Below are 57671 nucleotides of genomic sequence, written 5' to 3'. Positions count from 1 at the left end.
TCCTTCTTGTTGACGGCCATTCCATGGCGTTCCGCGCCTTCTATGCCCTGCGGGCAGAGAATTTCCTCACCGATCGCGGGCAGTACACCAATGCGGTTTACGGTTTCCTCTCCACCCTTCTCAAAATCATTGGTGATTACCACCCCGATTACATCGCCGTGGCCTTTGACCTGCCGGGAGGAACATTCCGCACCCGCGTCTATCCGGACTATAAGGGAGGCCGGGCCCCCACACCGGTAGAATTCGCCGGGCAAATCGATGTTATTAAAAACGTCCTTGATGTCTGCGGCATTACCTGGCTTACCTATGAGGACTACGAAGCCGACGATATTATCGCCACTCTCTCGCGTCGCGCGGTAGAAGAGGGAGCGGATGTCTATATCGCCTCCGGTGACAAAGACTCTTACCAGCTCGTTGACGAGCACACCACCGTGCTCTATCCCATGCCGCGTTCGGCCATGCAGGCTCTAGACCCGGCCGGCATCGAAAAGAAAACCGGGGTGCGCCCCGAACGCTATGCTGACCTGGCTGCACTCGTGGGAGAGGGCGCCGATAATATTCCCGGAGTCCCCGGGGTCGGCCCGAAAACCGCGGCGAAATGGCTGGCCACCTACGGTGACCTCGATACCATTCTCAGCCGTGCGGATGATATCGGCGGAAAAGTTGGTACCTCTTTGCGCGAGCACCTGGATCAGGTTCGCCAGAATCGCTCCCTCAATACCCTCGTGCGTGACCTTCCTATCGGAGAGAACCTTGAGGAATTCCGCCCGCGCGGAGTGGAACGAGAAGCGTTACACGAGCTTTTTGACACTCTTGATTTTGACACTCTACGCGGGCGCGTCCTGGCAGAATTACCGGCACGTGACGGAACCACCGAAACCGATGCGAGCGCCGGTTTTAGCCTCGCCGGCCTGGAGATCACCACGTCCGGGGTACGCGAATGGCTCGCCCGGCACTCCGATGCGCCGGTGTACGGGCTTGAACTGGCGGGCCCGGCTAGTCCGGGTGCGGGGAGCGTGGAGGCACTGGCGATTGGAACGGCAACGGCCGCACTCCTGCTCGATACTCACACTATGAACGACGACGATACCGCCCAGGTGCGTGCCTGGCTGGAATCTGATGCCCCGAAAGTGGTGCACGGCGCCAAAGAAGCCTGGCATCGGGTGCGGGGGCAGGGCGTCGAATTGCGCGGCGTCGTACGTGATACCGTGCTGTGCGCCTATCTTCTCTATCCCGATCAGCGCAGTTATGACCTTGGCGATCTTGCTCTGCGGCACCTCGGCGTTGATTTGGGGGACGGGGGAGTGCTGCCCGGGCTGGACGGACAGGCCGATCCTTTGGCCGAGCGCGCCGCACTCCTCGGCCCGCTCTCCGATAAGTTGCTCGGGGAATTGAACGCGCGCGGCGAGGATGGTGCCCTGCTCGACCTGGAAATGGACGTGGCTCGTACGCTCGCGCAGATGGAGGACACCGGCATTGCCGTGGATTCTCCTTACCTCGAAAAACTGCGAAAAGATTTCGATGGGCGCGTGGAAGCCGCGGCCCGGCTCGCTTATGATGCCATCGGCCACGAAGTCAATCTTTCCAGCCCTAAGCAATTACAGGGGGTGCTTTTCGAGGAACTCGGCTTGCCTACGACCCGGAAAACCAAATCTGGGTACACCACGAATGCGGAAGCGCTGGCCGATCTTGCGGTGCGCATCGCCCCCCGCGAGGATGATAAAGCCGTGGCCGGAACGCAATTCCTCGGGGCGCTCCTCGAGCACCGCGATGCCATTAAATTGCGGCAATCCGTTGAGGGCTTGCAGCGTAATACCCGGGCGGACGGAAAAATCCACACTACCTACCAGCAGGCGGTAGCTGCCACCGGGCGGCTTTCCTCTACCGACCCGAATCTTCAAAATATTCACGCGCGCACGGCCGAAGGTCTCCAGATCCGCTCTGCTTTTATTCCTTCCGAGGGCTACGCGGCGCTGATGACCGCGGATTACTCGCAGATCGAAATGCGGATCATGGCCTCGCTTTCCGGCGATGAAGCGCTGATCACCGCCTTCAACGAGGGCGAAGACCTGCATTCCTCGGTAGCATCCCTCGTCTTCGGGATCCCCGAAAGCGAAGTAAGTAGCGAACAACGTTCCCGTATTAAAGCGATGAGTTACGGGCTGGCCTACGGGCTCTCTGCTTACGGGCTTTCCCGTCAGCTCCATATTTCAGCCCATGATGCTCAAGAACTCATGGACGCCTACTTCGCGCGCTTTGGGAACGTACGCGATTACCTCGATTCCCTCGTGGCGAAAGCCCGCCAAGATGGATACACCCAAACGCTGCTGGGGCGGCGGCGCTATCTTCCCGAGCTACGCTCCACGAACAGGCAGCTGCGCGAGGCCTCCGAACGCATGGCTCTCAATGCTCCCATCCAGGGCAGCGCGGCGGATATCATCAAGATCGCGATGGTGGCCGTGGTGGAAGCGCTGCGCGAGGCGGGGTTGCGCAGCCGAGTCCTCCTCCAAGTCCACGACGAACTTGTGCTGGAAGTGGCGCCCGGTGAGCACGAAGCAGCGGAGGAAATCGTGCGCCGAAAAATGGCCGGGGCAGCACAGCTGCGGGTGCCTCTGTCGGTGGGGGTGGGGTACGGTCCAAATTGGCGCGAGGCCGCGCACTAGACGCGCATTAAATGCGCACCTAGCCGTGCACTAGATCGGGGCGCTCACACTCGGTAGCTTCAGGACCCGGATGCCTTGCATGAGCTAGGCTTTTCCGCGTAGTATGGAGAACTGGTGTGAGCACCCGCCACACTGGCCGATATCCATCGGTCCCAAGCAAATATTCACAATAGTGTCCGGAAGTTATCAGTTAATGACTAATACCACCCCCGAGTCTTCGACTCTCCCCGAGATTGCCGTCAACGATATCGGCTCCGAGGAAGAACTTATTGCCGCCGTCGATAAGACGATCAAGTACTTTAACGATGGTGACCTCGTCGAAGGAACCGTTGTCAAGGTCGACCATGACGAAGTGTTGCTCGACATTGGCTACAAAACCGAGGGTGTTATTCCCTCCAAGGAACTTTCGATCAAGCACGATGTCAACCCTGATGATGTCGTCGAAATTGGCGACCAGGTAGAAGCCCTCGTCCTCCAGAAGGAAGACAAGGAAGGCCGCCTCCTCCTCTCGAAGAAGCGCGCGCAGTACGAACGCGCCTGGGCTGAAATCGAGAAGGTCAAGGAAGCTGATGGCGTCGTTACCGGCACTGTCATTGAAGTCGTCAAGGGCGGTCTGATTGTTGATATCGGACTGCGCGGCTTCCTTCCTGCTTCGCTCGTTGAAATGCGCCGCGTGCGCGATCTGCAGCCCTACATCGGCCGCGAGCTTGAGGCGAAGATCATCGAACTCGATAAGAACCGCAATAACGTGGTTCTTTCCCGCCGCGCGTGGCTGGAAGCATCCCAGTCCCAGGCTCGTGGCGAATTCCTGCACCAGCTCCAGAAGGGCCAGGTGCGCGAAGGCTTCGTGTCCTCCATTGTCAACTTCGGTGCCTTTGTGGACCTCGGCGGTGTGGACGGCCTCGTCCACGTTTCCGAACTTTCCTGGAAGCACATCGACCACCCGTCCGAGGTTGTCGAAGTCGGCCAGCCCGTCACCGTGGAAGTTCTCGATGTTGATATGGACCGCGAGCGTGTTTCGCTCTCCCTCAAGGCCACCCAGGAAGATCCCTGGCAGTCCTTCGCTCGCACCCACGCGATCGGCCAGATCGTTCCGGGTCGCGTGACCAAGCTCGTTCCCTTCGGCGCTTTCGTGCGCGTGGAGGACGGCATCGAAGGCCTCGTCCACATCTCCGAACTGGCTTCGCGCCACATCGACACCCCGGAAGAGGTTGTCAAGGTGGGCGACGACGTCTTCGTCAAGGTCATCGATATCGATCTGGATCGCCGTCGTATTTCGCTTTCCCTCAAGCAGGCCAACGAAGGCGTGGATCCGAACTCCCAGGACTTCGATCCTTCGCTCTACGGCATGGCCGCTGATTACGACGAAAACGGCAATTACAAGTACCCCGAAGGCTTCGATCCCGAATCGAACGAATGGCTCGAAGGTTACGAAGCGCAGCGCGAGGCGTGGGAGAACGAATACGCCCAGGCCCAGGCTCGTTGGGAAGCGCACAAGGCCCAGGTTGCTGCCGCGCTTGAAGCCGATGCTGCTGCCGGTGCCCAGGCTGCTGCCGCCGCTGAACCGGCCGCGGATATCCCGGCCAGCTACAGCTCCACTTCCGAACCGAGCGGCTCGCTCGACTCGGATGCGGATGAAGCTCTCGCGGCCCTGCGCGAGAAGCTGACCAACAACTAAGGCATACGCTACCGCTGGTAGCACCTATTAACGCCGCCGGCGTGCCTCTTCGGGGGAGCGCCGGCGGCGTTTTCTTTCCGCGGGACGCATTGTTAAGCTGGGATGGTGAAAGAATTAAGAGTTGGCGGAGCCAGCGCACAGCAGCTACGCACCTTCTCCTATCCCAGCGGGCGTGCCCTGCGGGTGGCCGTCTCCGGTGGAATCGGCGCCGGCAAATCCACGGTTACTCGCGTGCTGCGTGAGCGCGGCGCGCTTATTGCCGACGCGGACGCACTTGCTCGGGAGGTCACAGCCCCGGCTAGTCCAGTCCTCGCGCAACTCGCCACCGCTTTCGGTTCGGGTATTTTAAACGACGACGGCGCTCTCAACCGCGCCGCCCTCGCCGCGCATATCTTCTCCAACCCGGCGGCCCGCCACCGGCTCGAAGTCCTCACCCATCCGGCTATTATCGCGCGGGCTCGGGAGATCCTCGCTAGCGCACACCCGGACCAGCTGGCCGTCTACGATGTACCCCTCCTGGTAGAAACTCGCGGTGATCGCGAGGTCGATTGCGTGATAATCGTCTCCGCACCGGAAGAAAAGCGCCTGGAGCACCTGCGGGGCCGGGGAATGAGCGAAGCGGATGCACGGGCCAGGATGCGCACCCAGGCTGATGATGAGGCCCGCAGGGCCCTCGCTCATATCTGGATTCATAATGCAGGAACACGTGAGGAGCTGGAAAAGCTCGTTGCCGAGTGCTCGGATCGCTGGCTGGTGGCGCCGCAGGCGCCGGCGTCGTCGTAGAAAACTCAAGGTAAAAGCAAGTAAAAACGTGACCCGTTCCGTGTTTACTCTCAGCGTAAGAGGGAGTACCATTTACAAATAGTGAAATGACCGTTTCGCTATATGGTACGTCTCGTCGCCACGAAGCAACGATGCGCGGCGATGGGGCCTAAAAATTGAGAGGTTAAAAAGCTATGCCAATTGTTTGGCTGCTCGTGGGCATTGCGTTGATGCTGGTGCTCAACATCGTTTTCAAGGTGAATTCGATGCTTGCACTCTTGCTCGCCGCCGTTGTGGTGGCACTGTGCAATGGCATGGGCCCGATGGAAACCCTCAAGACCGTCACCACCGGTTTTGGTTCTACGCTGGGTTCGCTCGCCATTATCGTTGTTTTCGGTGCAGTTATCGGCCGCCTCATGGTGGACTCCGGTGCGTCTCACGTGCTGGCATCGGGGCTCATCCGCCGGTTCGGACTGCGCTTCGTGCGTATCGCGGTCATCATTATCGGTCTTATTTTCGGCCTGGCGATGTTCTACGAAGTCGCCTTCTTGATGATCGCTCCGCTCGTTATTTCCATTGCTCAAGAAGCGAAGGTTCCGTGGCTGCGCCTGGCTATTCCCGCCGTATGTGCCACCACGGTTGCTCACTCCATCTTCCCGCCGCAGCCCGGCCCGGTGGCGCTCATTGACCAGTATCACGCGGACGCCGGCATGGTTTACCTCCTCGGTATTCCCATGGCGATCCTCTGGGTGATCGTGGGTGGCGTGCTACTTCCCAAGGTGCTCGGTAACCTCGAACGCCCGGTGCCGAAGTTCATGTCCGGCGATGCGGATGATAAGGAAGCCGCGGTCAATCCGCCGTCCTTCTTCGTTTCCCTCATCGTGCCGCTCAGCCCGGCCATCATCATGATCTCCGTGACCATCGCCAATATTTGGGTGGATAAAGAATCCACGCTGGGCCAGTGGCTCAACTTCTTTGGTTCCTCCCCGGTTGCCATGTCCGTGGCGCTGGTGCTCGCCATGTTGCTCTTCGGTATTCAGCGCGGGCACAAGGGCGAATGGGTTATGGACAAGTTCAATAAGGCCGTGTCGATTATCGCCGGCGTTGTCATGATTATCGGTGCCGGTGGCGCCTTCAAGCAGGTTGTTATTGACTCCGGCATTGGCGATTACATCGGTGGCTTCATGAGCGCGGGCGCGGTATCGCCGTACATCATGGCCTGGTTCATTACGGTTCTTATCCGTCTGGCCACCGGCCAGGGCGTGGTGTCCGCCATGACCGCCGCGTCCATTATCGGTGCGGCTGTTATCGACCCGGCCACCGGCGTCATGCAGGCGGGCGTGGATCCCACGCTGCTCGTGCTCGCCACCGCCGCGGGCTCCAACTTCATGACCCACATTAATGACGCCTCCTTCTGGCTCTTCAAGGAATACTTCGATCTGTCCATCAAGGACACTCTGAAGACGTGGGGCGGCCTGCTCGCCTCCGGTTCGCTGGTTTCGCTGGCGTACGTAATGTGCCTCTCGCCGTTCTTCGGCTAGAGCATGAGTAGGCGGGTGCGGGCGGCCGGTATGGTCGCCCGCATCGCACACATAAAGAAAATCAAGGAGTACACATGACGCAGAGCATTCCCTTTGCCGAGCAAGCTATCGCCGGCGTCAGCCTCGTCACCCGTGGGGACCTGAGCGCGCTGGAGATTAACACCGATACCGTATCCGGTATCGTTTTCCCCTACGGCGCCCACGTTGCTTCCTGGAAACCGGCTGGCTTCGAGGACGTCCTCTACATGAGCGAGCTATCCGGCCTCACGCAGGGCACTCCTATCCGGGGCGGTATCCCGGTGGTAGCCCCGTGGTTCGGGCCTTCGGATAACGGCCTGCACGGCTGGGCTCGTGTCCAGGACTGGACCCTCGAATCCGTGAGCGGCGATGCCACCGCGGTGGAGGCGAACTTCACCCTCGCGGGCAGTGCCCTGGGCGGTGAGCTAGGTGATTCTCTCCAGCTCAGCTACACCGTGCACCTGGGCAGCGATTTTTGGGTGCGGCTGAACGCCACCAATACCGGCACCGAAACGATCACCCCGGAGCTGGCCCTCCACGCCTACTGGGCGGTGGATGCGCAGGCCCTTCGTATTGAAGGCATCGAGGAAGGCGGTATTGATCGCCTTGCCGATAACGCGCAGCTCCCGGCCGGCCCCTTTGAGGAACTCGCAGGCCAGACCGTTGATCGTTTCTACCCCTTCGCGGGCGATATCGTGCTCGTGGACGCGGGCGGACACCGCAAGATCACCCTGCGCTCGGAAGAATCCGATAAATCGGTGGTGTGGAACCCGGGTACAAAGGGCTCGGCCGCGAATGCGGATATGCCCGATGATGCCTGGAAGCATTTTGTGTGCGTGGAAGCAACTCGAGTGCGCGAAGGCGCCCCGCAGCTTGCCCCGGGGGAGAGCGCCACGCTCACCCTGCACGCCACCGTGGAGCACCTCGGCTAGTTTGTAGCTCAACGCCGGTTCTCGCCACGCTCAATACGTGGGATAACGACGGCGCCCAGCGGCCGGACAGCAACTCGACCATAACCTCGGGTACCTGTCCGGCCGCTGGCGTATTTCGTACCGCGAGCCGGGCGAGGCTAGTAAGCTCGCCACTATGGCTCTTGATTCTGAGATTGTGCGCAGCGATAAGCCTTTCGAGGTTATTTCCGAGTACCGCCCTTCGGGAGATCAGCCCGCCGCGATTACCGAACTCACTCGCCGTATTAACGACGGTGAAAAAGACGTGGTGCTGCTGGGAGCCACCGGCACCGGAAAATCGGCCACCACCGCCTGGCTCATTGAACAGGTACAGCGCCCCACGCTTATTATGGAGCCGAATAAAACCCTGGCCGCGCAAATGGCAGCGGAATTCCGTGAGCTTATGCCGAATAACGCGGTGGAATACTTCGTCTCCTATTACGATTACTACCAGCCGGAAGCCTACGTTCCTCAAACCGATACCTTTATCGAAAAAGATTCCTCCATTAACGATGAGGTAGAGCGCCTGCGCCACTCGGCCACCAATTCGCTCCTCACCCGGCGGGATACCGTGGTAGTGGCCTCCGTGTCCTGCATTTACGGCCTGGGTACCCCGCAGGAATATGTTGATCGTATGGTGCAACTCCACGTGGGTCAGCACCTGGATCGCGACGAGCTGCTGCGCACCTTCGTCTCCATGCAATACACCCGCAACGATATTGCCTTTACGCGCGGCACTTTCCGGGTGCGGGGCGATACCGTGGAAATCATCCCGGTGTATGAAGAATTGGCTATCCGCATTGAATTCTTCGGTGATGAGATTGACGGGATCTCGCTGCTCCACCCGCTCACCGGGAATGTTATTCAACGCACCGATACCGCGCATGTGTTCCCGGCCTCCCATTACGTGGCCGGGCCCGAGCGGATGGAACGCGCTATCCGTTCCATTGAGGAAGAACTAGCCGAACGCCTCGAATATCTGCGTGCGCATAACAAGCTCCTTGAGGCGCAGCGCCTGGAAATGCGCACCAGTTATGACATTGAGATGATGCGCAATATTGGAACAACCTCCGGTATTGAGAACTATTCGCGGCATATTGACGGGCGCGGGCCGGGTACCGCCCCCAATACGCTCCTCGATTACTTCCCCGATGATTTCCTCCTTATCCTTGATGAATCCCACGTGACGGTGCCCCAAATTGGGGCCATGTACGAGGGAGATATGTCACGTAAACGCACCCTCGTGGAGTACGGCTTCCGGCTGCCTTCCGCCATGGATAACCGCCCTCTCAAATGGGAGGAATTCCTTGATCGCATCGGCCAGACCGTGTACCTATCCGCGACACCTGGCAAATATGAACTTGAGCAAGCGGACGGCGTCGTCGAACAAATTATTCGACCCACCGGTTTGGTGGATCCGCTTATTAAAGTCAAGCCCACCGAAGGTCAAATCGATGACCTCCTCGAGGAAGTGCGGGTGCGGGCCGAACGTGATGAGCGAGTGCTCGTCACTACTCTCACGAAGAAAATGGCTGAAGATCTTACCGCGTACCTGGCGGATCGCGGGGTGCGGGTGGAGTATCTGCATTCGGATGTGGATACCCTGCGCCGCGTGGAGCTGCTGCGGGAATTGCGCCTCGGCAAATTCGATGTGCTCGTGGGTATTAACCTGCTGCGTGAGGGACTGGATCTTCCCGAAGTTTCCCTCGTGGCCATCCTCGATGCTGATAAGCAGGGCTTTTTGCGTTCCACCACCTCACTTATCCAGACCATCGGGCGCGCGGCCCGTAACGTCTCCGGGGAAGTGCATATGTACGGAGATAGCATTACCCCCAATATGCAGCAGGCTATTGATGAAACGAATCGACGCCGGGAGAAGCAGCTTGCCTACAACCGCGAGCACGGGATCGATCCGCAACCGCTGCGCAAACGGATTGCGGACGTGACCGATATGCTCGCCCGGGAAGATGTGGATACCGAGCAACTGCTCGCCGGCGGGTATCGCCAAGAGCCCGCGCATGCCCAGGCGCGGGCCTCGGAAGCGGAAATTGCCCGCGCGCAGGGCGGGAAAGAGCTGCGTGAGCTCATCACCGAGCTCACCGCGCAGATGCACGCGGCCGCCGAACAGCTCCAATTTGAGCTCGCGGCGCGTTACCGCGATGAAATCAAAGACCTAAAAAGCGAGTTGTGGCATTCCCAGCAGGCGCAAAAGTAAAATGCCCGCGCGGGAAACGCGCCTGAGCCCCCGCGCTAGCACCCGCAGGCGCCTCCGCTCGGCACGCGAGCCGCGCATGAAATGCGGCTCGGCGGTGCTTTCCATCGTGTAAAGTGTGCACTCGTGGAGGGGAGTATTCCCGTCAACCACCGATTCGTCAACACGAGACCCACCCGGGTCGTCCGGATCGGAGACCTGCCGCAGCTAGGCGCGCGGCGGGTGGGAAGAGACCTCCGGTCATTCCATCCGGAGGGTATTGCATGCTTTCATATGCCACGGGTTTGCTCCCGCTTACGAGCACACCCGAGCAGATGTCGGTCCATATGGCCGAGTGGATTCTGCTATTCGTCGTTGTTATCGGTATTTTTGCCTTTGATCTGCTATCCCACGTGCGTAAACCGCATGAACCCAGCATGAAAGAATCGGCAGGTTTCCTGCTCTTCTACATTTTCCTGGCCGTTTGCCTGGGCGGATACCTGTGGTGGCGCCACGGGGATACCTTCGGATTGCAATTCTTCAGCGTCTGGGGCGTGGAGTATTCGCTCTCCGTCGATAATATCTTCGTCTTCATCATTATTATGGGTTCCTTCGCGGTGCCCCGTGCCCTCCAGCAGAAAGTGCTGTTCTGGGGCATTGTTATCGCGCTGTGCCTGCGTTTCCTCTTTATTCTGCTGGGTAAAGTCATTGTGGAATCCCTGGCCTGGTCTTTCTTCCTCTTCGGTGCATTCCTGCTGTGGACCGCGTTCTCCCAGGTCAAAGAAGGTCTCTCGAATAGCGAGCCGACGGGCGAGGAAGCCGATAATTTCTTCGTGCGCCTGGCGCGCCGTACCCTCCCGGTGGCCGAGGATTACCACGGCGATCACTACATCGTGAAGCGCGAGGGCAAACACTATATCACCCCGCTGCTGCTATGCATTATTGCCATCGGCGGGATTGATCTTATGTTCGCCCTGGATTCCATCCCGGCTTCCTTCGGTTTCACTACCGAGCCCTTCATTATTTTCGCGGCTAATGCCTTCGCCCTCATGGGCTTGCGGCAGATGTTCTTCCTGGTGGATGGGCTGCTGGAGCGCCTCGTGTACCTGCACTTCGGTCTGGCAGCTATCCTCGCCTTCATCGGTTTCAAACTCATTTTCGAGGCTCTGCACCATTACGATATCGCCGCAGGCTTCTTCGAGTTCACGCCGCTGAGCTCACTGCTTGTTATCGTTGTCATTATCGTGGTGACGGTGGTGGCGTCCCTGCTCCGCTCGCGGTCCCTTGCGCGTAAAGAGAAGAACGATGACGACGGCGCAACTGGCAACAGCGCCCGCTAAGCACAACGCGCTAATCTGCGAGGCGCCGCGCCAGGCGGCGCGCCAGAATCGCGCACACAAAAATTTGTAACTGGTGGAAAATAACCACCGGGACGGACAACGGGGCAACCGTGGCCGGGGAAAACAGTGCCTTGGCCATCGGGAGCCCCGTTGCCAATGATTTCTTCGAACCGCACATGAGCACCACGATGCGGTCTTCCAGACTCATCCGCGCCAAGCCTCCTAGCCACCAGGTCACGCATAGCATTGCTGCCAGTAGCACACAGCACAGGGCAAGGAGGCCGAGGATCGTCCAGAGCGTGACCCCGACCCAGGCGCCTTCCGCGGTGGCATTGAGCACGGAGGAGAGCACGATGAGGATAATGGAGGTGTTATCCACGGTACGCACCAGGCGCGGGTGAGCGCGGAACCACGTGCCGACCCAGGGCTGGAGGCACTGCCCAATAATAAAGGGGAGGAGCAGCTTGAGGAGGACCGAATTAATGGATCCGGCCGAAGCGCCCTCCACGTGCAGGAAAAGTAGGACGAGCAGCGGGGTGAGGAAAATTCCCGCGATATTGGAGACCGTAGCGGAGGTGACGGCAGCGGCAACATTTCCGCGGGCGATGGAGACCATCGTCACCGAGGACTGGATAGTGGAGGGGAGCAGTGCCAGGTAGAGGAACCCGAGGGCAAAAGCTGGCCCTAAGATCGGCGCAACCAGGTGGCCCAGGGCGAAACCGAGCAGCGGAAAAATCAGGTAGGTGCACAGGAACACCAGGCCCTGCAGTTTAATATTGCGCAGCCCGGCCAGTACATCCCGGGTGCGCAGCCGCATCCCGTAGACCAGGAATACGCAGGCAACCGCGAGGTCCGAGACGGTTCCCAGATGCGCCCGCAGGGCACTGGGTGCCGGGATCAGCAGCCCGGCGATCATCGCCAGGATAATTCCGGCTACCAGGGGATCGGGCCGGTAGCGGAGGAGACGGCCGCCCCGGTGGATTCCCTTATGCTCTCGGTCATTCCCGCGATTGTGTGCTCGGTTAGTTGCCATGGGAACCAGCCTAGCGTGAACATTGCACCATCCGGTTATCGAACCTGTGTTCAACCGTGTAAGCTTGGCCGGGTGAGTGATGTTATCCATGTTCAGGGCGCACGGGAAAATAACCTCCGTAATATCACGGTGGATATTCCCCGCGATCAACTCGTTGTGTTTACCGGGCTCTCGGGCTCGGGTAAATCCTCCCTGGCTTTTGACACCATTTTTGCCGAGGGGCAACGCCGCTACGTGGAGTCGTTGAGCTCCTATGCCCGTATGTTCCTCGGTCAGATGGATAAACCGGATGTGGATCTTATTGAGGGGCTTTCCCCGGCGGTCTCCATCGATCAGAAATCCACCAACCGTAATCCGCGCTCCACGGTGGGCACGGTCACGGAAGTTTATGATTATCTACGTTTGCTCTACGCGCGCGCCGGGGTGCAGTACTGCCCGGAATGCGGGGCGAAAATCACCGCTCAAAGCGCCCAGCAAATCGTGGATACGCTCCTCACCTACCCGGAAGGCACCCGTTTCCAGATTCTCGCCCCGGTCGTGCGTGACCGCAAGGGCGAATACGCTGATGTTTTCACCGATCTCGCCCAGGCCGGCTACACCCGCGCTCGGGTGGATAGTGAAGATATCCGCTTGGATAACCCGCCCAGCCTCGATAAGAAGCTGCGCCACAATATCGACGTCGTCGTTGATCGCCTCGTGGTGCGCGAAGGTATCAGCAGCCGTCTTACCGATTCGGTGGAGCAGGCGCTCGGGCTTTCTTCCGGGCTCATGGTGGTGGAATTCGTGGACGCGGCGGCAGGTGACGAACGCACGCGGCGTTTTTCCGAACATCGCTCCTGTCCGAATGGGCACGCCCTCGCCCTGGAAGAAATCGAACCGCGCACCTTTTCTTTTAACGCTCCCTACGGGGCCTGCCCGGCTTGCGACGGGCTGGGATCCACCCTCGAAGTGGATCCGGATCTCGTGGTGCCGCATCCGGAAAAAACCCTGCGCGAAGGCGCGATTGCTCCGTGGACCGGCCACCAGGATTTCTTCACTCGCCAGATGGAAGCCCTGGGGGAAGAACTCGGTTTCGATGTGGATACTCCCTGGCAGGATCTGCCCAAGAAGGCGCGCAAGGCCCTGCTGGAAGGGAATAATTACAAGGTCACCGTCAAGTACCGTAACCGCTGGGGGCGGGAAAAAACCTATGCCACCGGATTCGAGGGAGTCCTCGGCTACGTGAAACGTAAGCACGGGGAAACTGAATCCAGCTGGTCGAAGGAACGCTACGAAGGCTATATGCGGGAGATTGCCTGCTCGGCCTGCCACGGCGCGCGCCTCAAGCCGGATGTGCTGGCCGTACGCATCGGAAACCTCAATATTTTCGAGCTGTGTTCCCTGGCCATCGATGATGCCAAAGCTTTTCTTGACTCGGTGGAACTCGATGCCCGCCAGGCCCAGATCGCCGCGCAGGTATTGCGTGAAATCCAGGCGCGGATGGGTTTCCTCGTGGATGTGGGGCTGTCGTATCTCACCCTCGCGCGCGGGGCTTCCACGCTTTCGGGTGGCGAAGCCCAGCGGATTCGCCTGGCCACCCAGATTGGTTCCGGGCTCGTGGGTGTGCTCTATGTTCTAGACGAGCCCTCCATCGGCCTGCACCAGCGCGATAATGAAAAACTCATCGGCACTCTTGTCAAACTCCGCGATCTGGGGAATACCCTTATCGTCGTCGAACACGATGAAGAAACAATCCGCACCGCCGATTACGTTATCGATATCGGCCCGGGTGCCGGAGAATTTGGTGGGCACGTTGTCTACGCCGGGGATGTTGCGGGTCTCAGCGCTTGCGAAGAGTCCGTGACCGGTGCTTACCTTTCCGGAAAACGCAGTATTACGACGCCGCAGCAGCGCCGCCCCGTTGATCCGGAGCGGAACATCACGGTGCGGGGCGCACGGGAAAATAACCTTAAAAACGTGGAGGTGTCCTTCCCTCTTTCCACCTTTATCGCGGTGACCGGGGTTTCCGGTTCCGGGAAATCTACCCTCGTCAATCAGATTCTGTACCGCTCCTTGGCCAATCAGCTTAACGGTGCCCATACCGTGCCCGGGCGGCACCGCGACGTCACCGGGGCCGCGGACCTGGATAAGGTTGTGCACGTGGATCAGTCGCCGATTGGGCGCACCCCGCGCTCGAATCCGGCCACCTACACCGGGGTCTGGGATAAAGTGCGCCAGCTCTTCGCCCAAACCCAGGAGGCGAAGGTGCGCGGTTACGGGCCGGGCCGCTTCTCCTTTAACGTTAAAGGCGGGCGCTGCGAAGCTTGCAAGGGCGATGGCACCGTGAAAATTGAGATGAACTTCCTTCCCGACGTGTATGTTCCCTGCGAGGTCTGCCACGGTACCCGGTACAACCGGGAAACCCTGGAAGTGAAGTACCGCGGGAAGAATGTTTCCGAAGTTCTTAATATGACCATTCACGAAGCTGCGGAATTCTTTGATCCCATCACGAATATCACCCGCTATCTCACCACGTTGGAACGGGTGGGTCTCGGCTACGTACGTTTGGGGCAATCGGCTACCACGCTCTCCGGCGGGGAAGCGCAGCGCGTGAAACTCGCTTCGGAACTGCACCGGCGCTCCAGCGGCCGCACGGTTTATATCCTGGATGAGCCCACCACGGGCCTGCATTTTGAGGATATTCGCAAGCTTCTGCTGGTACTGCAATCTCTCGTGGATAAAGGCAATACCGTTATTGTTATCGAACACAATCTCGATGTCATTAAATGTGCGGATTGGGTTATTGACATGGGGCCGGAAGGAGGCGCCGGCGGGGGCACCGTCGTCGCCACCGGAACTCCGGAACAGATCGCCGCGGTGCAAGAATCCTATACCGGGCAGTTCCTCCGTCCGCTCCTGGAGGAGAAGGGGAGGTGACGAGCCGTGGCTGATCCACGCAGCTATCGCCCGGCGCCGTCGTCTATCCCTACGGACCCGGGTGTCTACCGCTTTGTGGACGAGGAAGGGCGCATCCTTTACGTCGGGAAAGCGAAGAATCTGCGCAACCGACTCCAGAACTATTTTCAGCCGCCCGAACGCCTCATCCCGCGTATCCGCACCATGGTGCATACCGCTACCAATGTGGTGTGGGTGGTGGTGGGGAGCGAAATTGAGGCCCTCACCCTGGAATATTCCTGGATTAAGGAATTTGAACCGCCCTTCAATGTTATGTTTCGGGACAATAAGTCCTACCCTTACCTGGCGGTATCGCTGGGGGAGGAGTTTCCGCGGGCCTATATCACCCGGGAAAAACACCGCAAAGGCACCGTGTACTTCGGGCCGTATACGAAGGTGTGGGCGATCCGAAAAGTGCTCGATGCTCTGCTGCCCGTTTTTACCATGCGTTCGTGTTCCGATGCGGAATTCCGGCGGGGGCAGCGCACCGGCAAACCGTGTTTCAATACCCATATTGGGCTGTGTAACGGTGCCTGTGCCGGGCTGGTGAGTGCCGCGGAGAATCGCGCCGTCGCCGAAGAATTCGTAAAATTCATGGAATCAGATGGCAGTGATTTTATTCGTGCCCGCACCGCGGACATGAAAAAAGCGGCAGCGGTCGAAGATTTTGAACGTGCCGCGAAACTACGCGATGAAATCACGGCGATGACCACCGCCACCGAGCGTAATGTTGTGGTGTTCGATTCGAATCTTAACGCCGATATTATCGGCTTGGAATCCGATGAAATTGATGCCTCGGTCCAGATTTTTTATGTGCGGGGCGGAAGAATCCGCGGGCAGCGCGGCTGGGTAACGGAAACAGAAGGCACCGAACCAGCCGATATTATCAACGCCCTACTCCTCCATATTTACGGAAATCCCGAATACGACGCTTACCGTGGAGTCGGTACCCAGGGGGATCGCACCGTGCGCGCCGGAACCTCCGTGGATGATCGTGACCACGTGCCACCCGGGGCCATCCCGGGGGAGATCTGGGTACCGGTTTTCCCTTCGGATCGCGCGGGGCTGGAGCGCTGGCTTGCCGAACGCCGCGGCGGTCCGGTCCACCTCAAGCGCCCCCAGCGCGGGCCGAAAGCCCAGCTGGCCGATACCGTACACGCGAATGCGAAACAGGCTTTTGACCGCAATAAGCTGGCGCGCGCCGCCGATATTACGGTGCGTTCCCAAGCCCTGGAAGAGCTGCGCATCGGGTTGGATTTAGACCGCGCTCCGCTGCGCATCGAAGGCTACGATATTTCCCATACCCAGGGCCACCAGCAGGTCGGATCGATGGTGGTATTCGAGGACGGCCTCAAGAAAACCTCCGATTACCGGCATTTCATCGTGCGCGGGCCGGAGGGGCAGGGTGCTCGGGATGATACCGCCGCGATGGATGAAGTGTTGCGCCGGAGGCTGCGCCGTTTGAACGACGCCGCAGCGCACGCCGCCGATGCCGGGGGAGTGGAAGATGAGGGCGCCGCGCATACCGCCACCGCTGCCCCGCGCCGTTTTGCCTACCGCCCCGACCTCCTCGTAGTGGACGGCGGGCTGCCCCAGGTCAACGCCGCCCAGCGGGTGGTCGATGAGCTGGGTGCCGATGTGCGGGTGGTGGGCCTGGCAAAACGTCTGGAAGAAGTGTGGATCCCAGGCGAGGAATTCCCGGTTATCTTCCCGCGCACCTCACCGGCGTTGCGCCTCCTCCAGCAGCTCCGCGATGAATCGCATCGCTTCGCCATTACTTTCCACCGCAAGAAACGGGGTCAGGCGATGACTCGCTCCGCACTTGATGCCATTCCGGGGCTGGGGCCGGCTAAGCAAAAGAAACTACTGAGTGCTCTCGGCTCGGTTAAACGGATCCGGGAGGCTAGCCTCGATGAACTCACGGAAGTTCCGGGCATTGGCCCGGTGCTCGCCGCGGCGATTAAAAAAGCGCTGGGGGAGGAGTAGCTCGCGGGTCTTTGTGGCATGATGGAGATATGAGTGACACCCGCGACATTAACGATACGTCCCGTATCCCCGCCGTTGTTCCGGCAGCCGATTGTACAGCTGAGCTGGCACCGGCCGACGTTCCGGAAATCATTATTGTCACGGGAATGTCCGGGGCGGGCAGATCCCGCGCGGCTGCCACCCTGGAAGATCTGGGTTGGTACGTGGTGGATAATCTCCCGCCGCGCATGCTCAGCGCCTTGGCGGGGCTGCTCTCCGGTAATGGAAAAGTGACCCGCATGGCCGCGGTGGTGGACGTGCGCTCCCGGGAATTCTTCGCTGAGCTCCTGGAAGTTCTTGCGGATCTCACCGCGAGCGGTATTAACTATCGCATTATTTTCCTCGATGCCGATGATGCTTCCCTGGTGCGTCGCTATGAAAGCGTGCGCCGGCCCCACCCGCTCCAGGGCCACGGTCGGCTTTTCGACGGCATCACCGCGGAACGCAAACTCCTGGCGGATCTGCGCAATCGTGCTGATTCCGTTATCGATACTTCGCGGCTGTCCGTTCACGATCTTTCCCGTAAAATTCGTCACCTCGTGGGGGAAACTTCGGGAACAGAAGCGACCCGGGTGACGGTCATGTCCTTCGGTTTCAAATACGGACTGCCCCTGGATGCCGATAATGTGGCCGATGTGCGCTTCCTGCCCAATCCCTACTGGATTACCGAGCTGCGCCATCTGAGCGGCCACGATGAGCCCGTGGCCCATTTCGTACTGGAGCAGGAGGGTGCCGAGGCTTTCGTGCGGGAGTACTCTCACCTCATCCACACCATCCTGGCCGGCTACGCCCGCGAACTCAAACCTTTCACCACGATCGCGATTGGCTGCACCGGCGGAAAACACCGGTCGGTCGCTATCGCGGAAGCGGTATCCGAAGCGCTACGCGCCGCCGGGCACTCGGTACGCACAATTCACCGTGATTTGGGGCGTGAATAATGGGCGGGCGCGGTAGTCGCGGCCCGCGAGTCGTCGCCCTCGGGGGCGGCCACGGCCTCTACGCTTCGCTTTCGGCCTTGCGGCTCATCACCCAAAATATCACCGCCGTGGTTACTGTTGCGGACGACGGCGGTTCCTCGGGGCGCTTGCGTAATGAATTCAACGTGATTCCACCCGGAGATTTGCGCATGGCCCTTTCCGCGCTGTGTGACGACGGCGAATGGGGCCAGACCTGGCGCGACGTTCTTCAATACCGTTTCTCTTCCGAAGGTCCCCTCAACGGGCACGCCATGGGTAATCTCCTCATTGTTTCCATGTGGGAGCAATTGGGAAGCACAGTTTCCGGTCTTGACTGGGTGGGGCAGCTGCTGCGCATTGACGGCCGCGTGCTGCCCATGTCTCCTATTCCCCTGGAGATTGAGGCACGGGTCATTGACGAAGAAGAGGGCCCCCAGCTCTACCGCGGGCAGGTGGCGGTGGCAACGGCCCGCGGAAAAGTGGAACACGTCAGCCTTATTCCAGAGAATCCTCCCGCACAACCCGAAGCGGTTGCCGCTATTGACGAGGCCGATTGGATCGTTTTTGGACCGGGATCCTGGTACACCTCTGTTATTCCCCACCTCATGGTTCCGGATTTACACGCGGCCCTCGTGCGTTCCCCGGCCCGCCGGGTTCTTGCCCTCAATCTTCGTAATGAGCGTGAAACATGGGGGATGAGCGCCGCGGACCATATTCGTTCTTTCGCTCGCCATGCCCCGGATCTGCGTATTGACGTGGTGGTGGCCGATCCGCGCAGCGTGGATGATATCGGTGAAGTCGCAGCGGAAGCCGAAGGCATCGGGGCCACGCTCATGCTGCGACAGGTTAGAATGGGCGATAATCGCGCACGTCACGATGCGCTACGTTTGGCCGCTGCCTATCGGGATGCCTTCGAAGGCGTCATAGGAGATTCCTAAACCGGGAATTCCCGCGCACGGAAGAATCCACAACCGGGATATTCCCTGCTGAGTAGCGGTCCCACCATAGAAGGAAGGGGAGTCGTGTCCGCGTTAACCCGTACGGTGAAAGATGAACTAGCCACCGTTACGCCGGCTTCGCTTTCCGCCGCACTGGCTGAACTCACCGCGATGTTCCGGTACGGCGGGGGATTGGCCGTGCGTTCGCGTACCCTGGAACTGGTGGCCGAGGTGGGCCACCGGCCGAGCGCGCAACGCCTGTGGGAGTTGGTACGCCAGCTTTTCTCCGTGGAGCCGGAACTTCTTTCGGTTTCCTCGCAGATGCGCCAGGGGCAACGTTTCCTTGTGCGCTCTTCGGAGAATACCGAACGCATTGCGGTGAAACTCGGTCTCCTGGATGCGCACGGGCGGCCGGTACGGGGGCTACCTCCCGCGGTGGTCGGTGGCTCAAAAGCCGATGCGGGCGCGGCCTGGCGCGGAGCTTTCCTCGCGCGCGGCACCCTCATGGAACCCGGGCGCAATGCTTCCCTTGAGATTATTTGCCCGCGCTTGGAGGCTGCCTATGCCCTGGGAGGGCTGGCCCGACGCCTCGATATTCCCTACCGGGTGCGCGAATCACGCGGGGCCCACCGTATCGACATCCGCGGGGGAGAAGCTATCTCCGATATGCTCACCCGGATGGGTGCCAATGATGCTGTGCTGCGCTGGGAAGAGCTACGCGTGGAACGGGAAGTACACGGCACGGTTAACCGGCTTGCTAATTTCGACGACGCAAATATGCGCCGCAGTGCCGATGCCGCTGTCATCGCGGTGATCCGGGTCAAGCGCGCTTTTGAAATTCTCGGCACGGATGTACCGGAGAATTTGCGGGCGGCCGGTGAGGCCCGCATCGCTCACCCGGAAGATTCCCTCAACTTGCTCGGGGAGCAGCTCACGCCGCGCGCCACCAAGGATGCAGTGGCCGGGCGGCTGCGTCGCTTGAATTCTATGGCGGATAAGCGGGCCAAGGAACTGGGCATTCCTGACACTATGGCCGCGGTGCGGGCGGCGGGGCACGGGGCAATGTCCTAACGCGCGGTAGCGCGTTCGCCGTCGTCGAAAAAAATAACAATCAAAAATGGGACTAAGGGCGTGTTATGCCGCTGTCGAGTTTCGCTCTGTGCCAAAGTTCGCAAGCTCCTTCCCACTGGCATTAGCCCCAGCCGAACGTGACCGGTAGAATAGTCAGTGGTTCCGAGAGAAGTTCTCGGACGGACTTCTCAAAGACAAGAAGTCGAGTTGGAAACGCGCTAGCTGGCGCGTGAGGAGGATAAAGAGTGACTGTACGCGTTGCTATTAACGGCTTCGGCCGTATTGGTCGTGCCGCTGTCCGCGCAGCCCTCGCCGAGGGTGCGGATTTCGAGATCGTCGCGGTCAATGACCTGACCGATATCAAGACTCTCGCCCACCTGCTGAAGTATGACACCGCCGGCGGCCGCCTCCCCGTGGAGATTGAAGCAACCGAAGATGGATTCGTGCTCGACGGCAAGAAGATCAAGGTTCTTGCTGAAAAGGATCCGGCCAACCTCCCGTGGAAGGAACTCGAGGTTGACATCGTTCTCGAGTGCACCGGCCGCTTCCGCACCGGTGAAGCTTGCCAGGCTCATATCGAAGCCGGCGCCAAGAAGGTTCTTATTTCCGCCCCGGCGAAGGGCGAAGATGCCACCTTCGTTATCGGCGTGAACTCCGATCAGTACGATCCGGCCAAGCACAATATTATTTCCAACGCTTCCTGCACCACGAACTGCCTCGCCCCGGTGGCGAAGGTCCTCGTGGACAAGTTCGGTGTCAAGAAGGGTCTGATGACCACGATCCACGCTTACACCGCGGATCAGAACCTGCAGGACGGCCCGCACAAGGATCTGCGTCGCGCCCGCGCGGCCGCGCAGAACATGGTCCCCACCACCACCGGTGCGGCCAAGGCCGTTGCCCTGGTTCTTCCCGAACTCAAGGGCAAGCTTGATGGTTACGCCGTGCGCGTCCCCACCATCACCGGCTCCCTGACGGATCTCACCTTCGAAGCTGAGAAGTCCGATGTCACCGTGGAAGAAATCAACGCCGCGATGAAGGAAGCCTCGGAAGGCGCTCTCAAGGGCACCCTCGCTTACACCGAGGATCCCATCGTCTCCTCGGACATCATCGGTGATCATCACCAGTCCATCTTCGATGCCGGCCTCACCAAGGTGATGGACGGCCAGGTCAAGATCGGCGCTTGGTATGACAACGAATACGGCTACGCTGCTTCCCTCGTGAAGCTTGCCAACCTCGTTGCGAGCAAGCTCTAAAGATCAAGCGATGAGCTGATGTGAAGCCCGTGCGTGCGCTAGCGCGCACGGGCTTCCCTACGCGAAAGGAAAAATATGAGGACTATTGAATCGCTCGGTGACCTCACCGGCAAGAAGGTTTTTGTTCGTTCCGATTTCAACGTTCCGCTGGACGGGGATCGCATTACCGATGACGGCCGTATCCGCGCCGCGCTGCCCACCATCAAGCGGCTTCTCGACGCCAAGGCGAAGGTTATCGTTTCCGCGCATCTGGGCCGCCCGAAGGGTGAGCCGAAGCCGGAATTCTCCCTGGCTCCGGTAGCCAAGCGCCTCGGCGAACTTCTCGGCCGTGAGGTTCCCCTCGCGGAAGATACCGTGGGTCCGGATGCCAAGGCCAAGATTGACGCGCTGAATGACGGCGACATCGTGCTGCTTCAGAACGTGCGCTATGACAAGCGCGAAGACTCCAAGGTCGATGCTGACCGCGAAGCTCTCGCGAAGGAATACGCCGCGCTGGCAGATGTCTTCGTTTCCGATGGTTTCGGTGTTGTCCACCGCAAGCAGGCCTCGGTTTACGATATTGCGAAGCTGCTGCCTTCGGCTGCCGGTGAACTCGTTGCCAAGGAAATTAATTCGCTGTCCAAGGCCACCGCGAATCCGGAACGTCCCTACACCGTGGTGCTCGGTGGCTCCAAGGTTTCCGATAAGATCGGCGTGATTGAGAACCTCCTGGATAAGGCTGATGTTCTCCTCATCGGTGGCGGTATGGCCTTCACCTTCCTGCGCGCAAAGGGCTATGAGATCGGCTCCTCGCTGTGCGAAGATGACCAGATCGACAAGGCTCGCGAATACCTCGAAACCGCGTCCAATAAGGGTGTGGAGCTGCTCCTGCCGGTCGACGTTGTCGTCGCCGATAAGTTTGATAAGGACGCGGAATCCGAAATTGTTTCCGCTTCTGATATGCCCGCCAACGGCATGGGCCTGGACATCGGGCCGGAAACCGTATCCGAATACGCTGAGAAGATCGCCTCTTCGAAGACTATCGTCTGGAACGGCCCCATGGGCGTCTTCGAGTTCCCGGCCTTCGCTGAGGGCACGAAGGGCGTAGCCCAGGCCATGCAGGATGCTGAAGGCTTCACCATCGTTGGTGGCGGTGACTCCGCGGCTGCCGTGCGCATCCTCGGTTTCGACGAAGAGAAGTTCAACCATATTTCCACCGGCGGTGGCGCTTCCCTCGAATTCCTCGAGGGTAAGACCCTGCCCGGTATCGCTGTTCTGGAGGATTAATGGCACGCACCCCCCTGATGGCGGGTAACTGGAAGATGAATATGGATCATCTCGAGGCTACCCACCTTGTGCAAAAAGTCGCGTGGACCCTGGATGATGCAGGTTTCACCTACGGTGATGTAGATGTGGCGGTTTTCGCCCCCTACACCGATCTGCGGTCCATCCAGACCCTGTGCGAATCAGATGAGCTGCACATCGCCTACGGTGCCCAGGACGTCTCCGTGCATGACGAAGGCGCCTACACCGGTGAAATCTCCACCTCGATGCTCTCCAAGCTCGGGTGCAGCTACGTCATCGTGGGTCATTCGGAGCGGCGCGCTTACCACGGCGAAAGCAATGAACTCATCGGCAAGAAGGCACACAAGGTTCTTAGCGCCGGCATGACGCCTATCGTCTGCTGCGGTGAAGAACTCGAGGTGCGTAAGGAAGGCCGGCATGTCGAGTACGTCGTTTCCCAGATCGACGAACTCTTCGCCGATTTCCAGGCTGCCGATGTAGCCAAGCTTGTTATCGCCTACGAACCCATCTGGGCTATTGGCACCGGCGAAGTGGCCACCCCGGAAGACGCCCAGGAAGTCTGCGGCGCGATCCGGGCTCGCATCGAGGAAAACTTCGGTGCGGAAGCGGCTGCTGCGGTTCGCATCCAGTACGGCGGATCGGTCAAGGCTGCTAACGTCCAGGAGATCATGGCCCAGCCTGATGTTGACGGTGCCCTTGTGGGCGGCGCCAGTCTCAAGGCGGAGGAATTCGCGAAGATCGTGATGTTCCGCGGCTAAGAACGATAACGGTTAAGGGCGATCACCCAAGGACTATCGCCCTGGCCCTCGCGTGCGGGGTGGGATTCTTCCCACCCCGCACGTTTTATTTCCCGCAGGCCGGCATCAGCAGGTACACTAACCAAGGACTCTATTACTCTCCGGGTGCACGAAGCATTCGAAAGGACTGGAAATGAAAGCTTTGCTCATTACCTGCGAAGTGCTTATGCTCATCACCAGCATCTTCCTCACGCTTTCCATCTTGCTGCATAAAGGCAAGGGTGGCGGAATTTCCGATATGTTCGGTGGTGGTATTTCCACGTCTATGCGTTCTTCCGGGGTAGCCGAACGCAACCTCAACCGCATCACCGTGGTGCTGGCCCTCATCTGGGGAATTTCTATTATCCTCATCGGCCTCATCGTCAAGGTGGGCGTCTAGAACTAGATAGTCAAGAAGCGGCGGGGCCGGTACGTGCGTATGCACGTACCGGCCCCGTTTCGCATGCCCTCTTCTAGACGCTACATCCGGGCTTTCTAGACGTCCACATCCGCGGGAGAATAATCCAGTAGGGGGAGTCCCCTGGTTAAAACATCACCGTAGGCGGTATCGGGATTGAGATCGCGCAGATCCTCAATGAGCATCGCTTCCAGGCTGCGCACCGGCAAAGCAACCTCCTGGGGAGCTCGACCCGGGCGGAGCATGATGCCGTGGTCATTGCCCGGGGTGCGATGCAGGCTGAGAGCTGCGCCGTCGTCCAAGAATAGTTCCACGCCGGTAATCGGAGCGCCCTCCTGCGGCTCTATCTCCACCGGAACGTCTAGGCGCAGGCGCAGCCACGCGGCGAGTAAGAAAAGCGAGGAGCGGTGCGGGCGCCCCCACACCTTCGCGCCGGTAACGATTCGGCTCGGGAATTCGTCCACCATGGAGGCGATGTAATTGCGCCACAGGGTAGTGCCGGCCCAGCCCAGATCAGTATCCCCGGGAACATAATTAGCGGAAAGGTGCTGAAGGGCCAGGGCTGGGTGATCTGCGGTGCGGGTGGTAGTAATACGGCGCTGCGCGATGCGCCCCGCCGCGGTAGCCGCGGGGTTTTCCGGCATATTTTGAATCCACCACGTCACCACCGGGGTATCGGGGAGCAGCAGTGGAGTGACCAAGGTATCCACGTTCTCCGCGGCGCCCCCGTGCGCGCGCAAAATAACGATCTCGGAAGCGCCGGCTTCCGATCCGGTACGGATTTCCGCATCGAGACGCGCGGTTTCGCCAGCCACCGGCAGCACCGCGATAATCCGGGAAGGGTGCGCGCGGGACGCTCCAGCTGCGGCCTCAAGCGCATCACGCACCCCACCCTCGGTATGCGCCACGATAATGAGCGTGAGGACCCTCCCGAGGGCTCCTACCCCAGAAGTTCCGCGCAATTGATCAAGCTGCTGGCCCACCTGGGCAGACGTGGTATCGGCAATATGGTTAATCATGAAGTTTCCTCGGATCTTTGTCAGGCACGGAACAGGTGCGGCTAGGGGCGGCGCCAGGCATGGCCGTGGGCGGCAAGCATGGCATCGGCACCGGCCGGGCCCCAGGACCCAGGCGCGTACGTTTCCAGGGACTCCGGGTGGGCAGCCCAATAGTTTTCCACCTGGTCGATAATCCGCCAGGACTCTTCAACTTCCCGGGTTTGCGGGAAGAGCGGCGGATCTCCCAAAAGCACGTCAAGAATGAGACGTTCATAAGCTTCCGGGGTGTACTCGGTAAAAGCGTGACCGTAGGCGAAGTCCATAGTGACGTCACGCAGCCGCATTTCCGAGCCGGGCACCTTGGAACCAAATTTAAAGGTGATGCCTTCATTGGGTTGCACCCGGATAACCAGGGTGTTTTGCCCTAGCCCGGCCACATCTGGGAAGGGGAGGAAAGGCGGATTACGGAACACCACCGCAATTTCTGACACGCGCCGCCCGAGTCGCTTACCGGTTCTCAGGTAGAAAGGCACTCCCGACCAGCGCCGCGTCTCAATTCCCAGGGCAATTGCCCCGTAAGTATCGGTCACGGAGTCGGCCGGGATACCGTTCTCTTCCCGGTAACCGCGCACCCACTGGCCGCCCTGCCATCCGTTCGAATACTGTGCCCGCACCGAAGCTTCGGCCGGGCTCCCGAACAGATGGGTAGCCTCGAGGACTTTCTCCTTTTCCGCGCGCAGGGCATCGGCGTGGAACGAGGTCGGCTCCTCCATCGCGGTGAGGGCCAGCAGCTGGAGCAGGTGGTTTTGAATCACGTCGCGAGTGGCTCCGATACCGTCGTAATATCCGGCGCGCGAGCCAATCCCAATATCCTCCGCCATGGTGATTTGCACGTGGTCCACGTGGGAAGAATTCCACAGCGGCTCATACAGTTCGTTGGCGAAACGCAGCGCGAGGATATTCTGCACGGTCTCTTTACCGAGATAGTGGTCAATGCGGAAAACCGAATCGTGGGGGAATACCCCGCTGACCGAAGCATTGAGTTCGCGCGCGGAGGCCATATCGTGCCCGAACGGTTTTTCGATAACCACGCGGCGCCAGCTGCCCGGCGCCCCGCGATTGAGTCCCGCGGTAGCGAGGCCCTGGGTCACCACCGGGAAAAGGCTAGGCGGAATGGAAAGATAAAAAGCAAAATTACCGCCGGTACCGCGGGTGGCATCTACATCCGCCATGGTCGCCCCGAGAGCGCGATAGAGCTCCGGGTCGTTGTACTGGCCTTCGACCATCCGCAACCCGTCAAGAATCTGGGCCAGAGTGGTGGAGACAACCGGGGTTTGGGCGCCTTGACGGATGGCCGCTTCGACGCTGCGGGCCGCGTCTACGGGACGGCGCGCCACTCCGATGATGGAGAACGACGGCGGCAGCAGCCCCCGATTCGCGAGGTCGTAGAGGGCGGGAAGAATTTTGCGGTTCGCCAGGTCACCGGTGATGCCAAAAAGAACGATGCCGCAGGGGCCGGCCACGCGCTGGAGGCGGCGGTCGGTGACGGCACGGAGCGGATTACCTGAAGTAGGAGCAACCATAAAATTCCTGTCGTGAAAAAGAGGGCGAGAATATGCGCCTGTCTTATGGTAGACGCTTGAGCCGTCGAGCGTAACGAAAGTCCGCTGTGGGGCAATAAGGTCGCGCGGCCGGGACATCCGACCGCGCGACCGTCACTGATATGCGCCCGCGAAAAGACGCTACTGCCAGCGGGCGAGGCGCCTGCGTTTTAGGCGCGCGCCGCTTCGATGGATTCGAGGGCGGCGGAGACCACATGCTCGGCGGTCATCCCATATTCCTTCATGAGTGCACCACCGGGCCCGGACTCCCCGTAGGTATTGATACCCACGCTGCGCCCGGCATCCCCGACGTAGCCGGCCCAGCCGAAGGTGGCACCGGCTTCCACCGAGACTCGTGCCTTGACGTTGGGGAGGATGACCGCATCACGGTAGGCCTGGTCCTGAGCTTCGAACCACTCCAGGCAGGGCAGCGAAATAACGCGTGCACCCACTCCCTGCTCCGCGAGGCTCTGCTGGGCGGCCACTGCCAGCTGCACTTCGGAACCGGTGGCCAGCAGCTGCACGTCAACGGTCCCGGTGGGGGAGTCTGCCAGCACGTAGCCGCCCTTGAGGACGCCTTCGGTGGAGGTCCCTTCCAGAACCGGCACGCCCTGCCGGGTAAGGATGAGGCCGGTAGGCCCGCCGTCGACCTTCTCCAATGCCCCGCGCCACGCGGCCGCGGTTTCGTTCGCATCAGCCGGCCGCACAATATTGAGGCGCGGGATGGCGCGGTAGGCCCACAGGTGTTCAATGGGCTGGTGGGTGGGGCCGTCCTCGCCCACGCCCACCGAATCATGCGTCCATACAAAAATCGAGGGGATATTCATAATGGCCGCGAGGCGGGCCGCACCGCGCATGTAATCGGAGAACACAAAGAAGGTGCCGCCGTAGGCACGGGTAAGCCCATCAAGGGTAATTCCGTTAATGATCGCGCCCATGGCGAATTCCCGGATACCGAAGTGGAGGGTGCGTCCGTAAATATCACCGGAGAACATCGTCGAAGAGCGATGCGCGGGCAGGAAGGACGGTTCCCCCTTCATCGTGGTGTTATTCGACCCCGCCAGATCGGCCGAACCGCCCCACAATTCGGGCAGCACCGGAGCGAGGGCATTGAGCACCACGCCGGAGGCCGCGCGGGTGGCGATACCCTTGGGATCCGGCTCCCAGCTCGGCAGCTTCTTTTCCCAACCCTCGGGGAATTTCTTTGCGCGGATGCGATCGTACAGCGCGGCCTCTTCCGGATGGGAAGCACGCCACGCTTCGAAACGCGCATCCCAATCCTTACGGGCCGCGGCCGCCCGCGCCGCCGCATTCTTGCGGGTATGGGCGAGCACGTCGTCTTCCAGCGGGAAGTCAATATCCGGATCGAAGCCCAGGATTTCCTTGGTGGCGCGAATTTCCTCCACTCCCAGGGCAGAACCGTGCGAGGCACCGGTATTCTGCTTGGTGGGCGCCGGCCAGGCAATAATGGTGGAGAGCTTAATAATGGAGGGCTTATCGGTCACCTGCTGAGCAGCCAGAATCGCATCGTAGAGCGCCTGGACATCCTCCTGGTAGGAACCATCCTCCTTAATCCAATTCACGTGCTGGGTGTGCCATCCGTAGGCTTCGTAGCGGGCCAGCACATCTTCACTGAAAGCAATGGAGGTATTGTCTTCAATGGAAATGCGGTTGTCATCGTAAATGAGAATAAGATTTCCGAGCTCCTGGGTGCCGGCCAGCGAGCAGGCTTCACTGGTCACGCCTTCCTGGAGGCAGCCATCACCGGCGATAACGTACACAAAATGGTCGAATACTGACTCACCGAGCGGGGTATCCCGGTCAAAAAGCCCGTGGGCGCGCCGAGAGGCCATCGCGAATCCCACCGCGGAGGCCAGGCCCTGCCCCAGCGGCCCGGTGGTCATCTCCACACCGTTGGTATAGCCGTATTCGGGATGGCCGGGAGTCTTGGAGTGGAGGGTACGCAGCGCCTTAATATCATCGAGTTCGAGGCCGTAGCCGGCTAGCAAAAGCTGATTGTATTGGGTAAGGGAGGAATGCCCGGCCGAGAGAATGAAACGGTCACGGCCCACCCACGCAGAATCCGCCGGATCGTGGTTCATGACCCGCTGGTAGAGCAAATACGCCGCCGGAGCCAGGGACATGGCCGTTCCGGGATGCCCATTCCCGGTTTTTTGCACCGCATCCGCGGCTAGCAGCCGGGTCGTGTCCACGGCGCGCTGATCGAGCTGCGACCATTCGAGCTTCGCCATTGAATTCTCCTAACGTAAGGTTGTGGTTACATGAGATGTGCCACGCACTAGTCTACTGGTCGAGCGGGCTTCGCGCGCCCGAAGCGCATCTGCGTTCGCGCCGGGCGCGAGCGTGAGCGTGCACCCGCGAAGGAGAAGAGATGGCTGAGCCCGGTACCCCGCAGTTGCAACGCGCGGTCGCGCAGTTCCTCGCCCATATCAGCGTCGAACGTGCATTATCGCGCAATACCGTAGCGGCGTACCGGCGGGATTTGCGTAAATATCTTGCGCATCTAGAGGCCCGCGGGGTCACCAGCCCGGGTGACGTACGTGACGAGGACGTCGCTTCGTTTTCGGAAACGCTACGCGGCATGGCCCCGGCTTCTATTGCGCGGGCCGTGACCGCGGTGCGGGCTTTTCATACTTTTTTGTACGACGACGGCGCCACCGCGGCCAATCCCGCCACCCGGGTACGTCCCCCGAAACTTCCCGCGCGCCTGCCCGAAGCTCTCACTATCGCCGAAGTAACCGCCATGATTGAGGCGGCCGGCGCCATCCCGCCGCCCCTGGGCCTGCGTGACCGGGCCCTCCTGGAAGTCCTTTATGGAACCGGCGCACGCATTTCCGAAGCCCTCGGGCTTACGGCAGATGATATTGATACGGATACCTCCACCGTGCGGCTCTTCGGTAAGGGCCGTAAGGAACGGGTGGTGCCGCTGGGGAGCTACGCCCTGGAGGCGCTGGATGCCTACACCACCCGGGCCCGCCCGGAGCTCGCCGCGCGCGGGGAGGGTGTGGCCAAGCTCTTCCTCAATACCCGCGGGCGGGCTCTCTCACGCCAAAGTGCCTGGCTCATTATTCGCCAGGCGGCCGAACGGGCAGGTATTACCGCGCATGTCTCTCCGCATTCGCTGCGGCATTCTTTTGCCACCCACCTTCTCCAGGGCGGTGCGGATGTGCGGGTGGTGCAGGAATTACTCGGACATTCCTCGGTGACCACCACCCAGATTTATACCCAGGTTTCCCGCGATGTCCTCAAGGAGGTGTATGCCACCTCGCACCCGCGGGCGCTGCGCAGTGAGTAGAAAGGCGAGAAGGCGCGGCGTCGTCGTTCTACGCTCAGCGCCAGAAATGGCACCGCAAGTCCTCCGAGTTTAGGTACCCTAGAGATGTGACCGAACAGAACGCGCTTTTTGAAACTGAGAACGTGGATTTCCCCGAACCGGAGCCCTTGCAGGAACACGGCCCGGCGCGCATTATTGCGATGTCCAACCAAAAGGGTGGGGTGGGTAAAACAACGACGTCGATTAACCTCGCCGCCGCGCTGGCCGGATACGGCCGGCGTGTTCTCATTGTGGATTTCGATCCGCAGGGCGCTGCCTCGGCCGGTCTGGGTATTAATGCTCGCGCGCTGGATCGTACTATTTATAACGAACTTATTGCCGCGAAACCGGATGTGCGGGGGATCATTCAGCATTCGAAAGTCGAGGGTCTGGATGTAGTTCCGGCTAATATTGACCTCTCCGCTGCCGAAATTGTGCTTATTAACGAAGTGGCGCGCGAGCAGGCTCTCAGCCGGGTGCTGCGCCCGGTTCTCGATGACTATGACGTCATTATTATTGACTGCCAGCCTTCCTTGGGTCTCCTCACTGTTAATGCGCTCACCGCCGCGCACGGCGTTATTATCCCGCTGGAGGCAGAATATTTTGCTATGCGCGGGGTAGCACTGCTGACCGAACAGATTGGCCGGGTTCAGGATCGCCTTAATCCGCGGCTCACCATTGACGGGGTGCTTCTCACCATGGTGGATATGCGTACCCTTCATTCGCGTGATGTGATGCGTTCGGTGCACGAAGGATTCGGAGATAAGGTCTACCACACGTATATTTCCCGCACCGTGAAATTCCCCGATGCCTCGGTGGCCGGGGAACCCATCACCCAGTACGCACCTTCGCACCCGGGTGCGGTAGCCTATCGGAAGTTGGCGCGCGAAGTGATTGCCCGCGGCCAAAGTGCCTAAACAGGAGTGGGCGTGACCACTCTCTTTGACGTCTCCTCCGATTTCGACGTTGACCTCGACGTATATTCGGGGCCGTTTTCGGTGCTTCTTAGCATGATTTCCAAGAAAAACTTGGATATTACCGAGGTCGCTCTGGCGGAAGTGACGGATGAGTTCATCGCCTGGATTCGGTCCCGGCCGGAGGTCGATCTGTCCACCACCTCAGAGTTTTTGGTGGTGGCCGCCACCCTCCTCGATATGAAACTAGCGCGCTTGCTGCCGCGCCACGAAAGCGAAGAAGAAGATTGGGAGCTCCTAGAACAGCGCGATCTCCTCTTCGCCAAACTGCTCCAATACCGGGCTTTTAAAGAGGTGGCTCGCGATTTCGGGGCGCGCCTGGCGGAAACCGGGCGGCGGGTGGGCCGCGATGTTCCCCTCGAGGAGATGTACGCGAAGGCGCTACCGGAAGTTCGCCTTCCGCTCGGGGTGATGGATCTGGCACTCCTGGCGGCCCGTGCTTTTACCCGCGATACTTCAGAACCGGTGGTCCAGCTGCAACATTTGCACTCTCCGGTTGTTCCGGTCGCTAGCCAGGTGGCCTATCTGGAAGAACGTTTCCGGGCGGGGGATTCCTTTACCTTCGCGCAGCTCTGCGCCGATGCCCCCTCGGTGCAGATGGTGGTGGCCCGGTTCTTGGCGGTCTTGGAATTGCTGCGCCGAGGCGCGATTGCCGCCGAGCAAGATGAACCCCTGGGTGCGCTGGTGCTGCGCCCCACCCCGGACGATGATCGCGGCGCGGCGGGGGCGGGCGACATCGCCGCCGAATACGGCGAAGTGGAGCCGCGCGCGTGATAAACCCAAGCCGCGCGGTGCCTGCTGGAAGCGCGCCACTGCGCCGCGCAGCGACTAGACTGGGCCTATAGGCTCGCATTGCCGGCGCGCCGCGCCGAATCCGGAGGAATAAAGGAGAATCTGTGGCCGATCTTTGCCCCGCCACCGCACTCGAGGCGGTGCTTTTCGTGGCGGCCACCCCGGTTCCCCTAGCCACCCTTGCCGAAGCGGTGGGTCTGAGCGAAGCGGAGACCCGCACCGAGCTAGAAAATCTCGCGCGGGAATATCGCAACGGGCGCCCGCGCGGATTCGAGCTGCGCGAGGCCGGGGGAGGGTGGCGTTTCTACACCAATCCGCTGGTATCGGACGTTGTTCTCGCCCACGTCACCCGCGGGCAATCGGGTAAACTATCCACGCCGGCTCTGGAAACGCTGGCGGTGATCGCCTACCGGCAGCCTGTTACCCGTGCGCAGATAGCGGCGATTCGCGGTGTGAACGTTGATGGAGTTGTGCGGACGCTCGCAACCCGCGGCCTCATTGCCGAAGCGGGCACTACGCCGTCCACCGGTGCGGTCCTGTATGCGACCACCCCGTATTTCCTCGAAGCCATGGGCATGAACTCCCTGGATGACCTGCCGCCCCTGGCGCCCTACCTGCCCGAAGCAACCGACCTTGAAGATGTGGAAAGAGAAATAAGATGAGAGAACGCTTGCAAAAGATCCTGGCCCACGCGGGGGTGGGCTCCCGGCGCGCCTGCGAAGCGCTCATTGCTGAGGGGCGGGTGGCTGTCAACGGCGCCGTCGTTACCGAAATGGGAACACGCGCGGATGCCGAGCGTGACACCATCCACGTGGATGGCATGCCCATTGCGGTGAAACCCGATTTGTTGACCGTCGCGCTTTATAAGCCGCCGGGGGTTGTATCCACCATGGATGATGATATGGGCCGCCCGAGCCTCGCTCAGTACGTGGAGAAATACGAGCAACGGCTCTACCACGTTGGGCGCCTAGACGAAGATACCGAGGGTCTGATTCTGCTCTCGAACGACGGCGAGCTCACCCACCGGCTCACCCACCCCTCCTATGAGGTTCCGAAAACCTACGTGGCGCGGGTGGAAGGCCAGGTGACGCGGGGCCTCGCGCGGGTGCTGGAAAAGGGCATCACCCTGGAGGACGGCCCCATCCGGGTGGATAAATTCGTACTGCGGGAATCGCAGCCGCGCAATTCCATCGTCGAACTCACCTTACATTCGGGTCGCAATCGGATTGTGCGCCGCATCATGGACGAAGTGGGGCACCCGGTTATGGAACTGGTGCGCACCCGTTTCGCCACTATTGACGCCGGGAGGCTGCGACCCGGGAAAAGCCGGGTTATTGCGGGAAGTGAGCTCTCGGCCCTCATGCATTCGGTAGGGATGTGATGCACGCCGGTCCGGTCCTTATTATCGGTTCGGGGTTGCTGGGCGCTTCCCTCGGGCTGCGGCTGCGGCTGCGCGATATCCCGGTGTACCTGGAGGATGCTTCCCCGCTCGCGGCGGCCCTTGCCCGTGATCTGGGTGCGGGGGAGGAACCGCCCGAAGATGCCTGGGAGCCGAGCCTCGTGGTGGTTGCGGTTCCCCCGGATGTCACGGCGCAGGTTGTGAGCGCGGCCCTGGATCGCTTCCCGGCGGCGCTCGTTACCGATGTTGCTTCCGTCAAGGCCGCGGTGGAAGATCGTCTCGCGGCGCATCCCCAGCGAGCCCGCTACGTGGGCTGCCATCCCATGGCCGGCCGGGAACGTTCCGGGGCGATCGCCGCGGACGCCGATCTTTTTGAGGGCCGCCCGTGGGTAATATGCCCGCGCCCGGAAACCCGCGAGGAAGATATTGCGCGCTTGCGCACCCTGGCTTTAGATTGCGGGGCCATGCCGATTCTGGTGGAGGCAAGCGCGCACGACCGCGCCGTCGCCCTTGTCAGTCACGTTCCGCAACTGGTGTCCTCCCTGCTGGCGGGTACGTTAAACGACGCCGCGGCTACCGAGCTGAGCCTCGCAGGCCAAGGCTTACGCGATATGACTCGGCTGGCCCATTCGGATCCGCAATTATGGACGGCGATTATCGCCTGTAATTGCGCGGCGGTAGCTCCGGTGCTCCGCGATATTGCCGAGCGCACCGCGCATTTGGCAACCGCGCTCGAAGAAGCCGCGGGGGCGGCGCAGGCTCCCGGGCTGGCCCGGGCAGTTGCCGCGGTGGTGGCTGCAGGTGGGTGTGGGGTCGCGCGTATTCCCGGCAAACACGGGGGAGCTCCCCAGCGCTATACCGAAGTAACCGTCCTGGTTCCGGACCGCCCGGGTGAATTGGGCCGACTCTTCACCGAGGTAGGTGAGATCGGGGTCAATATTGAAGATTTTTCGCTCGAACATTCCGTGGCCCAAAAAGTAGGGCGGGCGCGGCTATCCGTAGCGCCGGCCGCCGCCAGGGATCTCACCGCGGCGCTCGCCGCGCGCCGGTGGCAGGCTTTTATTGAAGGAGGAGAGCATGAGTGAGATGAGCACGGCAGGCGCCCCGCGCCCCGAAACCGCGGGCTATCCCATCGCTATTGACGGGCCCTCCGGCTCGGGTAAATCGACCGTTTCCCGCCAGGTCGCCCGGGAGCTAGGACTGTGCTATCTCGATACCGGGGCAATGTACCGGGCAGCCGCGTGGGCCGCGCAGCGCGCCGGAGTCGAACTCACCAACCAGCCTGCCGTGACAGCCGTGGTGCGGGCAATGAAACTCGAGATGCCGCTCGATCCTGATAACCAGGTGATGATCTGCGAAGGGGAAGATATCACCTCCGCTATCCGCGCTCCGGAGCTGTCCCGGGTGGTTTCTCAGGTAGCCGTGAACCTGGATGTACGCGCCGAGCTCATTGCCCGGCAGCGGGCCATTATTGCGGCCCACCCGCGCATTGTGGTGGAGGGGCGCGATATCACTAGCGTCGTCGCCCCGGATGCTCCCACAAAAATTCTTCTCACCGCATCGGAAGCAACCCGTTTGGCACGGCGAGCCCGCGAGGTGCGCGGAAGCGCGGCGCCCGATGCCCTGGCCGCGACCCGCGCGGAAGTGAGCGAACGGGATGCACAGGACTCGACGGTCGCCTCTTTCCTGGAAGATCGCGATGGAGTCGTTACAATTGATTCTTCTCAGATGAGTATTGCGGACGTGGTGGCCGCGGTGCGGGCGCTGGCACAAGGCTCTCGAAAGGAACAGGAATGACTGAGGAATACCGCGATATGAGCGCGGAGGGGACCACCCCGGACGACGCCGAACGCGTACTCCGGGCCGGTCTGGATGCCTACGATCTGGACGAGGCCGATCTGGCGCTCCTGGCCGGTGCAGAACCCGAGGAACAGGCGGCGAACCGTGCACTACCCGTGGTAGCGGTGATCGGGCGCCCGAATGTGGGGAAGTCCTCCCTGGTGAATCGCATTGTTGGCAAACGAGTGGCCGTGGTGCAGGACGTTCCGGGCGTGACCCGTGACCGGGTCTCTTACGAAGCCGAGTGGGCGGATCGCCGTTTCCTCCTCATGGATACCGGCGGATGGGAACGTGATGTTGCAGGGCTGGATCGCGACGTCGCGCTGCAGGCCGAAATTGCTATTGAACAGGCCGATGCTGTGATCTTCGTCGTGGATGCCACCGTGGGCATGACGGATACCGATGAAGCCCTGGTGCGGGTGTTGCGGCGTTCGCGCAAGCCCGTGATTGTGGCGGCCAATAAGGTAGATTCGCCCCAGCAGGAACCGGATGCTGCTTACCTGTGGTCCTTGGGACTGGGGGAGCCGTATCCCGTTTCCGCGCTGCACGGGCGCGGTTCGGGCGATCTTCTTGACGTGGTTATCGGCGCGCTTCCTGCCGAACGTGAGGTGCCGGCACGTCCCGCGCGCCGTGGCCCGCGCCGGGTCGCGATTGTGGGGCGCCCGAATGTAGGGAAGTCATCCCTGCTCAACCAGTTAGCTGGGGAAACCCGCGCCGTGGTGAGTGATATTGCCGGCACCACTCGCGATCCGGTTGACGAAGTCATTGAGCTGGACGGTACCCCGTGGACTTTTGTGGATACCGCGGGGATTCGCCGGCGGGTCCACCAAACTCGCGGTGCGGATTATTACGCGAATCTGCGCACTCAGCGTGCGCTGGCGGAAGCGGAGCTGGCCCTGGCCCTCATTGATGCTTCCGAGCCGCTCACCGAGCAGGATATTCGCGTGATTCAGCAGGTCATTGATGCGGGGCGTGCCCTGGTGATTGTGTGCAATAAATGGGACGAGGTGGATGAGGAACGCCGCTTCGAACTTGACCGCGAATTCGAGCGGGAGCTGGTGCAGATCCAATGGGCCGCGCGCGTCAATCTCTCGGCGAAAACCGGGTGGCATACCAACCGGCTCTCCAATGCCATGACGACCGCGCTGCGATCCTGGGACCAGCGTATTCCCACCGGCAAACTCAATGCTTTCCTCAGCGAATTGGCGGCCGCGCACCCGCATCCGGTGCGCGGGGGCAAGCAGCCGCGTATCCTGTACGGCACCCAGGCATCCACCCGGCCGCCGCGCTTCGTGCTTTTCGCCACCGGCTTTATCGAGGCCGGTTACCGACGCTTCCTGGAGAACCGCTTGCGGGATACTTTCGGTTTCGAAGGCTCCCCGCTCCAGATTTCGGTTCGGGTGCGCGAACGGCGCAAGAAGTAGCGGGGTGGCACGACGGCGCAGCTGCCAGCGGCGTCGTACTTCCACTATTTGCAGGGGCCGCGGCAGGAAACCTCCCACCGCGGTCCCTCCCCACGGCGCTCCGGCTAGCGCGCAGAGCGCGGTAGCAGCACTTCCGGAACACTCACGCCGGTGGAACCGGCAATAGCGGTGATTTCCTCCGCGATACCGTATGCCACCGCTTCGCGGGTAGCCGCTCCCAGGCGTTCGGCGGGCGCAGTGACGGAGACCGCCACCCGCTCGCCGTTTTTCAGATCGACAGGAACCGCCACGCACGCGATCCCGGCCTCGTTTTCTTCCACTTCCATACCCCAGCCGTAGCGGTGCACGTGCTCAATGCACTCTTCGATGGTGGCGCGGGTGGGCGGATTATCGGTAGGAACACTCAGATACCAGTCGATTTCCGCGCCGGTCACGTTATTCGCGCCCAGGAGAGCACGCCCGAGAGCGGTGGTAACCGCCGGGGCGTTACGCCCGATAAAGGACACCACCCGGATGGGCCGATCCGGCTCTACCTTATCCAGGTAGGTCACCACCTGGCCGGAGAGCTTACCCAGGTGCACGAGCTCGTTATAGCGGTGGCAAATAGCCACTAAAGCCGGGTGGAGTTGGTCAACCACGAATTGGGTGCGGGTGGTGTAGCGAATAATCGGATCTACGCCGTCCCCGAGGAAGTAGTAGCCGTTATCAGGATCCTGATCCACCCAATTCCGGTAGCGCAGCGAGCGCAGGGTATGGTGAACGGTGGCCTTATTTGACTCTACCGCGGCTGCAATATCGGAGAGTGGGGCACCTTCCGGTCCGCGACGTGCTAAAAACTCGACAACGAGCAACGCGCGATCAATGGAGGAGAGCGGAGCGCGCTCCTCAGGGGAAGTACCGGACACCTCAAGCTCCTTTACTCTACGAGGGTGTAACTGCAGGCCGGGAAAATTATACCGCGCGATTTCAATATGTGAAACATCGAAGCGGGTGCGTCAGCCAGTCAGTGTTGAATAAGAAAAGGCCCGGAATCCGAATACTTCACACGTTACGAAGGGGTGCCGTCCGGAGTGGAAATGAGGTACAATCATTTCATACGTACGAACGGGCGTTTCACGTAAAGAAACATACGGGTGCGGGGGTGCCCGGCCGGTTCGTCGTCGTATAAAGGAATACTGGGTGGTGGCATCGGGAGCGGTGTTCACTCACCGGGTGACCTCACGGCAGGAACGCGGCGCATGCTGGTGCTCCTGCGGGGCGGCCGCCGGTGGATCGTACGTGGAGCCGTCCCGATCCAACTATCAAAGGTGATGTATATGAAACTCAATCTCAGCTCGCTCTCCCACGCGAGTGATTACGAAGCAGCCGGTATTCAAGTTCCGGCTTTTGATGTGGCCGCTACGCAGGAACGTGCGCGCACCAACCCGCGCTGGGTGCATATCGGCCCGGGTAATATTTTCCGGATTTTCCTGGCCCGCATCGCGGATGACATGCTGGCGGACGGCAAGTACTGGCCGATTACCGGTGTGGTTCCCATGGATCCCGCTGAAATGGAAAAACAGCTCGAAGCTTTTGATCTGCTGACCCTCGGCGTCATTCTTTCCGGGGACAAGCGCGATACCCGCGTTATCGCGGGTCTGGCCGATGGCCTGGCCACCCGCCGCGATGGCGATTTTGATCGGCTCGTCTCCATTTTCACCAAGCCGGAGATGACCACGGTAACCCTCACCATTACCGAAAAGGGCTATGTTATTCAGGATTCCCAGGGTGAGCTTTCCGAAGCCACCCGCGCGGATATCGCCTCCGATCCGTACGCTAACCATGCGAACACCATGGCGCTGCTGGCCGGGCTCCTCGCACATCGCTACCAGGCGGGCGGCGCACCCATTAACTTCATCTCCGCGGATAACTTCTCCCACAACGGTGATAAGCTGCGCGATTCGGTGCTGCAGATCGCCCGCGGGTGGGTGGAGCGTGGCGCGCTCAGCCAGGACTTCCTGGACTGGGTCAGCGATGACACCAAGGTTGCTTTCCCAATTTCCGTGATCGATAAGATCACCCCGCGCCCCTCCGAAGAAGTTTCGGAATACCTCACCGGTCTCGGCTTCACCGACATGGGTATTGACCACCTCGGGCGCACCCCGATCGCCGGGTTCGTCAATGCCGAACCCACCGAATACCTCATTATCGAAGATAAGTTCGCGGCCGAACGCCCGCCCTTTGAGGACTACGGCGTGTACATCACCGATCGCGAAACCTGCGATAAGTTCGAGCGGATGAAGGTCACCACCTGCCTCAACCCGCTCCACACCGCACTGGCAGTGTCCGGTACGGTCATGCGCTTCCCGACCATCGATTCGGAAATGCGCGATCCCGATTTGGCGAAGATGGTCAATATCCTCGCCTATGATGAAGCGATGCCGGTAGTAACCGATCCGGGAATTATCGATCCGAAGGACTTCGTGCGCGAAGTGCTCGAGGAACGTTTCCCCAATAGCGCGCTGCCGGACAATCCGGCCCGTATCGCCATGGATACCTCGCAGAAGATTCCGATTCGTTTCGGTGTCACGCTGCAGGAATACCAGCGCCGCGGTCTGGATATGGACAAGCTGCGCGTGATCCCGCTCGTTTTCGCGGTGTGGGCACGGTATCTGCTCGGCATCGCGGACGACGGCGAAGAATTCGCGCCGTCATCCGATCCGCTGCTGGAGGAACTCCAGGGGCACCTCAAGGGAATTAAGCTCGGCGATAGCGTTGACGCTCACGCCGTGCTCAAGCCCATTCTGTCCAATGCCAATATCTTCGGCCTCGACCTGTATACCACTCCGCTGGCGGAGAAGGTCGAAGCCCTGTTTACCAAGCTCATTGCCGGTCCCGGCGCTGTGCGTGCCACTATTCACGAGGAGATCAACTAATGAAAATGACATTCCGCTGGTACGGCGAAGGTCACGACCCCATTCCGCTGCAGTACATCAAGCAGATTCCGGGCGTGTCCGGAATTATGGGCACCCTGTCCTACAAGGCGGCCGGGGAGAACTGGGAAAAGGACGAAATTAAGGTTCTTATTGACCAGGTTCACGAAGCCGGGCTCGAATGCGAGATCATCGAATCCGTGAACGTCCACGAGGACATCAAGCTCGGGCTGCCCAGCCGTGACGAATACATCAAGAACTACTGCACCACGCTGGAAAACCTCGCGGAATTCGGCGTCAAGGTAGTTGTGTACAACTTCATGCCGGTCTTTGACTGGCTGCGCACTGAGCTCGCTCACGTGAACGAAGATGGCTCCACCTGCCTGTACTACGATCACTCTGAGATCGACGGTATGACCCCGCAGGATATCGTCAATAAGACAGCCGAAGAATCCGGCGGCCTGACCCTGCCCGGGTGGGAACCCGAACGCCTGGCTAAGCTGGACGAAGTCATGGCACTCTACCAGAACATGACGGTGGAAAAGCTGCGCGAAAACTGGAAGTACTTCCTGGACGGCATCATCCCCACCTGTGAAAAGGTCGGCATCAAGATGGCCTGCCATCCCGACGATCCGGCTTGGGATCTCTTCGGTATTCCGCGCGCTTACAAGAGCCTGGATGACATCAAGGAAATCCTGGCCCTCAATGATTCCCCGATGCACTCTCTGTGCGTGTGCATCGGCTCGCTTGGCTCCAACCCGTCCAATAACGTCGCTGAGATCCTGCGCTACGTGGGCGAGCGCGGCCGTATTGCCGCCTCCCACCTGCGTAACGTCAAGTACCTGGGCGAAAAGACGTTCAAGGAAGCGGCCCACTGGTCCGCGGATGGCGACCTCGATATGCAGGCCGCGGTGGAAGCGATTTACGATACCTGCCCCGATATTTACGTGCGTCCCGATCACGGCCGCATGATTTGGGGCGAAGAAGGCCGCCCCGGTTACCCGCTGTATGACCGGGCACTGGGCACCCAGTACCTCCTCGGGCTGTGGGACGGCATCGACAAGATGAAGAAGGCGGCAAAGTAGTGTCTCAGCAACTTCCAGATGTTCGTCCGTTCCTGGAAACCCACCCCATTGTTCCCGTTGTGGTGATCGACGACGCCGCGCAGGCGCCCGACGCCGCCCGCGCCCTGGTGTCCGGCGGTATCCACTGCGCCGAAGTGACGTTCCGTACCGCTGCCGGTGGGGAAGCCATTAAGGCAATGCGCGATGTTGAGGGAATGACGGTTGGTGCCGGAACGGTGCTTACCCGGGCTCAAGCGGAAACCGCCGCGGACTTGGGCGCGAAGTTCTTCGTATCTCCGGGCTGGAGCGCCGGTGTGGCCGACGTTGCAGCCGAACGCCAGATCCCGTATCTTCCCGGCGTGCAAACCGCCACGGAAATCATGATGGCTCTGGAATACGGTGCCACCGCGGTCAAGTTCTTCCCCGGTGGGGAAGCGGGCGGGCTGCCCATGGTTAAGGCCCTGCGCGGTCCCTTCCCGAATACCTACTTCGTACCCTCGGGCGGCGTGAAGCTCGCGAATATGGCCGAATGGCTCTCCGATCCGGCAATCCTGTCCGTATCGGGTTCGTGGATGATCAAGCGCGATCTCATTTCCTCCGGGAACTTCGCGGAGATCACCCGCCTATCCCAAGAAGCATCCGATCTAGCTAAGGAGATTCGCAAGTGAGCGACGCCCTGACGATTAAATCCGCCGAGGAAACCACCTACGATATTGTCTCCCTGGGTGAAGTGATGCTTCGCCTGGATCCGGGTGCCGGCCGTATCCGCACCACGCGCCAGTTCGCCGCCTCCGAAGGCGGCGGGGAATACAACGTGGCTCGCGGCCTGCGGCGCGCTTTCCAGAAGCGCGGCGCGATCCTGACCTCTCTGGTGCGCAATGAAGTGGGCCTGCTGCTCGAGGATCTTATCCTCACCGGTGGCCTGGACACCCGTTTCATTCATTGGGTCGACGACGACGGCATCGGCCAGTCGGCTCGTAACGGACTCAATTTCACCGAACGCGGTTTCGGGGTGCGGGGAGCGGTCGGGTGTTCCGACCGGGCTCACACTGCGATTTCGCAGCTCAAGCCGGAGGATATCGATCTCGATTACCTCTTTGGTGAACTTGGAGTGCGCTGGCTGCACACCGGGGGCATTTACGCGGCCCTTTCGGAGCAGGCTTCGGAAACTGCGCTGGCGGTTATCAAGAAGGCCAAGGAATACGGCACTGTCGTATCCTATGACCTCAACTACCGTCCCTCCCTGTGGAATCTGCACGGGGGCAAGGCCCGCGCGCAGGAGGTCAATAAGTCCCTGGCACCCTTCGTGGATGTCATGATCGGTAACGAAGAGGACTTCACCGCCTGCCTCGGTCTGGAAATCGAAGGCGCCAACGAAAACCTCGATAACCTCCAGGTGGAGTCCTTCCACAAGATGATTGAGAAGGCTGCGGAAACCTTCCCGAACTTCAAGGCCATCGGTACCACGATGCGCCAGGTGCGTTCGGCAACCATCAACGACTGGGGCGCGGTGGCGTGGAAGCGCGACCAGGGCTTCGTGCAAGCTACCCAGCGTGATGGCTTGGAGATCTTCGACCGCGTGGGCGGGGGAGACTCCTTCGCTTCCGGGCTCATCTTCGGGCTCATGGAATACGGTGACGTCCAGAAGGCCGTGGAACTCGGGGCCGCACACGGCGCCCTCGCCATGACCACTCCGGGTGATACCACCATGGCCACCCGCGCCGAGGTGGAGAACCTCGCCCGCGGCGGCTCGGCGCGTGTCAAGCGCTAAATAAATCCGCACCGTGCGCTTAGTGCGCACCGCGCAATGAGTGGGGAGCAGATCCGGGCATCCGGATCTGCTCCCCACTGCGTTGGCGCGTTTTTCTTAGCTGACCTGGGCGGTGAATTCGGCGTGAGTTGGCCCGGTGATATACTCGCGGCGGCGCCCGGTGTATTGGATTGCGATCCGATCTTCCGGGCGGGCATCAACGAGGTAAATAACGACCAAGAATATCCATTCCAGAGGCTTCATGGCGATCCACACGATGTCAGCTGCCAGACGGGTGCGAATGAGGCGCGAGAGCGGAAAACCGTAGCGATTATAGAATCTGCGGATCACCCGATGCAGCCTCGGGGTCTTTTCTTCCAGGACCTGTTCGAAAGCGTTAGCGATAAGGAGCTGGCGATTCACGGTGATGCGATGCCCGCCGCGCACCCCGTCGCGGACGGGTTTGACCACGGCCGGGTGCCCGCCGGCGGCCACGGTACATAGATAGTGCTCATCGTAGAAAGTGTTGGGCGGTGATACCCGCTCGGAAAGCGTCCAGTCACTTGTTTCCGTAAAGGCTTTGATAGCAGCGTCTGGTTCCTGGCCGAAGAGCACCGTGATGAGGAGGAATATCCCCAATACAGGTATCAAACCGAGCAGGGCGAGAAGCGGCCAGTTTCTGGCTTGCGACAAAACCTTTTCCAGGTAGGCGAGTACGCTTGCTCCGTCCGCGCGTGCTTCCTCGGCGTCCTGGGACGTGTGGGTATGAAATTCGTGGATTTTCGCAATGATTGTTTTCGCGGATATCAGCATCACCACTGTGACCGGTAGTAAAAGGATGAGGCTCTCCGGTCCGTCGGGCCGGAATGTTTGGATAGTCCACACAATAACAATGGCGTTACCAAGATAGATGCACGAGAAGCAGAGAACCGTGAGAAGCGGCGGAATCTCGTGCAGCGGCTTGAGCCGCACGTAAAGAAAAGCCAGCGCGCATACCAGGCACAGCAGCGCTAAAAATGGCTGAAAATCAGTGTGGATCGGCGTATGCGTCTGGTCATTGACGAGCTGCTCCGGCCAATCGGCATAAAAGACCACGCTGTGTTTTATCGAGATAGCGGCCACATGGAAGCTGAGCGCTAGGAATATAGTCCAGACATCATGCACTGCCTCCACGATCGACAGCGGCTTGCCCCGTATCGCCGTGATGAGCGTGATCACCTGGTAACAGGTGAGGATAACCGGATACGTGGTTACCCAGGGCAGGAGCGTAAGGAAGAATAACAGTAAAACTAACCCTTCAGCATCCCACCACGAAGCGTGTGGGTTAATCTGCCCCGTGCATGCCGAATAAATAATGAGTCCGGGAACGGCAATGAGATAAGCGAGGGCAAGCTGCGCGAAGTAGGGGTGCCTGCGCAAGAAACTGCGTTTGCGCACCTCAGACATCTGGATCCTCCTCAGCAGTCTTTGCTCGCCTCCAGCGGAAACAAGCCGTCACCCCAGATTCTAGATCGCCAACAAGCCGATGTAGGTGAGGGTGCCGGCGGCCAGGGAGACGAGCATGCGGCGCCCGGAAAGCTCGTGGGCCAGGATCGTGACGGCACTGGCCACTCCCACGCGTAGTAGCGATGCGGCAGATATGGGAAGCACTTCGCTGCGGACCATAGCCAGCGCCAAAATCACCAGCACCCCCACCGGGAGCCAAACTGACAGCGCTCGCACCAGGCGCGAACGGCGCAGCGGGTGAAGAATAAGGAAAGGAACGCCGCGCAGGCACAGCATGAGAGCCAAAGAACCCAGCAGGACGGCCAGGAGATAGGCGGTCATAAAAGACCTCTATTCTCCCCATGTGCGCCGCCGTCATAAGCGGCGGCGTCGTTCTTCTTGAAACGAGTGCGCACCACGAAACGCATCACTAAGAAAAGCGCGAAGAAACTCATCGCAACCGGAAGGAGCGCGCTCGGCACACACAGCTGCGCCAAGAGAAACGCGAGGCCGGCACCGAGCACGCCGGGAATATCGCGGCGGGCGTGGAAAGCATCCAGGGCGAGAACAATGAAGAGGGCGACGAGCGCAAAATTGACGCCTCGAATCTGGCCGGGGAGGAGCCCACCAATCGCCACTCCCAGCAGTCCGCCGCCCACCCAGCAAGCCTGAAGTACGGCTTGGAGGGAGATGAGCCGGCCTTGGTTCCACACGCCCGGATGCGACGTGGTTATGGCGTAAGTTTCGTCGGTGAGCGAATAGACGCAGTACATGCGCGCGAGGGGATGCCGGAGCTGCGCGATGGGGTACGAAAACGCGTAGAAAACGTGGCGCACGTTCACGAAGAAGATGGTGAGAAGAATCGTGAGGACCGGGGCCTGGGCGCTGATGAGGGCGACGGCGAGCAGCTCGGCCGAGCCGGAATAAATAAAGAAAGACAGCGCGGGAGCGAGCCACCACGGTTGGCCGTACTGAATGACGAGAAGTCCGAAGGCCATGCCCAAAGGAATCATTCCCAGGCCCGCACCCGCGGCCATCTGTGCTCCAAAACGCACATCTGATACGTGGGAAGGCATGGGCTCTATTGTGGCACTCCCGGGGGAGTGGAGGGTGAAGTTTCCACCATGCGGAGCACGGGCGCGAAGAGAGTTACTATGGTTCACGTCCCGTTGTTTTAGGTGAAGGAGCCTCCATGACCGTCGTTAAAATCAATGCTATTTCTGTTCCGGAAGGCGCTGCCGAGCGTTTCGAGGCTCGTTTTGCGGCTCGCGAAGGTGCGGTGGACCAGCGGCCCGGTTTCCGTTCTTTCCGGCTGCTGCGCCCCTTGGAAGGAAGTGACCGCTACCTGGTGGTCACCGAATGGGAATCCGACGAGGATTTCACCGCGTGGCGTAGTGACCCGGCCGCGCATCCGCGCAAGATGGAGGAGGCCCGGCAAGCGCCCGGCAATGCGGACCTGGGGGCTCAGCTTCTCGAGTTCGAGGTAGTCGAGCTTCCCGAAGTTGAGCACGGAAACACCCCGCCGGCGTCTTTCGTTTCTATCGTGGCGCTATCGTTCCTTCCCGGGATGGAAAAAGTTATCGAGCAACGCTTCGCGGCCCGCAAGGCAGCCGTGGATGCGGCACCCGGTTTCTCCTTCTTCCAGCTGTGGCGGCCGGTGAACGGAGTGGAGGAGTACTACGTGGTTACCGGCTGGGATGCCCAGGATTCTTATGATGCCTGGGCCGAGGCCCGGGAGCGCGCCCCGCATAATACCGCCGACCAGCCTAAGAATCGGGGCTTGGATGTAGAACTGCGCAGTTTCGCGGTTATCCAGGCCAGCGTCACCCAGTAGCGGGCGCAAACTAAGGGGCGGGTACCGTGTTCTCGGTACCCGCCCGGTTAATAACTGTTTGCGATGCGGTAGCTGCCTCATTGCTACCCCGCGTTACCGCAGGAAACCGCGTTTTAGTCCTCGCGTTCCTCCAGGTAACGCAGCAGAACGGCTTTGTAGCCGTCCAGGGCGCCAGCGGGATCCTCCGCCGCATCCTTGAGGAAGGGGATAAGATCCGGCCCTGTTTTCTCCAACAGCTCCAGACCCGCCAGATCGATGTTACGGAAAGCCATTTCCGTAACATAGTTGATAATGGTGTGTCCGTTCGCCATAAAAGCGAAAGCCACCGCTTTCTGATGCGAGAAACCGCCATCTTCCAAGGCCCGGGAGAGACCTTGGAGCTGACGCGCAAAATGCACCGTCAATTTCGGGTTGCACAGGAGTACTTCAGCCAGCCCCTCGAAATCATCCAGGGTGCGCCGCAGATTCGCATCCGCCTGGTTGATGGCTTCGTGCCAATCCGTGCCCGCCTGCACAATTGGTGTTTCATCGGCGGCACGCCGAACGACCGCATCCACAATGTCCTGACGGCCATCATAGAGGCGGTACACCGCGGGCGTAGCGACACCGATCTTGTTTGCTATATCACTCATGGTGAAGGTATAGACGCCAACTTCCTTCGCTGCGCGAATAACATCGTCAGCGTTGAAGCGTTGCTTCCTACCCACTCTTCTTGCATATGTTCGTTCCACGGTTTCAGTTTAGTGTAAAAATAAGTGCGGTGCCGCCCACAACACAGGGTTTTGCTTAATAAAGGCCACAGAAAATAAAAATGAGGCTCAGCACCGGCGCCTTTGCCGGTACTGAGCCTCATCTCGCGCGGTGAGTTCGCCGCACGCTTCATACGGTTCTCATAACGCTTATCCGGTATTCTTCATTCCGGCCGAAATACCGTTAATAGTAGTGAGGAGAGCGCGCTGCTCATCGGCTGACTGTTCCTTACCGGAAGCCGCATCGGCCCGTACCCGCGCCAGCAGGGCAACCTGGAGGTAATGGATCGGCTTGAGATACTGATCGCGGATGCGCAAGGTGCGCTGCAAAACCGGTTGGGTATCGAGCAGGTCATCTTCGGCCAGCAGCGCCTCGAGCTCGCGCACTGTCAGCTCGTATTCTTCGCGAATCTCCGCGTAGATATGGTGGAGACGCTCGGGCACCAACGTGCGCACGTAATGCCCGGCAATATCCATATCAGTTTTCGCAAGGGTCATTTCGATATTGGACATCGTGGTGCGGAAGAACTGCCAGCCGCGCACCATCTTCTTTAGGTCCTCACCGTACCCGGCTTCCCGGGCAGCGCGGAGTCCGGAACCAGCACCGAACCACCCCGGAACGATCTGGCGGGATTGGGTCCACCCGAAAACCCAGGGAATAGCCCGCAGACCATCCAAGCCCTTTTCTGAGGTGGTGCGCTTGGAGGGGCGCGATCCAATATTGAGATCACCCAGCAATTCCACCGGGGTGGAGGTGACGAAGTATTCGGGCAGATCCGGGTCATCAGCAAGAACCCGATAGCGCTGGTAGGCAGCCCCGCTGAGGAAGTCCATGACTTCGTCATAGCGGCTCAGCGACACATTGCTATTACGCGGTTCTCGGTGCAGCGCGGAGGCTTCCATGACAGCGGCCAGGGTGAGAGAGAGGTTCTCCCGGGCCAGAGCCGGCAACGTGTACTTATCGGAAATAACCTCGCCCTGTTCGGTGAACTTAATTTCCCCGTCTAGAACGCCGTAGGGCTGAGACAAAATCGCGTCATAGGTGGGCCCGCCCCCGCGCCCCACGGAACCACCGCGGCCGTGGAAGAGCCGCAGGGTCACGCCGTGGCGTGCGGCGACGTCGCGCAACTGGCGCTGCGCCTGGTGGATTTCCCACTGGGAGGTCACCACACCCGCATCCTTATTGGAATCGGAATAGCCCAGCATTACTTCCTGCCGGTTACCCCGCAAGCGCACAATTTCCCGATAGGAAGGATCGGAAAGCAGGGTATCGAGGATCTCCCCGGCCCGGCGTAGTTCCGGCACTTCTTCCAATAGCGGAGCAAATCCCAGATCTGCGCGCTTCTCCGCGCTTTCCAGATCGATAATCCCAGCTTCGCGGGCCAGCAGCGCCACGGAGAGGATGTCATCGGGACCGTGGGTCATAGAGACCAGGTAGGTGGTAATGGCATCGGTCCCGTAAATTTTGTGGGCCTGGCGAATCGCCCGGAACACCTCGAACGTCTTTTGTGAACTCTCGGTGAGCGGCGAATCATCGGTGTTAATGAGAGCCGGTGCCAGCGGACGAGCCGAGGCCAGTTCCCGCCCCAGGAGCGCCGTGCGTTCTTCCCGGCTCAATGATGCGTAATCCGTATCCAGCCCACCGAAGCGATTGAATAATTCGTTGAGCAGTTCAAAATGCTTCTCGGAATGTTCGCGGACATCCAAAATAACTAGCCCCAGGCCCATCCCGTGAATAATCTGCTGGGCGGTAGCCAGTAGGCCATCGGCTACCCGTTCGGCTCCGTGGCGGCGCAGCGCATCGCGCAGCAGCTGGAATTCTGCCTGAATTTCCGATCCGGTGGCGTAATCATGGCCGGGAATGTGCTCCGCCCCGGTGGTGATGCGCTCCTTCGTATTATTGAGTTTGGAGCGAATCGCGCCGAGCTTGAGCCGGTAGGGTTCTTCGGCGTAAAGCGCCCGTGAATCCTCATCCACAAGGTCCGGGAAGCGGAAGTCCTCTTCCAGGGAAGCTAGCAGTGCGGCGTCGTCGCCCGAAAGACGCGAGGAAATCGACAAGCTGAGCATCGCGCGGTTAACGAACCACACCGCAATGTCGATGGCGGTGCTGGACTGCAACCGCAGCACATCCGCGGTAACGTCCGCCGTTACGTACGGGTTGCCGTCCCGGTCCCCGCCGATCCAGGATCCGAAACGGATCGGAACCGCATCTTCGGGAAGGTGGGCGCCGTAACGTTCCAATTCGTCACGGAAATCCGTGATGACATCGGGAAGAGTATCCGTGTAGAGGCTGCGCAGGTACCACATGACATTGCGGGCTTCGTCCAGGGGAGTGGGCTGCACGCGGCGCAGTTCGTCCGTGAGCCAGATGCTCTCCATCACCGAGGCGAGTTCGCGATCCTGGCGGGCGCGTTCTTCGCTGCCTTCTTCCGTTTCCGTTTCCACAATTTCCGAAACGCGGCGTAGCTTGGTGAGCACGGCGCGCCGCTGCGCTTCGGTGGGGTGAGCGGTGAAAACAAGGCGAATATCGAGCGAATCGACAGTTTTTTGCAAGCCTTCCAGCCCGACCGCGTCATAAATACGCGAAATGGCACGCGGCACCCACGATTCGGCCGGTTCTTTATCACCGATCACCTTAATGCGGAAAGTTTGCTCCGCGGCGTTGGCCAGCAGGAAATATTCCGCGAAAGCGCGGGTGAGAATAATGGCGGTATCCGTGGACATATCATCCAGAGAGCGCTGCACTTCCGAGGCCGCCGTTTCCGAATCGAGGTCACGTGCAGCCGCGCGTACTTTCTCAATAAGATCGAGGGTTTCTTCCCCGTGCTGCTGGGCGATTTCCTGGCCGAGCATCGTGCTCAGGCGCCGCACAACCGCACGCAGCGGGGCGTCAAAATCTTCGGGGGAGCGGGCCGTGGTGCGGTCAACGGAGTCGTGGAGCTGAATATCTTGGTCGTGGCTCACTAGATCTACTCGCCTCTCCTTGGGGATCTCACCGTCACGGTATCGGCCGATGCACAGCTGTGGCGCGTGCCCCGCCAATACCGCTTTCCATCCTAACGCTAAGCCCGCGCCCGGGTGTAATCACAGGTCCCGGGTGGAACGACGCCGCAGCACCCGCGTTGTTACGTGCGCGGGCGGCCTCGCTTACACTAGCGGTGGTGAGCTATGGTGCGGTACCGAGGCGAGGTGGTGCTTGTGGATTCTGGTCTTTCTGCGCGGGATATTGATGCGCTCGACGCCGCAAAGCTGTATTACTCCGGACTCAGTCAGGATGAGGTAGCCCAGCGCATGCACCTGGCTCGCTCCACGATTTCCAAGCTGCTCAGTCACGCACGCAAGCGCGGTTTTGTGCGAATTACCGTCAATGATCCGCGTGAAGATGATGCCTTCCTCTGCGCGCGTTTGAGCGAACGGTTCAATTTACTGGATGTGCGCCTGGTTAGTCCGCCCAGTTCCGCGCCGGAAGATATGCGCGAGGCCCTCGGGCGCGTGGGAGCGCAGGTGCTCAGCGAACAGATTCGCGACGGCGACGCTATCGGCATTTGTCTGTCCCGCACCACCGAAGCGGTCTCCCGGCATATGCCCCGTATTGCTCGCAAAGGCGTTGCCATTATTCAACTGACGTGCTGTATTGGGGCATGTGTTCGCACTATTGATGAAACGATGGTGATGGAACGCATCGCTGCGTCCTGCGGTGGACAGGCCGTGTATTTCCAGCTCCCGGCTTTTCTCACTGCGCAGCAACGTGAGGATCCGGATGTCAAGGCGCGTTTACGAGCTACCCGGACCCAGCGGGCCAGCACCCGGGTGGTTCTCTATACCGTGGGCGATGCCCGTTCGAATCTGGCTTATCTGGCGGGTTTTCGCCTGGAAGATGCCGATATGACGCGCCTGCTCACCGCGTCGGTTGGTGATATCTGTACCCACTTCATTACCGCGCAGGGCCGGGTATGCCTCCCGGATCTCAATAACCGGGCCACCGGGATTAGCCTTCCGGAGCTGCGTGAGAAAGAACAAAAGATCCTGGTTGCCGGGGGACCGGATAAACTCCAGGCTATTTACGCGGCCCTGGCCAATGGATACGTATCGCGCCTGGTCACCGATGTGGGAACCGCGCGCGATTTGACGATGATGGCCTGAGGCGCACGGTCTGAACCGTGAACGTGTGCCCGGGAATCCGAGCGGCTAAGGATACGCGGCCGCGGAACAAATGTTCCGTTCGCGAACATCGGTGGCAATATGCCCGCCTCGCACCGGCGCAGCGGTGGTTTTTCCGCGAGCTGGTGCGATTTTATAAGCGGAACGGGCGCGGTGCAGCGCGTGGCACGCAGTGGCTCTCTCGTCTAGATTCACTCGTGAACACCGGGAACGGTGTTATATCAGTAGCGTGAGGCTGCTAGGGGAAGCTACAGTTTCGGAGTTTCCCGCTATCAGCGTGAATCACGGTGGGAAACATACAAAGGAGTCATGATGCCCGCTCTCGATCATTATTCACGTCCCGCACAGCTCATCGACCACACTCTTTTGCGAGCCGATGCCCGCCGCAGCGAGATTGAAGAATTGTGCGCCCAGGCCCGCAACCTGAGAACAGCATCGGTATGCGTTAACCCGGTGTGGGTGGAAACTTGCGCGGCGCTGCTTGCGGGTAGCGGTGTCAAGGTCTGCACCGTTATTGGCTTCCCCTTGGGTGCCAGTACCTCGGCAACGAAAGCTTTCGAGACTCGCGACGCTATCGCGCACGGAGCTACCGAAGTCGATATGGTCATCGACCTGGGTGCCGCACGCGATGGGCGCTGGGAAGATGTGGAGGCTGATATCGCCGCCGTCGTAGGTGCGGCGCACCCAAGCGCTCTGGTTAAAGTCATTATTGAGATCTGCCTGCTGAGTGACGACGAGATTGTACGTGCCTGCCAGGCGGCCCAGCGTGCCGGCGCAGATTTCGTGAAAACCTCAACAGGGTTTTCTTCCGGCGGGGCTACGGAACATGCCGTCGCCCTCATGCGCGCAACAGTGGGGGAGCACATGGGCGTGAAAGCGGCCGGCGGAATCCGCAGCGCCGCTGATTTCCGCGCCATGGTGGAAGCCGGCGCAAATCGTATCGGAGCTTCCGCGGGAGTCCAGATCCTCGCGGAATTACAACACTAAACACACTAAGCACCAGAACAAGTACCAGTAAAAATAAAAGAATATTCTCCGTCCGGGAGGTGGGGTGGCACAGGAGCCGCTGCCCACCACCCGCGGGTGAGTATTGACAAAAGTAAGGAATATTCATGTCAGGACAAGCGGGCAATGACGCCCCAACACGGCCGGTCATAACACCGCCCCAAGAAGAATCCGGAGTTGCCAATACTAGCTTCGGCCTTATTAAAGATCCTTCCCTCCAGCTGCATGACGGGTATCTAAATCGCACCCCGCTTATTCAGTACATTCTCATTTCCATTTGTTTCCCGCTCTGGGGAGCAGCTGCCTCCCTCAACGACGTTCTCATCACCCAATTCAAATCAATTTTCGAACTCTCGGATTTCGCCTCCGCTTTCGTGCAATCAGCCTTCTATGGCGGGTATTTCCTGCTGGCTATTCCCGCCTCGCGGGTGATCCGGAAATGGTCGTATAAAACCGGAATCTTGGTGGGCCTGAGCTGCTATATCATCGGCTGCACGATGTTCTTCCCGGCCTCCCATATGGCAACGTACTCGGTGTTCCTGGCAGCGCTCTTCGCTATCGCTACCGGGCTTTCTTTCCTGGAAACCTCGTGCAATACCTATTCCACGATGATCGGGCCGCGGCGTAGTGCCACCCTGCGCCTGAATATTTCTCAAACCTTCTACCCGCTTGGTTCCATTTTCGGAATTCTGCTCGGCAAATATCTTATTTTCACCGAAGGGGAGGCGCTCCACAAGCAGCTCGATGATCTCAGCGGCCTGGAGAAAACCCAATTTGCGCAGGAGATGCTCCAACGCACTTTGCAGCCCTATAGGTTCATTATTCTGGTGCTCGCCGTCGTACTTATTCTGGTGGCGCTCACGCAGCTGCCCTCGTGTAAACCGCTCAACGCCGCGCACCACCAGTCCCGGGCATCTATCGGTGAAACACTGCGCTATCTTGTCCACAATAAGTGCTTCGGCACCGGAATCCTCACCCAATTCCTCTACGTGGGTATGCAGACGGCGGTGTGGTCTTTCACGATTCGCCTCGCACTCACGCTCGACACCTCGATTAATGAGCGCACCGCAAGTAATTACATGGTGTGGGCCTTCGCGGCTTTCTTCACCGGGAAATTCATTGCGAATATCCTCATGACGAAGCTGAACGAAAATCTCGTTCTCGTACTGTATTCCCTGGCCGGGGTGGCTGCCCTCAGTTACGTGGTACTGGTGCCGAATATGACGGCTGTCTACGCCGCCATCGTAACCTCGGGACTATTCGGACCGTGCTGGGCCACCATTTATTCGCGTACCCTCGACGCAATTGAGGATAAGCGCCATACAGAAACCGGCGGGGCCGTGATTGTTATGTCTATTATCGGCGGTGCGGTGATCCCTGTTATTCAGGGGCTTGTTTCCGATAAGACGGGGTCGATGCAGACCTCATTTATTGTCTCGCTGTGCTGCTTCGTGGCAGTACTCATCTACTTCTTCTCTATTTACCGTAAGGATCGCGCCGGGATCGCCGCCTAGAGCCCTCCCGCTCGTCGTGTTGTTTTGAGACGTCACTGTTATGAACAAAGGAGATCATTATGACGTTCACTATTAATCTGCGTGAGGATCAGTTCACCGAAGCACCGCGGTGCCTTGCCGAATCTTCAGAATTTAGGGTGCTTGCACATCGCTATCCCTCGGGGGTGGCTGCGCTCACGGTGCATAATTCGCGTGGATATATTGAGGTACTTCCCTTTATGGGTGGAATTATCTGGGACGCCCAATTCGACGGTATCTCGTTGCGCATGAAAAATATGTTCACTCAGCCGCGCCCAGCTCGCGAAATCTCGGACACCTACGGCTGTTTCGCTTTCCATTCTGGCTTACTCGCAGCCGGATGTCCCAGCCCCGACGATAGCCACGTCCTGCACGGGGAGTTTTCTTGCGCCGCTATGGACCGGGCTTGGGTGGAGATCGATGGTTCCGGGAACGACGGCGCAATTCGGCTAGCATCCAGCTATGAATATGCACGCGGATTTGGTGACCACTACCGGGCGACGCCCACGGTTTCGCTGGGAGCTGGGGCCACAACTTTCACTATCGGCATGGATGTGGAGAACCTTTCGCCTTGCCAACCCATGCCACTCCAGTACATGTGCCATATGAATTACGCCTTCGTGCCCGGCGGCGTGATGCGCCAATCGCTTCCCGCGGGCAGTTTCCAGTTACGCCGCTCTATTCCGGCGCACGTGACGCCCACACCGGAGTGGACCGAGTTGAATCAGCGGATCATCGCCGGTGAGATCGATGCAGATTCTTTGGAAGGCGCGGAAAACTTCAATCCCGAAATCGTGTATTTTGCGGATGATCTGCCTCGTTACGGAACGAGCGCACGTTTTGAGCTCGCGTCCCCGGAGGGGCACGCTTTCTTCACGGAATTTTCGACGGCGCAGTTCCCCGTGGCGACCCGGTGGATTCTCTGGACTTTAGACCAGCAGGTGGCTGCTTTTGTTCTTCCGGGGACCAGCCGGCCCGAAGGTTTCCTGGCCGCGAAGGAGGCCGGCACTCTCATCTGGGTGGAGCCAGGCGGCACACGCAGTTTCCGGGTCCATACGGGTCTGGAAACGGGGGAATGCGGTAAGGATATTTCTGATTCGCGCACCGCTAAGAACGACACAGCAGAAGAGGCACACTAATGGATATCGCAGTAATCGGCTCAAATATGGTCGATCTTATTTCCTATATCAACCGCATGCCCCGCGATGGCGAAACCGTGGAAGCACCCGATTTTGCCCTCGGCTGCGGTGGGAAGGGAGCCAATCAAGCGGTAGCGGCCGCACGCCTCGGTTCTGCCGTACGCATGGTCACCCGGGTAGGAAATGACCTTTTTGCTGATAACACGGTTGCGAATTTCGAGCGCAACGGGATTGATACCACCTATGTGCTGCGTACCGCAGCAACATCTGGGGTGGCTCCTATTTTCGTCAATCCGGATTCGCAAAATTCCATCATTATCGTGCAGGGCGCTAATTCTTTGCTCACTCCGGCGGATATTGACGCCGCGGCAACGGAGATTTCCAGATGCAAACTTATCGTCTTGCAATTGGAGATTCCGTTGGAAACGGTCTATTACGCTATTGATTTTGGGGTGAAACACGGAATCGACGTGCTGCTGAACCCGGCACCGGCGCAACCGGATTTGCTGCTGTCCCGGGTGCGAGCCTGCACCTATTTCACGCCTAATGAAAGTGAGCTATCGCTACTCACCGGGATGCCGGTAGAAACAATCCCGGATGTTCGCAACGCCGCGCACACCTTGCTGGAGGCGGGGATGCGCAACGTTATTGTGACGCTCGGCGGTAGGGGAGTGCTCTGGGTGGCCGAGGGCGTGGATATGCTGCTGCCGGCAACGCCGGTGGAGGCGGTGGATACCACCGGTGCGGGCGATGCATTTATCGGCTGTTTCTCGCATTATGTGGTAGCTACCGGCGATATTGAGTATTCCCTGCGGATGGCCAATCGGTATGCTGCTGATTCGGTAACGAAACGCGGCACCCAAACCTCCTACGCCAGCAAGGAGGAATTCGCTCTCCTGCAAAGCTAAGCGGCGGTAGGGGATATGGATCCGCACTCGGTTACTTCCCAGCGCGGGGAAGATCGCGGCCAGGGGGCTCTTTCGGGAGCCTCCTGGCCGCTGCTGTGTTAGTGCGCCATTGAAATAAGTGTGTACACCGTATAATAGCATGTGATATTACGCACTATACCCCAGTGTGCTAGTCAAAAGTATAATCGCAAATGTATCATAATGATGACGCCAGGAGCGGCATATAGACCAGCTAGAAGCTGGCTATGAACACTATTTAAAAACCATTCTGTAAACCTACGCCTTCTCTTATGAAGTTGTACTGATCTTGTATCGGGGGTGTGGATGGGTAAGCCGCGAAGCAAGCTCATTCCCTATCACAAGCTCAAGTTTCCCGAAATCTACGGGTTCACCACTGAAGTTCATTTCGGCAGGCAGGCTAAGCACATGCCCGGCCAGCCTGAATACGATCCGTCACGTTCACCTGTGACAGTCGATATTCTCACGATCCAGAGACTTGTTCTCCGGCATGCTGGCAGGGGCACTCTTCGCGGCAAAACCTCGAACAAGGAAACCGTTAATTTTGGAGTGATTATAGGAAACTACCGCTCCCCCAATTCCACGCGATCAGTCCCGACGACGTGGGTAAATATTCACTATTCAAAGACGGGAGCTCATATTGTTCCTGCTACGCCAAGGGAGGAATACCATGTGTCCAAAAATTGATCATCCCGAAGAACACTCGCAGGCAGGTCATCTGGAGGAATACCACTGGAATCATCAAAATGCGCGCTACCACATCGCTTTTGCTGATGGTGAAGAATACATCGGTGTTTTCGATACGGCTTACGGAAGCGACAATGCCGGAGAGCTCGGGATAGAGATGGATGATCCCGAGTACGATGAGTTCTTTGTTGTTGATATTGAAATCCAAGAGATTTTGCACGATGGCCCCAGACGCCTCAACCAATACCTGTCACTTGATTACCGGGACTTTCCGGCGAAGATTATCGACATCACGACTAACATCGTCGTCTATCCACCATTGCCATAGCAGTAATACCGCTGCATGAATCACACTGCCAGTATGACCTGACAGCAAGAAACTATTTTAGGAGGAACTTATATGGTCAGCGAAGGATGGCTGCGTTAAGGACCGCCAAAATCGCACAGTCGTCAAAGAAGAAATCCGGCAAATCTGTGAGGTAAAACAACCATCTGCTCTTGTTGTTTATGGTTCGGAGGGCTACGGTGTGCTTGATCCCGCGCATGACCGTGACATTCCTGTGCACGTATTCGAGCCAGACTTCCGTACCCGTTCTAGATGTCGGCAATCACCGCCTCAGAACTTTCCGCAAAAGCGTGCCCCACTATCCGCGCCCCGCAGGAAGGGTAATACGCGCCCGTAATCCTAAGTACGTCTGGAAATAGCAATCACATATACATCCGCGGGGCCCGGATACTCGTGACGAGCAGTACCGAACCCCGCGGATTATCTTGGCGGTAGCAGTGAAAAACTACCGCGTGACGATGAGATTATTTAGATATAGGAACCGTCCGGTTGCGGGAAGAAGCCCACGTGGCTGTAGAACACCGTAAAGGACAGGAAGATCCACAGCATACCCACGCCCCAGGTCAGGATCGCGGCAATACGTGCCACCCACTTGCTATCAGGAACGAAGGGGGAGAGGATCGCCGAAACCCCGGTACCCACGTACAGGAACATGACCAGCAGCGGCTCGATGAGCGATCCGGCCATGAGGCGCGCAACCGGCTCAATTTCCGGCGGACGCCACATACCGAAGTGCATACCCGCGATACCGAAAAGAACCAGCCCGAAGCCACCAATAGCCGCCACATAGAGAAGCGGACGCAGCGTGGCCACCAGATCTAAGGGACGTACACCCTTGTCCGCAAGCTTTTCAGCGCGCAGAATCGCAATACCGGCGATGAAGGTCAGAATTCCGTAGAAGGCGGCCGGCTCGCCGAAAGTGATGTTATCAACGGAGCAGCAGAAAGCGCCGTCGATCTGGGCCAGCGGCCAGGTCAGGGTCATGTGAATACCGGTGATCCCCAGGAAGGCACCAGTAGCGACGAAAGTCCAACCCCACCCGGCGAGGGTGCGATGATTCGGGTTCGCAGCCACGCGGGCGAACAGAACCACGAGCACCATAATCGCACCGGCAACGAGCGCCATAGTGGTGTTATAGGTAATACCTTGCATGAGCATGGCCCGTTACCTCCTTTCCGACAGCAGGAATTGGCGGATGGACATCAAGGCGATGGAAGCAGCAAAAGTGATGCACCAGCTCAGGACGCCAAGATCCTGCCCGGTACTTCCGCTTGCCGTGGCCCAGAAGACCAGCCCGATAACGAGTCCAAGCGCGAGGACAACCCAGGTGGCTTTAGCGAGGAGCGACGCCCACCTGGCAACCTTGTGCTCCTCTAGGTCAGTGGGGATACCACTGAAATCTTGATGATTTTCCATGTGTCAAGCATAACTTAATTTACTCAGACTTTTATCAGCTGGCGTAGAGCATTTCTTCGGACAATAGTCCCGTGTGACGGAAATCGCTGAAAACTCGCCATTTTGTGCGAGATTTTGCTTTAAGCGCGACGACGACGCGTGTCTCACCACCCGGACAGACTCCGGCATCCGTGGGGTATACGCCTGTTTCATTTCGGATTCGGCACTTACATTTAAGCCGAGTTAGGGTCCTGATTTGTGGTGGTACGGTGCGGAAAGTCGAGGTGAAACCAACACCAAGTGTCCTATAGGCCTCCTATAGGCCCCAAGTCTCCTGTAGGCCCCAGGTGCCCTTTAGGCTGTTGCAGGGTTAATAGACAAAAAGTGGGTCTCATATCCGGGGTTTGCCCTGCCATAGCAACGAAAAGTCAGCCTTATTGAGCTCGAGTACCTCAATAAGCTTGCTTCCTTGACACCTGCGGTGGAATGTGCAG

48 protein-coding genes (1 of these 48 running past the window's edge) are annotated in these 57671 nt (G+C 59.7%); 36 read left to right on the top strand and 12 right to left on the bottom strand.

Features of this window, described 5'->3' with window-relative positions; genetic code table 11:
• The 7 genes from polA to DDD64_RS02875 form a co-directional block, all read left to right on the top strand.
• On the top strand, nt 1-2663 hold the 3' portion of the coding sequence (polA, locus tag DDD64_RS02905) for a DNA polymerase I (RefSeq protein WP_126134944.1). Its footprint begins 16 nt before the window's first position; only the last 2663 of its 2679 coding nucleotides appear in the window; its start codon lies beyond the left edge, outside the window; the stop codon is at nt 2661-2663.
• Between the two features lie 193 nt (nt 2664-2856).
• Nucleotides 2857-4341 carry a 30S ribosomal protein S1 gene (gene rpsA, locus DDD64_RS02900; protein ID WP_126134943.1) on the top strand — a complete coding sequence of 495 codons (1485 nt, stop codon included), beginning with the start codon at nt 2857-2859 and terminating at the stop codon, nt 4339-4341.
• A 105-nt stretch (nt 4342-4446) separates the two neighbouring features.
• Nucleotides 4447-5124, top strand: a complete 678-nt coding sequence (gene coaE, locus DDD64_RS02895; RefSeq protein ID WP_126134942.1) for a dephospho-CoA kinase — start codon at nt 4447-4449, stop codon at nt 5122-5124.
• A 173-nt stretch (nt 5125-5297) separates the two neighbouring features.
• A complete protein-coding gene (locus DDD64_RS02890; protein WP_126134941.1) occupies nt 5298-6644 on the top strand; it encodes a gluconate:H+ symporter in 1347 nt (448 codons plus the stop codon).
• Between the two features lie 74 nt (nt 6645-6718).
• On the top strand, nt 6719-7594 hold the full coding sequence (locus tag DDD64_RS02885) for an aldose epimerase family protein (protein WP_126134940.1): 876 nt from the start codon (nt 6719-6721) through the stop codon (nt 7592-7594).
• Between the two features lie 154 nt (nt 7595-7748).
• Nucleotides 7749-9827, top strand: a complete 2079-nt coding sequence (gene uvrB / locus DDD64_RS02880; protein ID WP_126134939.1) for an excinuclease ABC subunit UvrB — start codon at nt 7749-7751, stop codon at nt 9825-9827.
• A gap of 311 nt (nt 9828-10138) precedes the next feature.
• Nucleotides 10139-11143, top strand: a complete 1005-nt coding sequence (locus DDD64_RS02875) for a TerC/Alx family metal homeostasis membrane protein (RefSeq protein WP_164545883.1) — start codon at nt 10139-10141, stop codon at nt 11141-11143.
• A gap of 10 nt (nt 11144-11153) precedes the next feature.
• On the opposite strand, the gene DDD64_RS02870 is transcribed toward DDD64_RS02875, so the two are convergent.
• Nucleotides 11154-12176 (bottom strand): bile acid:sodium symporter family protein, encoded by a 1023-nt coding sequence (locus DDD64_RS02870; RefSeq protein ID WP_126134937.1) that lies wholly within the window; start codon nt 12174-12176, stop codon nt 11154-11156.
• Between the two features lie 72 nt (nt 12177-12248).
• Between DDD64_RS02870 and uvrA the strand changes: the two genes are divergently transcribed.
• The 9 genes from uvrA to secG all read left to right on the top strand — a co-directional run bounded on the left by uvrA (nt 12249) and on the right by secG (nt 23813).
• On the top strand, nt 12249-15092 hold the full coding sequence (uvrA, locus tag DDD64_RS02865; RefSeq protein WP_126134936.1) for an excinuclease ABC subunit UvrA: 2844 nt from the start codon (nt 12249-12251) through the stop codon (nt 15090-15092).
• Between the two features lie 6 nt (nt 15093-15098).
• Nucleotides 15099-17096 carry an excinuclease ABC subunit UvrC gene (gene uvrC / locus DDD64_RS02860; protein WP_126134935.1) on the top strand — a complete coding sequence of 666 codons (1998 nt, stop codon included), beginning with the start codon at nt 15099-15101 and terminating at the stop codon, nt 17094-17096.
• Between the two features lie 29 nt (nt 17097-17125).
• On the top strand, nt 17126-18073 hold the full coding sequence (gene rapZ / locus DDD64_RS02855) for an RNase adapter RapZ (RefSeq protein ID WP_126134934.1): 948 nt from the start codon (nt 17126-17128) through the stop codon (nt 18071-18073).
• Nucleotides 18073-19029 (top strand): gluconeogenesis factor YvcK family protein, encoded by a 957-nt coding sequence (locus tag DDD64_RS02850; RefSeq protein WP_126134933.1) that lies wholly within the window; start codon nt 18073-18075, stop codon nt 19027-19029. Before rapZ ends, DDD64_RS02850 begins: the two co-directional genes overlap by 1 nt.
• 84 nt (nt 19030-19113) lie before the next feature.
• Nucleotides 19114-20100, top strand: coding sequence for a DNA-binding protein WhiA (gene whiA, locus DDD64_RS02845; protein ID WP_126134932.1), 987 nt, complete (start codon nt 19114-19116; stop codon nt 20098-20100).
• A 245-nt stretch (nt 20101-20345) separates the two neighbouring features.
• The gene (gap, locus tag DDD64_RS02840) at nt 20346-21353 is read left to right on the top strand and encodes a type I glyceraldehyde-3-phosphate dehydrogenase (RefSeq protein ID WP_026429334.1); all 1008 of its coding nucleotides are present in this window, start codon (nt 20346-20348) and stop codon (nt 21351-21353) included.
• 75 nt (nt 21354-21428) lie between these two features.
• Nucleotides 21429-22619, top strand: coding sequence for a phosphoglycerate kinase (locus DDD64_RS02835; protein WP_126134931.1), 1191 nt, complete (start codon nt 21429-21431; stop codon nt 22617-22619).
• Nucleotides 22619-23395 carry a triose-phosphate isomerase gene (gene tpiA / locus DDD64_RS02830; protein WP_126134930.1) on the top strand — a complete coding sequence of 259 codons (777 nt, stop codon included), beginning with the start codon at nt 22619-22621 and terminating at the stop codon, nt 23393-23395. Before DDD64_RS02835 ends, tpiA begins: the two co-directional genes overlap by 1 nt.
• Before the next feature lie 172 nt (nt 23396-23567).
• The gene (secG, locus tag DDD64_RS02825; RefSeq protein WP_026429337.1) at nt 23568-23813 is read left to right on the top strand and encodes a preprotein translocase subunit SecG; all 246 of its coding nucleotides are present in this window, start codon (nt 23568-23570) and stop codon (nt 23811-23813) included.
• 95 nt (nt 23814-23908) lie between these two features.
• Here secG and DDD64_RS02820 read toward each other — a convergent pair whose 3' ends face one another.
• The 3 genes from DDD64_RS02820 to tkt form a co-directional block, all read right to left on the bottom strand.
• A complete protein-coding gene (locus DDD64_RS02820) occupies nt 23909-24850 on the bottom strand; it encodes a glucose-6-phosphate dehydrogenase assembly protein OpcA (RefSeq protein WP_126134929.1) in 942 nt (313 codons plus the stop codon).
• A gap of 41 nt (nt 24851-24891) precedes the next feature.
• Nucleotides 24892-26412, bottom strand: coding sequence for a glucose-6-phosphate dehydrogenase (zwf, locus tag DDD64_RS02815; RefSeq protein WP_126134928.1), 1521 nt, complete (start codon nt 26410-26412; stop codon nt 24892-24894).
• Between the two features lie 188 nt (nt 26413-26600).
• Nucleotides 26601-28682, bottom strand: a complete 2082-nt coding sequence (tkt, locus tag DDD64_RS02810) for a transketolase (protein WP_126134927.1) — start codon at nt 28680-28682, stop codon at nt 26601-26603.
• A gap of 140 nt (nt 28683-28822) precedes the next feature.
• On the opposite strand from tkt, the gene xerD reads away from it, so the two are divergent.
• The 8 genes from xerD (at nt 28823) to der (ending at nt 36192) form a co-directional block, all read left to right on the top strand.
• The gene (gene xerD, locus DDD64_RS02805) at nt 28823-29746 is read left to right on the top strand and encodes a site-specific tyrosine recombinase XerD (protein WP_126134926.1); all 924 of its coding nucleotides are present in this window, start codon (nt 28823-28825) and stop codon (nt 29744-29746) included.
• Nucleotides 29747-29832: 86 nt separating this feature from the next.
• Nucleotides 29833-30681, top strand: coding sequence for a ParA family protein (locus DDD64_RS02800; RefSeq protein ID WP_126134925.1), 849 nt, complete (start codon nt 29833-29835; stop codon nt 30679-30681).
• A 12-nt stretch (nt 30682-30693) separates the two neighbouring features.
• Complete coding sequence (locus tag DDD64_RS02795) at nt 30694-31512, top strand: segregation and condensation protein A (RefSeq protein WP_126134924.1); 819 nt, start codon at nt 30694-30696, stop codon at nt 31510-31512.
• 122 nt (nt 31513-31634) lie between these two features.
• Entirely contained in the window at nt 31635-32192 is a 558-nt protein-coding gene (gene scpB, locus DDD64_RS02790; RefSeq protein ID WP_126134923.1) for an SMC-Scp complex subunit ScpB, read from the top strand.
• Entirely contained in the window at nt 32189-32911 is a 723-nt protein-coding gene (locus tag DDD64_RS02785; protein ID WP_126134922.1) for a pseudouridine synthase, read from the top strand. Before scpB ends, DDD64_RS02785 begins: the two co-directional genes overlap by 4 nt.
• Nucleotides 32911-34014: a prephenate dehydrogenase gene (locus DDD64_RS02780; protein ID WP_126134921.1), complete on the top strand. Its 1104-nt coding sequence runs from the start codon at nt 32911-32913 to the stop codon at nt 34012-34014. Before DDD64_RS02785 ends, DDD64_RS02780 begins: the two co-directional genes overlap by 1 nt.
• A complete protein-coding gene (gene cmk / locus DDD64_RS02775) occupies nt 34007-34726 on the top strand; it encodes a (d)CMP kinase (RefSeq protein ID WP_126134920.1) in 720 nt (239 codons plus the stop codon). Before DDD64_RS02780 ends, cmk begins: the two co-directional genes overlap by 8 nt.
• Nucleotides 34723-36192: a ribosome biogenesis GTPase Der gene (gene der, locus DDD64_RS02770; RefSeq protein WP_126134919.1), complete on the top strand. Its 1470-nt coding sequence runs from the start codon at nt 34723-34725 to the stop codon at nt 36190-36192. The genes cmk and der overlap by 4 nt, the downstream gene beginning before the upstream one ends.
• Before the next feature lie 104 nt (nt 36193-36296).
• Here der and DDD64_RS02765 read toward each other — a convergent pair whose 3' ends face one another.
• Nucleotides 36297-37097: an IclR family transcriptional regulator gene (locus tag DDD64_RS02765; protein ID WP_126134918.1), complete on the bottom strand. Its 801-nt coding sequence runs from the start codon at nt 37095-37097 to the stop codon at nt 36297-36299.
• Nucleotides 37098-37508: 411 nt separating this feature from the next.
• Here DDD64_RS02765 and DDD64_RS02760 point away from each other — a divergent pair, with 411 nt between their 5' ends.
• Genes DDD64_RS02760 through DDD64_RS02745 form a run of 4 tightly spaced genes read left to right on the top strand, consistent with a single transcriptional unit; the run spans nt 37509 to nt 41939 of the window.
• A complete protein-coding gene (locus DDD64_RS02760) occupies nt 37509-39107 on the top strand; it encodes a mannitol dehydrogenase family protein (protein ID WP_126134917.1) in 1599 nt (532 codons plus the stop codon).
• Entirely contained in the window at nt 39107-40189 is a 1083-nt protein-coding gene (gene uxuA, locus DDD64_RS02755) for a mannonate dehydratase (protein WP_126134916.1), read from the top strand. The genes DDD64_RS02760 and uxuA overlap by 1 nt, the downstream gene beginning before the upstream one ends.
• Nucleotides 40189-40836, top strand: coding sequence for a bifunctional 4-hydroxy-2-oxoglutarate aldolase/2-dehydro-3-deoxy-phosphogluconate aldolase (locus DDD64_RS02750; protein ID WP_126134915.1), 648 nt, complete (start codon nt 40189-40191; stop codon nt 40834-40836). The genes uxuA and DDD64_RS02750 overlap by 1 nt, the downstream gene beginning before the upstream one ends.
• Nucleotides 40833-41939, top strand: a complete 1107-nt coding sequence (locus tag DDD64_RS02745) for a sugar kinase (RefSeq protein WP_126134914.1) — start codon at nt 40833-40835, stop codon at nt 41937-41939. The genes DDD64_RS02750 and DDD64_RS02745 overlap by 4 nt, the downstream gene beginning before the upstream one ends.
• Before the next feature lie 96 nt (nt 41940-42035).
• Here DDD64_RS02745 and DDD64_RS02740 read toward each other — a convergent pair whose 3' ends face one another.
• From DDD64_RS02740 to DDD64_RS02730, 3 genes are read right to left on the bottom strand one after another with little or no spacing between them, the layout of a single operon-like run.
• Nucleotides 42036-43364 carry a DUF6688 domain-containing protein gene (locus DDD64_RS02740; protein WP_126134913.1) on the bottom strand — a complete coding sequence of 443 codons (1329 nt, stop codon included), beginning with the start codon at nt 43362-43364 and terminating at the stop codon, nt 42036-42038.
• A 60-nt stretch (nt 43365-43424) separates the two neighbouring features.
• On the bottom strand, nt 43425-43745 hold the full coding sequence (locus DDD64_RS02735) for an AzlD domain-containing protein (RefSeq protein WP_126134912.1): 321 nt from the start codon (nt 43743-43745) through the stop codon (nt 43425-43427).
• On the bottom strand, nt 43742-44479 hold the full coding sequence (locus tag DDD64_RS02730) for an AzlC family ABC transporter permease (protein ID WP_126134911.1): 738 nt from the start codon (nt 44477-44479) through the stop codon (nt 43742-43744). The genes DDD64_RS02735 and DDD64_RS02730 overlap by 4 nt, the downstream gene beginning before the upstream one ends.
• Nucleotides 44480-44595: 116 nt before the next feature.
• Between DDD64_RS02730 and DDD64_RS09090 the strand changes: the two genes are divergently transcribed.
• Nucleotides 44596-45237, top strand: coding sequence for an antibiotic biosynthesis monooxygenase family protein (locus DDD64_RS09090; protein ID WP_276330023.1), 642 nt, complete (start codon nt 44596-44598; stop codon nt 45235-45237).
• Between the two features lie 113 nt (nt 45238-45350).
• Here DDD64_RS09090 and DDD64_RS02720 read toward each other — a convergent pair whose 3' ends face one another.
• Both DDD64_RS02720 and ppc read right to left on the bottom strand, forming a co-directional pair.
• Nucleotides 45351-45944, bottom strand: coding sequence for a TetR/AcrR family transcriptional regulator (locus tag DDD64_RS02720; RefSeq protein ID WP_276330022.1), 594 nt, complete (start codon nt 45942-45944; stop codon nt 45351-45353).
• 192 nt (nt 45945-46136) lie between these two features.
• A complete protein-coding gene (gene ppc, locus DDD64_RS02715; protein WP_126134909.1) occupies nt 46137-48950 on the bottom strand; it encodes a phosphoenolpyruvate carboxylase in 2814 nt (937 codons plus the stop codon).
• A 234-nt stretch (nt 48951-49184) separates the two neighbouring features.
• On the opposite strand from ppc, the gene DDD64_RS02710 reads away from it, so the two are divergent.
• The 7 genes from DDD64_RS02710 (at nt 49185) to DDD64_RS02680 (ending at nt 55764) form a co-directional block, all read left to right on the top strand.
• Nucleotides 49185-50129 (top strand): sugar-binding transcriptional regulator, encoded by a 945-nt coding sequence (locus DDD64_RS02710; protein ID WP_164545882.1) that lies wholly within the window; start codon nt 49185-49187, stop codon nt 50127-50129.
• Between the two features lie 330 nt (nt 50130-50459).
• Entirely contained in the window at nt 50460-51134 is a 675-nt protein-coding gene (deoC, locus tag DDD64_RS02705; RefSeq protein ID WP_126134907.1) for a deoxyribose-phosphate aldolase, read from the top strand.
• A gap of 125 nt (nt 51135-51259) precedes the next feature.
• A complete protein-coding gene (gene fucP / locus DDD64_RS02700; RefSeq protein WP_241227350.1) occupies nt 51260-52666 on the top strand; it encodes an L-fucose:H+ symporter permease in 1407 nt (468 codons plus the stop codon).
• Nucleotides 52667-52725: 59 nt separating this feature from the next.
• Nucleotides 52726-53823, top strand: coding sequence for an aldose 1-epimerase family protein (locus DDD64_RS02695; protein WP_126134906.1), 1098 nt, complete (start codon nt 52726-52728; stop codon nt 53821-53823).
• The gene (gene rbsK / locus DDD64_RS02690) at nt 53823-54731 is read left to right on the top strand and encodes a ribokinase (RefSeq protein ID WP_126134905.1); all 909 of its coding nucleotides are present in this window, start codon (nt 53823-53825) and stop codon (nt 54729-54731) included. Before DDD64_RS02695 ends, rbsK begins: the two co-directional genes overlap by 1 nt.
• A gap of 324 nt (nt 54732-55055) precedes the next feature.
• Nucleotides 55056-55436, top strand: coding sequence for a polymorphic toxin type 50 domain-containing protein (locus DDD64_RS02685; protein WP_126134904.1), 381 nt, complete (start codon nt 55056-55058; stop codon nt 55434-55436).
• A complete protein-coding gene (locus DDD64_RS02680; protein WP_241227349.1) occupies nt 55420-55764 on the top strand; it encodes a YxxD family cognate immunity protein YxxD in 345 nt (114 codons plus the stop codon). The genes DDD64_RS02685 and DDD64_RS02680 overlap by 17 nt, the downstream gene beginning before the upstream one ends.
• Before the next feature lie 486 nt (nt 55765-56250).
• Here DDD64_RS02680 and DDD64_RS02675 read toward each other — a convergent pair whose 3' ends face one another.
• Both DDD64_RS02675 and DDD64_RS02670 read right to left on the bottom strand, forming a co-directional pair.
• On the bottom strand, nt 56251-56940 hold the full coding sequence (locus DDD64_RS02675; RefSeq protein WP_026429366.1) for a DUF981 family protein: 690 nt from the start codon (nt 56938-56940) through the stop codon (nt 56251-56253).
• Nucleotides 56941-56946: 6 nt separating this feature from the next.
• Nucleotides 56947-57198 (bottom strand): hypothetical protein, encoded by a 252-nt coding sequence (locus tag DDD64_RS02670; protein ID WP_016442796.1) that lies wholly within the window; start codon nt 57196-57198, stop codon nt 56947-56949.
• Nucleotides 57199-57671 lie beyond the last annotated feature (473 nt).

It is taken from the genome of Actinotignum sanguinis (assembly GCF_003957255.1).
GTDB classification, from domain to species: domain Bacteria; phylum Actinomycetota; class Actinomycetes; order Actinomycetales; family Actinomycetaceae; genus Actinotignum; species Actinotignum sanguinis.
This window is presented reverse-complemented; position numbering and strand designations above follow the sequence as displayed.

Bases quoted from the DNA above. Each gene is read 5' to 3' on its own strand.
- rpsA (WP_126134943.1), top strand. From the start codon at position 2,857: ATGACTAATACCACCCCCGAGTCTTCGACTCTCCCCGAGATTGCCGTC.
- DDD64_RS02890 (WP_126134941.1), top strand. From the start codon at position 5,298: ATGCCAATTGTTTGGCTGCTCGTGGGCATTGCGTTGATGCTGGTGCTC.
- DDD64_RS02885 (WP_126134940.1), top strand. From the start codon at position 6,719: ATGACGCAGAGCATTCCCTTTGCCGAGCAAGCTATCGCCGGCGTCAGC.
- uvrB (WP_126134939.1), top strand. From the start codon at position 7,749: ATGGCTCTTGATTCTGAGATTGTGCGCAGCGATAAGCCTTTCGAGGTT.
- DDD64_RS02875 (WP_164545883.1), top strand. From the start codon at position 10,139: ATGTCGGTCCATATGGCCGAGTGGATTCTGCTATTCGTCGTTGTTATC.
- DDD64_RS02870 (WP_126134937.1), bottom strand. From the start codon at position 12,176: ATGGCAACTAACCGAGCACACAATCGCGGGAATGACCGAGAGCATAAG.
- rapZ (WP_126134934.1), top strand. From the start codon at position 17,126: ATGAGTGACACCCGCGACATTAACGATACGTCCCGTATCCCCGCCGTT.
- DDD64_RS02850 (WP_126134933.1), top strand. From the start codon at position 18,073: ATGGGCGGGCGCGGTAGTCGCGGCCCGCGAGTCGTCGCCCTCGGGGGC.
- DDD64_RS02835 (WP_126134931.1), top strand. From the start codon at position 21,429: ATGAGGACTATTGAATCGCTCGGTGACCTCACCGGCAAGAAGGTTTTT.
- tpiA (WP_126134930.1), top strand. From the start codon at position 22,619: ATGGCACGCACCCCCCTGATGGCGGGTAACTGGAAGATGAATATGGAT.
- secG (WP_026429337.1), top strand. From the start codon at position 23,568: ATGAAAGCTTTGCTCATTACCTGCGAAGTGCTTATGCTCATCACCAGC.
- DDD64_RS02820 (WP_126134929.1), bottom strand. From the start codon at position 24,850: ATGATTAACCATATTGCCGATACCACGTCTGCCCAGGTGGGCCAGCAG.
- zwf (WP_126134928.1), bottom strand. From the start codon at position 26,412: ATGGTTGCTCCTACTTCAGGTAATCCGCTCCGTGCCGTCACCGACCGC.
- tkt (WP_126134927.1), bottom strand. From the start codon at position 28,682: ATGGCGAAGCTCGAATGGTCGCAGCTCGATCAGCGCGCCGTGGACACG.
- xerD (WP_126134926.1), top strand. From the start codon at position 28,823: ATGGCTGAGCCCGGTACCCCGCAGTTGCAACGCGCGGTCGCGCAGTTC.
- DDD64_RS02785 (WP_126134922.1), top strand. From the start codon at position 32,189: ATGAGAGAACGCTTGCAAAAGATCCTGGCCCACGCGGGGGTGGGCTCC.
- DDD64_RS02780 (WP_126134921.1), top strand. From the start codon at position 32,911: ATGCACGCCGGTCCGGTCCTTATTATCGGTTCGGGGTTGCTGGGCGCT.
- cmk (WP_126134920.1), top strand. From the start codon at position 34,007: ATGAGTGAGATGAGCACGGCAGGCGCCCCGCGCCCCGAAACCGCGGGC.
- der (WP_126134919.1), top strand. From the start codon at position 34,723: ATGACTGAGGAATACCGCGATATGAGCGCGGAGGGGACCACCCCGGAC.
- DDD64_RS02760 (WP_126134917.1), top strand. From the start codon at position 37,509: ATGAAACTCAATCTCAGCTCGCTCTCCCACGCGAGTGATTACGAAGCA.
- uxuA (WP_126134916.1), top strand. From the start codon at position 39,107: ATGAAAATGACATTCCGCTGGTACGGCGAAGGTCACGACCCCATTCCG.
- DDD64_RS02740 (WP_126134913.1), bottom strand. From the start codon at position 43,364: ATGTCTGAGGTGCGCAAACGCAGTTTCTTGCGCAGGCACCCCTACTTC.
- DDD64_RS02735 (WP_126134912.1), bottom strand. From the start codon at position 43,745: ATGACCGCCTATCTCCTGGCCGTCCTGCTGGGTTCTTTGGCTCTCATG.
- DDD64_RS02730 (WP_126134911.1), bottom strand. From the start codon at position 44,479: ATGCCTTCCCACGTATCAGATGTGCGTTTTGGAGCACAGATGGCCGCG.
- DDD64_RS09090 (WP_276330023.1), top strand. From the start codon at position 44,596: ATGACCGTCGTTAAAATCAATGCTATTTCTGTTCCGGAAGGCGCTGCC.
- deoC (WP_126134907.1), top strand. From the start codon at position 50,460: ATGCCCGCTCTCGATCATTATTCACGTCCCGCACAGCTCATCGACCAC.
- fucP (WP_241227350.1), top strand. From the start codon at position 51,260: ATGTCAGGACAAGCGGGCAATGACGCCCCAACACGGCCGGTCATAACA.
- DDD64_RS02695 (WP_126134906.1), top strand. From the start codon at position 52,726: ATGACGTTCACTATTAATCTGCGTGAGGATCAGTTCACCGAAGCACCG.
- rbsK (WP_126134905.1), top strand. From the start codon at position 53,823: ATGGATATCGCAGTAATCGGCTCAAATATGGTCGATCTTATTTCCTAT.
- DDD64_RS02685 (WP_126134904.1), top strand. From the start codon at position 55,056: ATGGGTAAGCCGCGAAGCAAGCTCATTCCCTATCACAAGCTCAAGTTT.
- DDD64_RS02680 (WP_241227349.1), top strand. From the start codon at position 55,420: ATGTGTCCAAAAATTGATCATCCCGAAGAACACTCGCAGGCAGGTCAT.
- DDD64_RS02675 (WP_026429366.1), bottom strand. From the start codon at position 56,940: ATGCTCATGCAAGGTATTACCTATAACACCACTATGGCGCTCGTTGCC.
- DDD64_RS02670 (WP_016442796.1), bottom strand. From the start codon at position 57,198: ATGGAAAATCATCAAGATTTCAGTGGTATCCCCACTGACCTAGAGGAG.